The sequence below is a fragment of the Pseudomonas sp. R9.37 genome (genome assembly GCF_963878885.1).
Taxonomy (GTDB): domain Bacteria; phylum Pseudomonadota; class Gammaproteobacteria; order Pseudomonadales; family Pseudomonadaceae; genus Aquipseudomonas.
The window spans coordinates 1-54,835 of sequence record NZ_CAWNZA010000046.1; the positions used below are offsets into that span (position 1 = coordinate 1).

Annotated in this window: 57 protein-coding genes, 1 tRNA gene and 1 pseudogene (1 of these 59 cut by a window edge); 36 read left to right on the forward strand and 23 right to left on the reverse strand. The window is 61.4% G+C overall.

Annotated elements, in window-relative coordinates:
- Positions 1 to 2,110 (reverse strand): RHS repeat domain-containing protein (locus tag AACU78_RS21890; protein ID WP_146151432.1); only part of this gene is annotated, 2,110 nt, incomplete at its 3' end.
- A gap of 254 nt (positions 2,111 to 2,364) precedes the next feature.
- Between AACU78_RS21890 and AACU78_RS21895 the strand changes: the two genes are divergently transcribed.
- The 6 genes from AACU78_RS21895 to AACU78_RS21920 all read left to right on the forward strand — a co-directional run bounded on the left by AACU78_RS21895 (position 2,365) and on the right by AACU78_RS21920 (position 7,860).
- Complete coding sequence (locus AACU78_RS21895; RefSeq protein ID WP_106577771.1) at positions 2,365 to 4,857, forward strand: TonB-dependent siderophore receptor; 2,493 nt, start codon at positions 2,365 to 2,367, stop codon at positions 4,855 to 4,857.
- Positions 4,858 to 4,945: 88 nt separating this feature from the next.
- A complete protein-coding gene (locus AACU78_RS21900; protein ID WP_106577772.1) occupies positions 4,946 to 5,275 on the forward strand; it encodes a hypothetical protein in 330 nt (109 codons plus the stop codon).
- 104 nt (positions 5,276 to 5,379) lie between these two features.
- Positions 5,380 to 6,075, forward strand: a complete 696-nt coding sequence (locus tag AACU78_RS21905; RefSeq protein WP_106577773.1) for a fumarylacetoacetate hydrolase family protein — start codon at positions 5,380 to 5,382, stop codon at positions 6,073 to 6,075.
- A gap of 36 nt (positions 6,076 to 6,111) precedes the next feature.
- Entirely contained in the window at positions 6,112 to 7,020 is a 909-nt protein-coding gene (locus tag AACU78_RS21910; RefSeq protein ID WP_106577774.1) for a helix-turn-helix transcriptional regulator, read from the forward strand.
- Positions 7,021 to 7,148: 128 nt separating this feature from the next.
- Positions 7,149 to 7,595: a GNAT family N-acetyltransferase gene (locus AACU78_RS21915; protein ID WP_106577775.1), complete on the forward strand. Its 447-nt coding sequence runs from the start codon at positions 7,149 to 7,151 to the stop codon at positions 7,593 to 7,595.
- A gap of 4 nt (positions 7,596 to 7,599) precedes the next feature.
- The gene (locus AACU78_RS21920) at positions 7,600 to 7,860 is read left to right on the forward strand and encodes a hypothetical protein (RefSeq protein WP_106577776.1); all 261 of its coding nucleotides are present in this window, start codon (positions 7,600 to 7,602) and stop codon (positions 7,858 to 7,860) included.
- A 265-nt stretch (positions 7,861 to 8,125) separates the two neighbouring features.
- Here AACU78_RS21920 and AACU78_RS21925 read toward each other — a convergent pair whose 3' ends face one another.
- Positions 8,126 to 9,070 (reverse strand): sensor domain-containing diguanylate cyclase, encoded by a 945-nt coding sequence (locus tag AACU78_RS21925; protein WP_106577777.1) that lies wholly within the window; start codon positions 9,068 to 9,070, stop codon positions 8,126 to 8,128.
- A 246-nt stretch (positions 9,071 to 9,316) separates the two neighbouring features.
- On the opposite strand from AACU78_RS21925, the gene AACU78_RS21930 reads away from it, so the two are divergent.
- Positions 9,317 to 9,565 carry a DUF1652 domain-containing protein gene (locus tag AACU78_RS21930; protein ID WP_106577778.1) on the forward strand — a complete coding sequence of 83 codons (249 nt, stop codon included), beginning with the start codon at positions 9,317 to 9,319 and terminating at the stop codon, positions 9,563 to 9,565.
- On the opposite strand, the gene AACU78_RS21935 is transcribed toward AACU78_RS21930, so the two are convergent.
- Positions 9,562 to 9,702, reverse strand: a complete 141-nt coding sequence (locus AACU78_RS21935; RefSeq protein WP_169366508.1) for a hypothetical protein — start codon at positions 9,700 to 9,702, stop codon at positions 9,562 to 9,564. The genes AACU78_RS21930 and AACU78_RS21935 overlap by 4 nt on opposite strands.
- Positions 9,703 to 9,927: 225 nt before the next feature.
- Here AACU78_RS21935 and AACU78_RS21940 point away from each other — a divergent pair, with 225 nt between their 5' ends.
- From AACU78_RS21940 to AACU78_RS21960, 5 genes are read left to right on the forward strand one after another with little or no spacing between them, the layout of a single operon-like run.
- The gene (locus AACU78_RS21940) at positions 9,928 to 10,239 is read left to right on the forward strand and encodes a YXWGXW repeat-containing protein (RefSeq protein ID WP_106577779.1); all 312 of its coding nucleotides are present in this window, start codon (positions 9,928 to 9,930) and stop codon (positions 10,237 to 10,239) included.
- A gap of 37 nt (positions 10,240 to 10,276) precedes the next feature.
- The gene (locus AACU78_RS21945; RefSeq protein WP_106577780.1) at positions 10,277 to 10,861 is read left to right on the forward strand and encodes an RNA polymerase sigma factor; all 585 of its coding nucleotides are present in this window, start codon (positions 10,277 to 10,279) and stop codon (positions 10,859 to 10,861) included.
- On the forward strand, positions 10,851 to 11,282 hold the full coding sequence (locus AACU78_RS21950; protein WP_106577781.1) for a hypothetical protein: 432 nt from the start codon (positions 10,851 to 10,853) through the stop codon (positions 11,280 to 11,282). The genes AACU78_RS21945 and AACU78_RS21950 overlap by 11 nt, the downstream gene beginning before the upstream one ends.
- Positions 11,279 to 11,773, forward strand: a complete 495-nt coding sequence (locus tag AACU78_RS21955) for a periplasmic heavy metal sensor (protein ID WP_106577782.1) — start codon at positions 11,279 to 11,281, stop codon at positions 11,771 to 11,773. The genes AACU78_RS21950 and AACU78_RS21955 overlap by 4 nt, the downstream gene beginning before the upstream one ends.
- A 37-nt stretch (positions 11,774 to 11,810) precedes the next feature.
- Entirely contained in the window at positions 11,811 to 12,389 is a 579-nt protein-coding gene (locus tag AACU78_RS21960; RefSeq protein WP_106577783.1) for a hypothetical protein, read from the forward strand.
- 470 nt (positions 12,390 to 12,859) lie between these two features.
- On the opposite strand, the gene AACU78_RS21965 is transcribed toward AACU78_RS21960, so the two are convergent.
- Entirely contained in the window at positions 12,860 to 13,222 is a 363-nt protein-coding gene (locus AACU78_RS21965; protein ID WP_106577784.1) for an NUDIX hydrolase, read from the reverse strand.
- Positions 13,223 to 13,349: 127 nt separating this feature from the next.
- Here AACU78_RS21965 and AACU78_RS21970 point away from each other — a divergent pair, with 127 nt between their 5' ends.
- Together AACU78_RS21970 and AACU78_RS21975 are read left to right on the forward strand one after the other, a co-directional pair.
- Positions 13,350 to 14,330: a Gfo/Idh/MocA family protein gene (locus tag AACU78_RS21970; RefSeq protein ID WP_106577785.1), complete on the forward strand. Its 981-nt coding sequence runs from the start codon at positions 13,350 to 13,352 to the stop codon at positions 14,328 to 14,330.
- 44 nt (positions 14,331 to 14,374) lie between these two features.
- Positions 14,375 to 15,016, forward strand: coding sequence for a ribonuclease T2 family protein (locus AACU78_RS21975; RefSeq protein WP_106577786.1), 642 nt, complete (start codon positions 14,375 to 14,377; stop codon positions 15,014 to 15,016).
- On the opposite strand, the gene AACU78_RS21980 is transcribed toward AACU78_RS21975, so the two are convergent.
- Entirely contained in the window at positions 14,974 to 15,864 is an 891-nt protein-coding gene (locus tag AACU78_RS21980; protein WP_256586965.1) for an AraC family transcriptional regulator, read from the reverse strand. The two genes, AACU78_RS21975 and AACU78_RS21980, sit on opposite strands and share 43 nt — an antisense overlap.
- Positions 15,865 to 15,973: 109 nt before the next feature.
- Between AACU78_RS21980 and AACU78_RS21985 the strand changes: the two genes are divergently transcribed.
- Complete coding sequence (locus AACU78_RS21985; protein WP_106577787.1) at positions 15,974 to 16,384, forward strand: hypothetical protein; 411 nt, start codon at positions 15,974 to 15,976, stop codon at positions 16,382 to 16,384.
- An 890-nt stretch (positions 16,385 to 17,274) separates the two neighbouring features.
- Here the strand turns inward: AACU78_RS21985 and AACU78_RS21990 are convergent.
- Positions 17,275 to 17,622: a hypothetical protein gene (locus AACU78_RS21990; RefSeq protein ID WP_106577788.1), complete on the reverse strand. Its 348-nt coding sequence runs from the start codon at positions 17,620 to 17,622 to the stop codon at positions 17,275 to 17,277.
- A gap of 226 nt (positions 17,623 to 17,848) precedes the next feature.
- Between AACU78_RS21990 and glsB the strand changes: the two genes are divergently transcribed.
- The 3 genes from glsB to AACU78_RS22005 all read left to right on the forward strand — a co-directional run bounded on the left by glsB (position 17,849) and on the right by AACU78_RS22005 (position 21,385).
- Positions 17,849 to 18,757, forward strand: coding sequence for a glutaminase B (gene glsB, locus AACU78_RS21995; protein WP_106577789.1), 909 nt, complete (start codon positions 17,849 to 17,851; stop codon positions 18,755 to 18,757).
- Positions 18,758 to 18,984: 227 nt separating this feature from the next.
- A tRNA-Gln gene (locus AACU78_RS22000) sits at positions 18,985 to 19,059 on the forward strand.
- A 52-nt stretch (positions 19,060 to 19,111) separates the two neighbouring features.
- On the forward strand, positions 19,112 to 21,385 hold the full coding sequence (locus AACU78_RS22005; protein WP_106577790.1) for a hypothetical protein: 2,274 nt from the start codon (positions 19,112 to 19,114) through the stop codon (positions 21,383 to 21,385).
- A gap of 200 nt (positions 21,386 to 21,585) precedes the next feature.
- Here AACU78_RS22005 and AACU78_RS22010 read toward each other — a convergent pair whose 3' ends face one another.
- Both AACU78_RS22010 and AACU78_RS22015 read right to left on the reverse strand, forming a co-directional pair.
- Entirely contained in the window at positions 21,586 to 22,830 is a 1,245-nt protein-coding gene (locus tag AACU78_RS22010) for a saccharopine dehydrogenase family protein (RefSeq protein ID WP_106577791.1), read from the reverse strand.
- A 28-nt stretch (positions 22,831 to 22,858) separates the two neighbouring features.
- Positions 22,859 to 23,956, reverse strand: coding sequence for a carboxynorspermidine decarboxylase (locus AACU78_RS22015; protein ID WP_106577792.1), 1,098 nt, complete (start codon positions 23,954 to 23,956; stop codon positions 22,859 to 22,861).
- Positions 23,957 to 24,301: 345 nt separating this feature from the next.
- Here AACU78_RS22015 and AACU78_RS22020 point away from each other — a divergent pair, with 345 nt between their 5' ends.
- The 7 genes from AACU78_RS22020 to AACU78_RS22050 all read left to right on the forward strand — a co-directional run bounded on the left by AACU78_RS22020 (position 24,302) and on the right by AACU78_RS22050 (position 31,247).
- Positions 24,302 to 25,321 (forward strand): LacI family DNA-binding transcriptional regulator, encoded by a 1,020-nt coding sequence (locus tag AACU78_RS22020; protein WP_106577793.1) that lies wholly within the window; start codon positions 24,302 to 24,304, stop codon positions 25,319 to 25,321.
- On the forward strand, positions 25,305 to 26,309 hold the full coding sequence (locus AACU78_RS22025; RefSeq protein ID WP_106577794.1) for an ABC transporter substrate-binding protein: 1,005 nt from the start codon (positions 25,305 to 25,307) through the stop codon (positions 26,307 to 26,309). Before AACU78_RS22020 ends, AACU78_RS22025 begins: the two co-directional genes overlap by 17 nt.
- Positions 26,310 to 27,128 carry an ABC transporter permease gene (locus AACU78_RS22030; protein WP_106577795.1) on the forward strand — a complete coding sequence of 273 codons (819 nt, stop codon included), beginning with the start codon at positions 26,310 to 26,312 and terminating at the stop codon, positions 27,126 to 27,128.
- Positions 27,125 to 27,919 (forward strand): ABC transporter permease, encoded by a 795-nt coding sequence (locus AACU78_RS22035; protein WP_106577796.1) that lies wholly within the window; start codon positions 27,125 to 27,127, stop codon positions 27,917 to 27,919. The genes AACU78_RS22030 and AACU78_RS22035 overlap by 4 nt, the downstream gene beginning before the upstream one ends.
- Positions 27,916 to 28,947, forward strand: a complete 1,032-nt coding sequence (locus AACU78_RS22040) for an ABC transporter ATP-binding protein (RefSeq protein WP_106577797.1) — start codon at positions 27,916 to 27,918, stop codon at positions 28,945 to 28,947. Before AACU78_RS22035 ends, AACU78_RS22040 begins: the two co-directional genes overlap by 4 nt.
- Before the next feature lie 9 nt (positions 28,948 to 28,956).
- Positions 28,957 to 29,790, forward strand: coding sequence for a phosphodiesterase (locus AACU78_RS22045; RefSeq protein WP_106577798.1), 834 nt, complete (start codon positions 28,957 to 28,959; stop codon positions 29,788 to 29,790).
- 137 nt (positions 29,791 to 29,927) lie between these two features.
- Positions 29,928 to 31,247: an OprD family porin gene (locus tag AACU78_RS22050; protein WP_106577799.1), complete on the forward strand. Its 1,320-nt coding sequence runs from the start codon at positions 29,928 to 29,930 to the stop codon at positions 31,245 to 31,247.
- A gap of 19 nt (positions 31,248 to 31,266) precedes the next feature.
- On the opposite strand, the gene AACU78_RS22055 is transcribed toward AACU78_RS22050, so the two are convergent.
- From AACU78_RS22055 to AACU78_RS22075, 5 genes are all read right to left on the reverse strand, one after another.
- The gene (locus AACU78_RS22055; protein ID WP_106577800.1) at positions 31,267 to 31,749 is read right to left on the reverse strand and encodes a GNAT family N-acetyltransferase; all 483 of its coding nucleotides are present in this window, start codon (positions 31,747 to 31,749) and stop codon (positions 31,267 to 31,269) included.
- Positions 31,746 to 32,132, reverse strand: coding sequence for a GFA family protein (locus AACU78_RS22060; protein WP_106577801.1), 387 nt, complete (start codon positions 32,130 to 32,132; stop codon positions 31,746 to 31,748). The genes AACU78_RS22055 and AACU78_RS22060 overlap by 4 nt, the downstream gene beginning before the upstream one ends.
- 304 nt (positions 32,133 to 32,436) lie before the next feature.
- Positions 32,437 to 34,080, reverse strand: a complete 1,644-nt coding sequence (locus tag AACU78_RS22065) for a sensor domain-containing diguanylate cyclase (protein WP_106577802.1) — start codon at positions 34,078 to 34,080, stop codon at positions 32,437 to 32,439.
- 73 nt (positions 34,081 to 34,153) lie between these two features.
- A complete protein-coding gene (locus AACU78_RS22070) occupies positions 34,154 to 35,242 on the reverse strand; it encodes a polyamine ABC transporter substrate-binding protein (RefSeq protein ID WP_106577803.1) in 1,089 nt (362 codons plus the stop codon).
- 20 nt (positions 35,243 to 35,262) lie between these two features.
- On the reverse strand, positions 35,263 to 36,552 hold the full coding sequence (locus tag AACU78_RS22075; protein WP_106577804.1) for an NAD(P)/FAD-dependent oxidoreductase: 1,290 nt from the start codon (positions 36,550 to 36,552) through the stop codon (positions 35,263 to 35,265).
- A 116-nt stretch (positions 36,553 to 36,668) separates the two neighbouring features.
- On the opposite strand from AACU78_RS22075, the gene AACU78_RS22080 reads away from it, so the two are divergent.
- From AACU78_RS22080 to metE, 3 genes are all read left to right on the forward strand, one after another.
- Positions 36,669 to 37,544, forward strand: coding sequence for a LysR family transcriptional regulator (locus AACU78_RS22080; protein ID WP_106577805.1), 876 nt, complete (start codon positions 36,669 to 36,671; stop codon positions 37,542 to 37,544).
- Between the two features lie 73 nt (positions 37,545 to 37,617).
- Entirely contained in the window at positions 37,618 to 38,223 is a 606-nt protein-coding gene (locus AACU78_RS22085) for a LysE family translocator (protein ID WP_106577806.1), read from the forward strand.
- Positions 38,224 to 38,321: 98 nt separating this feature from the next.
- Complete coding sequence (gene metE, locus AACU78_RS22090) at positions 38,322 to 40,610, forward strand: 5-methyltetrahydropteroyltriglutamate--homocysteine S-methyltransferase (protein WP_106577807.1); 2,289 nt, start codon at positions 38,322 to 38,324, stop codon at positions 40,608 to 40,610.
- A gap of 130 nt (positions 40,611 to 40,740) precedes the next feature.
- On the opposite strand, the gene AACU78_RS22095 is transcribed toward metE, so the two are convergent.
- Positions 40,741 to 41,775 carry a HoxN/HupN/NixA family nickel/cobalt transporter gene (locus AACU78_RS22095; protein ID WP_106577808.1) on the reverse strand — a complete coding sequence of 345 codons (1,035 nt, stop codon included), beginning with the start codon at positions 41,773 to 41,775 and terminating at the stop codon, positions 40,741 to 40,743.
- A 127-nt stretch (positions 41,776 to 41,902) separates the two neighbouring features.
- On the opposite strand from AACU78_RS22095, the gene AACU78_RS22100 reads away from it, so the two are divergent.
- Positions 41,903 to 42,445 carry a DUF924 family protein gene (locus AACU78_RS22100; RefSeq protein ID WP_371924135.1) on the forward strand — a complete coding sequence of 181 codons (543 nt, stop codon included), beginning with the start codon at positions 41,903 to 41,905 and terminating at the stop codon, positions 42,443 to 42,445.
- Here AACU78_RS22100 and AACU78_RS22105 read toward each other — a convergent pair.
- A complete protein-coding gene (locus tag AACU78_RS22105; protein ID WP_106577809.1) occupies positions 42,442 to 43,875 on the reverse strand; it encodes a hypothetical protein in 1,434 nt (477 codons plus the stop codon). The genes AACU78_RS22100 and AACU78_RS22105 overlap by 4 nt on opposite strands.
- A gap of 174 nt (positions 43,876 to 44,049) precedes the next feature.
- Here AACU78_RS22105 and yfcF point away from each other — a divergent pair, with 174 nt between their 5' ends.
- Positions 44,050 to 44,682, forward strand: a complete 633-nt coding sequence (yfcF, locus tag AACU78_RS22110; protein ID WP_106577810.1) for a glutathione transferase — start codon at positions 44,050 to 44,052, stop codon at positions 44,680 to 44,682.
- A 4-nt stretch (positions 44,683 to 44,686) separates the two neighbouring features.
- Here yfcF and AACU78_RS22115 read toward each other — a convergent pair whose 3' ends face one another.
- Complete coding sequence (locus AACU78_RS22115) at positions 44,687 to 44,932, reverse strand: hypothetical protein (RefSeq protein WP_106577811.1); 246 nt, start codon at positions 44,930 to 44,932, stop codon at positions 44,687 to 44,689.
- Between the two features lie 143 nt (positions 44,933 to 45,075).
- On the opposite strand from AACU78_RS22115, the gene AACU78_RS22120 reads away from it, so the two are divergent.
- The gene (locus tag AACU78_RS22120) at positions 45,076 to 45,720 is read left to right on the forward strand and encodes an ATPase (protein WP_106577812.1); all 645 of its coding nucleotides are present in this window, start codon (positions 45,076 to 45,078) and stop codon (positions 45,718 to 45,720) included.
- A gap of 45 nt (positions 45,721 to 45,765) precedes the next feature.
- Entirely contained in the window at positions 45,766 to 46,107 is a 342-nt protein-coding gene (locus AACU78_RS22125; protein WP_106577813.1) for a hypothetical protein, read from the forward strand.
- 132 nt (positions 46,108 to 46,239) lie between these two features.
- Here AACU78_RS22125 and AACU78_RS22130 read toward each other — a convergent pair whose 3' ends face one another.
- Complete coding sequence (locus AACU78_RS22130) at positions 46,240 to 46,986, reverse strand: creatininase family protein (RefSeq protein WP_106577814.1); 747 nt, start codon at positions 46,984 to 46,986, stop codon at positions 46,240 to 46,242.
- 28 nt (positions 46,987 to 47,014) lie between these two features.
- Positions 47,015 to 47,728 (reverse strand): murein L,D-transpeptidase catalytic domain family protein, encoded by a 714-nt coding sequence (locus AACU78_RS22135; RefSeq protein WP_106577815.1) that lies wholly within the window; start codon positions 47,726 to 47,728, stop codon positions 47,015 to 47,017.
- Positions 47,729 to 47,767: 39 nt separating this feature from the next.
- On the opposite strand from AACU78_RS22135, the gene AACU78_RS22140 reads away from it, so the two are divergent.
- The gene (locus AACU78_RS22140) at positions 47,768 to 49,354 is read left to right on the forward strand and encodes a L,D-transpeptidase family protein (RefSeq protein ID WP_106577816.1); all 1,587 of its coding nucleotides are present in this window, start codon (positions 47,768 to 47,770) and stop codon (positions 49,352 to 49,354) included.
- Between the two features lie 61 nt (positions 49,355 to 49,415).
- Here the strand turns inward: AACU78_RS22140 and AACU78_RS22145 are convergent, their stop codons facing one another.
- The gene (locus AACU78_RS22145) at positions 49,416 to 49,946 is read right to left on the reverse strand and encodes an AAA family ATPase (protein WP_106577817.1); all 531 of its coding nucleotides are present in this window, start codon (positions 49,944 to 49,946) and stop codon (positions 49,416 to 49,418) included.
- Positions 49,947 to 49,988: 42 nt separating this feature from the next.
- Positions 49,989 to 51,029, reverse strand: coding sequence for an alginate lyase family protein (locus tag AACU78_RS22150; RefSeq protein ID WP_106577818.1), 1,041 nt, complete (start codon positions 51,027 to 51,029; stop codon positions 49,989 to 49,991).
- A 109-nt stretch (positions 51,030 to 51,138) separates the two neighbouring features.
- Between AACU78_RS22150 and dapF the strand changes: the two genes are divergently transcribed.
- Together dapF and AACU78_RS22160 are read left to right on the forward strand one after the other, a co-directional pair.
- On the forward strand, positions 51,139 to 51,939 hold the full coding sequence (dapF, locus tag AACU78_RS22155; protein ID WP_106577819.1) for a diaminopimelate epimerase: 801 nt from the start codon (positions 51,139 to 51,141) through the stop codon (positions 51,937 to 51,939).
- Between the two features lie 53 nt (positions 51,940 to 51,992).
- The gene (locus tag AACU78_RS22160; protein ID WP_106577820.1) at positions 51,993 to 53,198 is read left to right on the forward strand and encodes a TPM domain-containing protein; all 1,206 of its coding nucleotides are present in this window, start codon (positions 51,993 to 51,995) and stop codon (positions 53,196 to 53,198) included.
- Between the two features lie 4 nt (positions 53,199 to 53,202).
- On the opposite strand, the gene AACU78_RS22165 is transcribed toward AACU78_RS22160, so the two are convergent.
- The 3 genes and pseudogenes from AACU78_RS22165 to AACU78_RS22175 all read right to left on the reverse strand — a co-directional run bounded on the left by AACU78_RS22165 (position 53,203) and on the right by AACU78_RS22175 (position 54,472).
- Entirely contained in the window at positions 53,203 to 53,370 is a 168-nt protein-coding gene (locus AACU78_RS22165; RefSeq protein WP_177410094.1) for a hypothetical protein, read from the reverse strand.
- A 191-nt stretch (positions 53,371 to 53,561) separates the two neighbouring features.
- Positions 53,562 to 53,876: pseudogene (locus AACU78_RS22170) on the reverse strand (spermidine/putrescine ABC transporter substrate-binding protein PotF); the annotation flags it as partial.
- Between the two features lie 101 nt (positions 53,877 to 53,977).
- Entirely contained in the window at positions 53,978 to 54,472 is a 495-nt protein-coding gene (locus AACU78_RS22175; protein WP_106577821.1) for a DUF1543 domain-containing protein, read from the reverse strand.
- Between the two features lie 106 nt (positions 54,473 to 54,578).
- Between AACU78_RS22175 and AACU78_RS22180 the strand changes: the two genes are divergently transcribed.
- On the forward strand, positions 54,579 to 54,835 hold the 5' portion of the coding sequence (locus AACU78_RS22180; protein ID WP_106577822.1) for an aldo/keto reductase. Its footprint extends 565 nt past the window's final position; the window shows 257 of its 822 coding nt (coding positions 1-257); the start codon lies at positions 54,579 to 54,581; its stop codon lies off the right edge, out of view.

Genomic DNA, 54,835 nt, shown 5'->3' on the forward strand with positions numbered 1-54,835 from the left:
CCTGCTCAACCGTCAGCCGGCCCTTGTCGTCGTAGGATTTGAAGTGCTCAGCGCCATCCGGATCAACCCGCTGCACCAGCCGCGCGCGCTGGTCATGGACATACACTTCCTGACTGCCATCAGCGTTATGAACCGTGACCCTGCCGCCGTCCTCCCACGCATACCGCGTATCCATCTGCGAAAAACTGGCCCAGTGCCGAACACAGCGCGCCGCCTTGCCAGCCCGTTCCCATTCCCAAAAGAAACTCGCCCCACCGGCCAACTGCCGCTCAAGAATGACGTGCTGATCGTCGTACCGATAAACCTCGCTTTCGCCTACTGCATTGGTCGCCGAAACCAGTCGGCCAGCATCGTCATAGGCGTAGGAAACGACGTTCTGTTCCGTCACCCAGACGTAGGGTTCACGCCCTTTAGCGCGATGGACCTGATAGTCCACGGCAACAATGCGGCCCAGTTCGTAGCGTAAAAACAACGACCGGCCGACACCGTTATCCAGCCGCTCAATGCGCCCCAAACGATCACGAATAACCCGCAGCCGGTTGTCATACGCATCGCTGATCGCTGTCAGCACACCGTCGCGAAAGTGATAAAAGCGTGATGCCTGAGCCAGCACCAGCTCATCGGGCAAATCGCCCAAGTAGATCGCCGCTTCGGCCAAGCTGTTGGTAATCGCGGGACGAGCCGCAGTCGGCAAGGGCAGGGCAGTCGAGCGATTCTCATGATCCGTCCAAACCACCGAATCACCGCCCACCACCAACCGCTGCGCCAGCGAATGACTCCAGCCAAACCCCAACCCGCAATCCACATCCACCGCACTGGTGCGGTACAACCGCGTCCACTCAAACGGCAAAATCCCGTCCAGCGCGCCATCGGTAAGGGTCAGCAATTCTTCCCCGGTGACCATCGACACCGGGCAGCCATTGGTGGCGGTTTTATCCGCAGGCGCCGCCGCATCTCCTTGGGGATTCTTCGCAGCGACAGGCACATCATCGATACGCTCTTTCTGCTTCAGCACCGCGTTATGCCGTGCCCGCCAGCGCATCTGCATCGTGCCTTGCTTCAGCCCACCGACCACCCCGCGAACTGCCACGGCCTTGTAGCGATTCACCGCCTGCATGAACTTGGTCAGAATCCCAAGCAGGCCGCGCACAAAGCCAATCGCGGCATCAAGAATCCGTGCGCCATACTTGACCAACCGTAAGCTCAGGTACGCCACACCCGCCGCCGGCAGCGCGATCATCAACACCGCGCCAATCACCAGGTCGATCAACAACGACACCACAAACCCCGCCGCCGCCTCGGCCATCTCGCCGCGTGGCAACGCGTCCAGCCACAGCATCGCCGTGCGTACCATCAGGTATAGCGCCGCCTCGTCACTGGCCAGTAACATGGCTTTTTCCATGACCTGCGGCGCGTCGGTCGCCAACTGCGCCAACTTGGCAGCCTCGGTGCCGAGTTGCTCGACGTACTTCAACGGGTCTTCAAGAATTGCCTGTACCAGCTTGATGCTGTCCCACACGTCGCGGATCGCCGCCCAACTGCCCGCCAGCACACCACTGCCAATCGCGCTGGCGGTCGATTGTTGCCAAAAGGGTTTGAAGCCGTTCCATTGCTCGCGCAGCCATTGCTCCAGGTCGGCTGTCAGCCCGGCGTAGGAGGCAAACAACGCGTCTACCTGCTGCGCGGAAACGCCGCCTTGTACCCGCACCTGATAGCGCCCACCGGCCACGCAGGTGTGGGAACCTTTGCCCTGTTCATCCAGCATGACCACCGTAGAACTGCCGTCCTCCAAGCGAATAACCTCAACCGGGATTTCGCCGATCGGCACGTCGTACACCGACTCGAACTTGCTCTCGATCTTCAGCTCGCCACCCGCCGGGCAGCGCGTAACCGTGGAAAGATCCGCATCGGAAATACTGAAAGACCCTTGCGAGTCGCCCACCCGCAACACCCGGTCCATCCCCAGCAACGACGGCATGTCCGCTGCATGGCTGACCGCATCCAGCGCCCGCGCATACCAGGCGCCCATCTGCTGGCGATACTCCGCCAGGCTCTGATGGAAGCCATTGAGCTCATGTTCGATAAAGGCAATGTGGGCGGCGTGGGTCATCCGTGACGTCTCGGCGAAATGGCAAGGCGTCGAAGCATGCCGCAGGAAAAAGCGCCTGGATGAACGGCTGGAAAAATCAGAAAGGGACGACTTTAAGCAGGCAAAAACCGCCAAGAACTAGCCCGAAGGCCTACACAAAAAAGCGATCAAGCTCATTGCGTAAAGCGTCAGCAAATAAAAACCACTCTCATCCTTGCCCGATTTTCCGACATGGCCGTCATGGTTAATAGAACCTCTATTACGCAGGATTTCCCATGTCGCGCCTTGCTCGTCCCTTGCATCCACTGGCCCTGTCAGTGGCGTTTGCCTTTGCCGCCGTGCCATTGCTGAGCGTCCAGTCCTCGTTCGCAGAAGAAAGCAGCAGCGCGTTGCGCCGTTTCTCGATTCCCGCCGGCGACCTCAGCCAGGCCCTCAATAGCCTGGCCGAGCAGGCCGGCCTGGTACTGGCATTCGATGCAAGTTTGACCCGCGGCAAGCACAGCAATGGCTTGAGCGGGCAGTACGACACCGACGTGGCCCTGACCCAGTTGCTCGCCGGCAGCGGCTTGCAGGCGCTGAAGATCTCTGCCGACCGCTACCGCCTGGAAGCCATCCCGGATAACGGCGGCGCCATGGAGTTGCAGGCCACCACGATCAGCGGCGGCTACCAGAGCGAAAGCCCCACTGGGCCAGTCGCCGGTTATGTCGCTACCCGCAGCCTGTCGGGCACCAAGACTGACACCGCGCTGATCGAAACCCCGCAATCGATCTCTGTGGTCACCAAGGACCAGATGCGCGCGCAGAACGCCGAAAGCCTCAACCAGATCCTGCGCTACAGCGCCGCCGTGGTGCCGGAAACCCGAGGTGCCACGGCCTCGCGTCTCGACCAGTTGACCATCCGCGGCTTTGCGCCGGCCACCTACCTCGATGGCTTGCGCATGCCATCGAGCCGTGATGCCCTGCCGCAAAAAGATGCCTTTGACCTGGAACGCGTCGAAGTGCTGCGCGGCCCGGCGTCGGTGCTGTACGGGCAGGGCACGCCGAGCGGGGTGATCAACATGGTCACCAAGCGTCCGTTGGATACGCCGTTTCATGAAGTCGGCGTCGAGTACGGCACCTTCAACAAGAAGCGCACCACCTTCGACCTCAGCGGCCCGCTGGATGATCAGGGGGTGTATTCCTACCGCGTAGCGGGGTTGTTCGATGATGCCGATGGCCAGGTCGAACACACCGAAACCCGTCGCCAGTCGCTGTCCAGCGCCTTCACCTGGCGCCCGGACGAGGACACCTCGCTGACCTTGCTCGGGCATTTCCAGAAGGACCCCAAAGGCGCGTCCTACGGCTCTGTGCCCGCCTGGGGTTCGGTGTTGCGCAGCCCCACCGGGCGCAAGATCGACGTGGATTTCTACGACGGCGAAAAGAACTTCGAGAAGAGCGACCGCGAGTATTACTCCGTCGGCTACGCCTTCGAGCATCACTTCAATGATGTCTGGACCGTGCGCCAGAACGCGCGTTACCTGCGCGCGGAAGGCATCTACCGAAGCATTTACAACAGCAACCTGCAGGCCGATTACCGCACATCCACGCGGTCGACCATCGCCACCGATGTCGACATGGACGCCTACACCCTCGACAACCAAGCGCAAGCCAAATTCGACACCGGGCCGTTACAGCACACGCTGTTGATGGGCCTCGACTACCAGAACACCCGCACCGACACCAAGGCCGGTTACGGCAAGGGGCCGAACCTCGACATCTTCGACCCCGTCTACGGCGCGCCTGTGGTCACGCCGGCCTTCACCACCGATGCAACCTCTCGCAGCGAGCAAACCGGGGCGTACCTGCAGGAGCAAATGAAGTGGGACAAATGGGTGCTGTTGCTCGGTGGTCGTTATGACTGGGCCAGCACCGACAGCACCACCAAAACCATCAGCTCCGGCGCCAAGAGCAAGTCGTCCCTGGACAGCAAGGCGTTTACCGGCCGTGTCGGGGTGGTCTATCTGTTCGACAACGGCCTGGCGCCGTATGCCAGCTATGCGGAGTCGTTCAACCCGCAATCGGGCACCGGTTATGGCGGGTCGGTGTTCAAGCCGACCGAAGGCAAGCAGTATGAAATCGGCATCAAGTACCAGCCGCCGGGCAGCAACAGCTTTATCACCGCAGCGATTTTCGACCTGCGCCAGAGCAACGTGCCGACCCTGGACCCGGACCCGAGCCATCTGTGTGGCAACGGCCGTTGCAGCGTCCAGGACGGCGAGCAGCAGTCACGTGGCTTTGAACTGGAAGGCAAGGCCAGCCTCAACGATAACCTCGACATCACTGCGGCCTACGCCTACCTGGACAACCGCGCGAGCAAGTCCAACAGCACCGTGCAGTACGCGCCGCTCACTGATAAAGGCATAGGTCCGGCGATTCCGGTTGAGGGCACCACCACCTACGGTGTACCGCGCCACACCGCCTCGGCGTGGGCCGACTACACCTTCCACGACGGCCAGCTCAAGGGCTTCGGCGTCGGCGCGGGGGCGCGCTATGTCGGCTCGTCCTGGGGCGATACCGCCAACACCCTGAAAGTGCCGGGCTACACCTTGGTTGATGCGGCGGTGCACTACGACATCCCGAACATCGCCAACCCCATGGACAACCTGCGCCTGGCGCTGAACGCAACTAACCTGGCGAACAAGGAATACGTGGCGTCCTGTTATTCCTATTCGTGGTGCTGGTATGGCTCGCAGCGTACGGTGCAGGCGAGTGCGACCTATCAATGGTGAACGGCAGATAAGGCAATTTAATGGCCCCTTTGTAACAAAATTCTCGCCAGAATCACTTTTATTTTCAGGTGGTTAGGTGAGGAAGCAAATGCGCACTGTTGGAATCATGCTGATCGCCTGCTCGTTGGCGGGCGGCGCAGCTGCCGTGCAGGCACGGGAGCTGCGCGAGGGTGACAAGTACATGTGCAGTTGGGGTGCCGGCACTGCCGCCAGGGCCCAGGAACTCAAACTGTCGGGCGTGTCGCTGTATGCCGCACGGCAAAAAATCCAGACCATCACGTTCAGCAAGTCATGGATGCGCATGATGGCCATGGGCATCACCGAGCAGACCTACGACAGCCGTTCCCGGCTCAAGCCTGAGGCGATTCGTCAGAGCTTTTATCAGGATTGCCTGCGCTATAAGGTGGCGCGTAAATAACCCGTTAACCTGCACCGGCCAGTGCAAAATCTGCGTCAGCCTGTCCAACTTTGCCCTGGCACGCCTCGTCATACTGGCGCCAGGCAAACCAAGAGGCGCAGGCCATGACTGATTATGTAATTACTCCTGAACCCACCCCATCCCTGGCCATCCACGGCAGCGCGGCACGTTTTCCGCTGCGCCGCGTGTTCTGCGTGGGCCGCAACTACAGCGAACATGCCCGCGAGATGGGGCATGATCCGGATCGCGAGCCGCCGTTCTTCTTCATGAAACCGGCTGACGCGGTGGTGCCGGCCGAGGGCGTGATTGCCTATCCGCCGCTGACCGCCGATCTTCACCATGAAGTGGAGCTGGTGGTGGCCATCGCAAAGGGCGGGGTAAACATCACTCCCGAGGATGCGTTTTCCCACATCTGGGGTTACGGCGTCGGCATCGATCTGACCCGCCGCGACCTCCAGGCCCAGGCGAAAAAGCTCTCACGCCCGTGGGAATGGGCCAAGGCCTTTGATGAGTCGGCGCCCAGCACCGCGTTGCAGCCCGTGAGTGCGGTGGGGCACCCGTCTACCGGCAAAATCTGGCTGAAGGTCAATGGCGAACAGCGCCAGGTAGGCGACCTGGCCGACTTGATCTGGTCGGTCAGTGAAGTGATCAGCGATGCCTCGCAATCCGTCGCACTCAAGGCCGGTGACCTGATCTTTACCGGTACTCCTGCCGGCGTTGGCGCGCTGCAGCCGGGCGATGTGGTTACTGCCGGCATCGACGGCGTTGGCGAGCTGAGCTTCACCCTCAGCCAGGGTTGAGGCTACAGTGGTGCCCAGGCCACCCGAGATTTCGTTATGCCAGGCACCCGCGTCACCACTTATGGCATGGAACAACGCAGCGACCGTCCCGACTTTTATATCCGCGACAAGCGCGGGCGGGCGGCGCTGACCAGCCCGCATCGGCATGAATATTTCCAGATCCAGATCAACCTGGGCGGCGACACCGTGCAGCATATCGGCGGCGCGGTGCGGCCGTTTCCGCACAAGGCGCTGGCGTTTATCCTGCCCCATCGCCTGCATGTGATTCCCCACCCCGAAGACGGCGAGTTCATGCTGATCAACTTCAGCCAGGCGTTTTTTCTGCCGCAGCTGACCTGCGACCCGCTGGACCTGGAGGACATTCCCATCGGCCAAGCCCCGGAGTTGTCGCCGTTTCGTTTTCAGGAGCACTTGGATTTCATCCTCAACGACGCGGCCTTCGACGACGTGAAATCCTGGCTGGCGCACATGCGCACCCTGGACGCCCAGCGCACCTTCGGCGCCCGTGAGCGGTTGAAAGGCTATCTCTTCCAACTGATCGGTCTGGTCTGCGAGCAGTACGCCGAACCGCTGCAGGCATTTGCCGCCAATAACGCGACCCGGCGCGGGCGCAAGGACGCCCTGGCGCGGGTGCAGGGCTACATTCGCGAGCATCTGCACGAGCCAACCCTCAACCTGACTGAGGCTGCGGCCGCTGCCTTCCTCTCGCCCAACTACCTTACGCATTTGTTGCGCAAGGAAACCGGCAAACCCTTTTCCCAACTGGTGCTTGATCGCCGCATGCAATTGGCGCGCACCTTGTTGCTCAACAGCGCGCAAATGATCGGCGTGATCGCCCAGCGCTGCGGGTTTACCGATGAGGCGTACTTTTCGCGCTGCTTTCGCAAGGCGCATGGCATGGCGCCGGGGCAGTATCGCCGCCAGCAGCAGGCGAATGCGGTGTAGATAAAGCGCGTGCATGTCGGTGGGGCTCGACAGCGCTCACATACACCTGCAGGCTGGCTTTTTACAAATCCACGACAATGCTTATGTTTCTATGTGCATACAATTGCGCCCTTCAACAGGAGGCCCGTATGCAAATGCTGATACGCGTGGCGACGCCGGACGATATCGACACGCTCTTCGCTATTCGCACCTCGGTGGTGCAAAACCATTTGAGCCGCGAACAGATGACCGCGCTGGGGATTACCCCGCAGGTGCTGGCAGACAGCATTCGTGAAGCGCCCTGTGTGTGGATCGCCGAGGTTGAGGGCCGGCCTGTCGCCTTTTCCATGGTCGACCGGGCCGCAGGCGAGGTGTTTGCGATGTTTGTACAGCCTGGCTACGAAGGCCTGGGCTTGGGCCGCCGCTTGATGGCGGTGGCTGAAGCGGCACTGTTTGAACAGCATGAACGGTTGTTTTTGATCACCGATGGCCGCGATGAAATCCGTGCCAACGGGTTTTACCAGCGGTTGGGCTGGTCGATGGTCGCTCGGGTCGAGGGCGACGACGTCCGGTACGAGAAGAGCAGGGTGCCTTAGTGTCATGAACCCGACAGAACCCCCAGCGTCCTACGGCTTTCGCTACTTTGCGATCGGGGTTCTGTGCGTCGCGGTATTACTGGGTGGCTATTTCATGTGGCTCAATGCCCAGGTCGACCGGGCGCGCGTCGAGGCGGCCGAGCGGTTGGCACTTTGCAGGCAGGTAGAGCGTGTCGCCAGTGCGGCGTCGTCCAACAGCCTGGAACTTCGCGATACATGCCGGCAATTAAACGGGCAATCATCCAACAGTGCTGCACCTCTATGATTCATAACCCTTTTTAATATAAGGAAATAGAGGCGTAACTTGCACCAAAAAGTGGCATTTATAATCCCGTCCTCCTTAAAAAATGTGTGGTTATTGAATGACTTACGGCGTTTTCAATCCGACGAAAGGATTAAAATCGTCTTGTTACAGGTTTTTACAATCGGTACTATAGCCGGGCGTTCACCTCCCACGGTTTATGCACTTTTAAATCCCAAGTTTCCATCAGCTACTTGGGATTTTTTTTGCCCGGAATTTGACTGCGGCGTCAAAGTTCACCGTCGGCAAACTCTGCCCGCATACGCCCGTTATGTTTGGCCTTGTACAGCAACTTATCGACGGACTCGACAAACTCGAGCAGGTTGCTGTTGGGCGTCACCAGATGCGTGCCAACGCCCAGGCTCAGGGTCAGCAGTTTGGAAACCGCTGAAAAGCCATGTTCGATCTGTTGTTGGCAGATCAGGTGCAGGCAGCGTCGCGCCACTTGCCTGGCCGACGCCGCGTCAGTCTCTGGCAGCAGCCACACAAACTCCTCGCCGCCGATCCGCGCAATGAAATCCCGTGGACGGTTAGCCGCCAGCGATAAGGTGCGCGCTACCTGGCGCAAGGCTTCGTCGCCTTTGATGTGGCCGTAGTGGTCGTTGTACTGCTTGAAAAAATCGATATCGAGGATGATCAACGACAGCGGCAACTGGCTGCGCTGGGCGCTTGCCCATTCGCGTTCCAGCACGGTGTCGAACATGCGGCGGTTGGCAATGCCGGTGAGGCCGTCCTGGAAGGAATATTCCTCCAGTTGTTTTTGCAGGCGAATCAAGTGTTCTTCGGTCTTCTTGCGCTCGCTGATATCGAACATGAAGCCGATCAACGCTTCGACTTCATCGCCCTTGCGCACCACATGCACCACATCGCGAATCCACACGTAGTCACCGTTTACCGTCAGCGCGCGGTAATCGGCCTCGTGGTCAACGCCGGCGCGCGATTGCGATACGCAAAAGTTCACCACGTACTCACGGTCATCCGGGTGCATGCGCTCGACCCAGTCGTCCACGCTGACCCAGCTTTGCGGGGTCCAGCCCAGCAACGCTTCGATCTGCGGACCGATGTAAGTGAACGTCATGGTCTGCCAATCGATGCGCCAGGGAATGGCCTTGGTCGACTCCAGCAGCGTTTTGTATACATCACTGTCGGGCAGTCTTGGGGGATCGATGCTCATGGCGGGCTGCTCTGGATGATGGCAAAGAGCCAAGAGCGTCTTGTGAACGCCGTGTAGAGTCAAGCGCTTGCCCAGGCAGCGGACGAGAGGTCGCGTGCTGGGTTTTTGGCGCCAGGGCGCCAGCGTCCACAAGGCAAAATGCGGCTCAGGTATCACTTTTGAATTAATTGTTCAGTGCTCGGCAAAAGCTTATCTATGCTGGATGCAACACACCTACAGGGTAGAACCCAAGGACGGGGGCTTGTCATGATGTCGATCATCGAACTCAACCGCATCATGGCCTCGGGCTTCCTGCCGCTTGTGTGTGAGTGCAGCCTCAACAGCGACGGCTCGCTGCGCATCAGCGTATTTGAACCGGCGTCCGGGCGTGTCGACCTGTTGCTGACCCGGGTGTCGCCCCAAGGTCTGGACAGCGTCCGTTCCATCGCAAACCTGATTGGCGAACTGCGCACCGAGATCAAGGCCGGGCGCCGTGGCTTTGCGGCAGTCGGTTAGCTATTCACGGTGCTGCCGGGCGTGGACACAGCGCCGTAGTAGCGCCAGCAGCAATGCCGGTGTTCCGGCAGGATGACACAGCCGCTGAGGCTGGCGATCAGCAGGGCGGCGACAAGCAGAGTCAGGCGACGAGACATGGTTATTTCCTCAAGGTGTGCATTGCGTTACACCTTGAACGCCGCCACTTGCGCAAATCCGTCGCCACGCTTTCAAACATTTCATCAAGCGCCGCCATCCCCTGAGTAATACTCGCCTTAACCAGCGTCGAGAAAAATTTTGTCGTTATCGCGACGGATTTTTCCTACCCCGCCGTTCAACCCATCAGCAGCGAACATTTTCGTCCGCCGTATGAAGGAGTTGCCATGAATCCACTGGCCAAATTGCGCTACGCCTTGCTGGTTCCGTTGGCGTTTGCCGCGCTTGTCAGCACCCCGACCTTTGCCCAAACCGAAGTGATCATCCGCCAGGCGCCACCGGCGGAACGTGTTGAAGTGATTCCCGCCGAACGCCCAGGCTTTGTCTGGGACCGTGGCCACTGGCAATGGATGCACGGCGCGTATGCCTGGGTGCCGGGCCACTGGCAGGAGGTGGTGCGCAATGCCCGTTGGGAACCTGGGCACTGGGAATCCCGTGGCCCGAACTGGTACTGGCGCGAAGGCCACTGGATCCGCTGAACCCTGAACCTTAGCCAGTGCATTGAGAACTGCCCGATTGAAAGACACTGATCCGGACGTTGAGCTACTGGCGCGTATCAGCAACAACGAGCCTGCTGCCGTCAACGAAATGGTGACGCGCAAGCTTCCGCGTTTGCTCGCGCTCGCCAGTCGGATCCTCGGGGATGCCGACGAGGCCAAGGACGTGGCCCAGGAAAGTTTCCTGCGCATCTGGCGCCAGGCGGCCAACTGGCGGCCTGGCGAAGCGCGTTTCGACACCTGGCTGCACCGCGTGGCACTCAACCTGTGCCACGACCGGTTGCGCCGGCGCAAGGAGCGCCCGTTGAATGAGGACGAGGTGCTGGAACTGGCGGACAGCGCGCCGGCCCTTGATGAACAGTTGGAAACGGCCGACCGCAGCGCAAGGATGGCCGCCGCCTTGGCGACCTTGCCCGAGCGGCAGCGCGAAGCCATCGTGTTGCAGTACTACCAGGAGCTGTCGAATATCGACGCCGCGGCCCTGATGAACATCAGCGTCGAGGCACTGGAGAGCCTGCTGTCGCGGGCCCGACGCCAGTTGCGCAGTCAACTTGCCGACACACCCGGGCTCGCCCGCCCAGGAAGGGGAAAACATGACACCTGAACGATTTGCGCACCTGGCTGACGCCTACGGGGCCAGCCTGCACCGCTGGCCTCTGGCTGAGCAGGCGCCCGCCCAGGCGCTGCTCGACAGCGGCAATGTCCACGCCCGCGAGGCATTGCGTGAGGCCAGCTGGCTGGATGGGCAGTTGGACAGCCATCAGTTGGCATTCGCAGACCCGGCGCTGGCGCGCCAGATCCGTGAGTCTGCACCGCGACGGGCGTCGTTCTGGTCGCGTTACGCCCACTGGCTGTCGCCGGCAGGCCTGGTGGGCGCGGGCATTGCCGGCATCGCCGCCGGGGTGCTGGTGGCCTCGCTGAGCGTGCCGTTGCCGATGCTGTCATCCGACGTGCTGCCCAGCGTCTTCGATCAGGGCGATGCCGACGTCGTCTTCACCGTCAACGCCGAGGAAACCGAGCAATGACCCCAAAATCCCTTAAACCGTGGTTGCTTGTCTCGGTGCTGCTCAACGTGTTTTTGATCGGCGGCGTGGGTGGCGGCCTCTACCACTGGATGGCCACGCCCCGGCCTGCCGAAGCGGTGGTCAACCAGCACGGTTTGCGCCAGGCGATGATCAAATTGCCGCCAGAGCGGCGCAAGGAATTGCGCCAGTTACTGCGCCAGAACCGTGCCGACAGCCAACCGCTGATCATGGCCGGTCGCGAAGCGCGGCTGGGCGTGATCAAACAGCTGGAAGCGCCGACCCTTGATCGCGAAGTGCTGGTGACGGAGCTGGCCAAGGCGCGCGAGGCCGACGCCGCGCTGCGGGCCCTGGTGGACACGACACTGGCGCAGTTCGCGAGCAATCTGCCCCAGGATGAACGGCAGAAACTGGTGGAGGCGTTGTACCAGCGCGGGCAGGCCAAAAGCCGCGAGAAACTTCCCCAGGTCGCGGGGAATAAACCGCGCTCTTGAGCTGTTATGCACTCACGATCACCCTCGAGAGTTGCATATGCCGGCTGCTAAAAAGAAACAAGCCTTTGGATTTTCCTGTGGGGCGGCCTCCTTGCTGTGCGCCGCCGTGGAACTGGGCGGCACCTTGCCCGCAGGCCTGACGGCGACTGACGCCCTGCGCACCAACATGTGTGAAGTCGAGCTGTACAAGATCACCTCCGGCGCCATTACGGGCGGAGTGGTCAAGCCTTTCGACCCGACCAAGGCGGGTTACTCTTACCCGCATAACGTGGCATTGGCGGCGCGTTCGCTGGGGTTGAATGTGACGATCTACATGGATGGGTTTCTGGCCACGGCGCTGTCGGTGCTCTACCCGCAGTGCGAGGAGCAATGCATCAAGGCCGGGTTCCCGGTGATTCATGGCAAACCTCCGGCGCTGGCGGCGAACCGGCGTGCGTTGATCGTGGTGACGACGTTTTTGATTGGCCTGCACTATGTGATGGAGCGGCCGGGCGGTGGGTACATGGACCCGAATGATGGTGAGGATTTTGCCGACTTCAAGGCCATGAATGGGGTGTCCAAGGCGTATGGGCACACCGGGATTACCTTGGTGTTGGAGCGGGAAGTGGTGGTTTAGCGTTCACGTTCCTGTGCAGATCCAGTGGGGGAGCCGTCGAGCTTTAGCGAGGCCGCGAAGGCGCCAGTGCGGGCACTACAGCCCGAGTGTCGGTCACCTTTTTGGGGCCGAGTCTCCATCAAAAGCAAAGCACCGCGCCCTGATGGGTTACAACAAAAGCGCTTCTTCGCTGTGCGGCGGCGGGTTGCAAGTTACCTGACGGTAGGGAAACCCAATGTGGGAGCGGGCTTGCCCGCGAAGCCGGTGGGTCGGGTACGAATTCATTGACTGACATGCCGCCTTCGCGAGCAAGCCCGCTCCCACAGTTTTCACCGCGCAAGGCTCTTAGGCTAACTGGCCCATCTTTCGAAGATGCCCTATTCGGCGACTCTCGCGCGGTTTCGGTAGCGCATGCGGCCGCTGCCGCGTTCGTCAAATCCTTTGTCGAACGGCAGAAAGCGAATGGCGTGGTGAGCGTGCAGAGCGCGGAATTACAAGCGGCGTAGGAAGGATTTGACGATGTGGCGGGTGGCGTCGGTGGTGTCCAGTTCGTCCAGGGCGGCATAGGCGTGCCAGCGGCAATCGACGATCTCGTTGCAAGGTCGTGCCTCGGCAATATTCACCACCGAGGCTTCGAACACGTGGTGCACGGTGTCGCGGGCCTTCACTTCCTGCAAGTACAGCAAGCCGTCCACGTTCAATCCGGTTTCTTCTTCCAACTCTCGTTCGGCCGCGCCGACCGGGCGCTCGTCGCGCTCGACCTTGCCGCCGGGCAATGCCCATTTCGATCTGGCCTTGCGCACGAAGAGGATATGCCCCTCGTGTTCACAAATGACCGTGGCCCTTATTTTCATCGTGTGTGCCCCCGCAGCGGGATGAATGTCATAAAAGTGTAATGCAATTGTCATGCTAAGTGCTTATGGCGCGCACGGGTGGGGATGTGGATACTGACCGATTGATGAAAACGGACGAGGAGAACAGATGACTACCGTACGTTGGGGCATGATCGGTTGTGGCAGTGTCACTGAATTGAAGAGTGGACCCGCTTTCTACAAAGCGCCAGGTTCGGCACTGGTGGCCGTGATGGGGCGTCGCGAGGAGGCGGTGCGCGATTATGCGGCACGCCACGGCATTGCGCGCTTCTATACCGACGCTCAGGCACTGATCGACGACCCTGAAGTGGACGCGGTGTACATCGCTACACCGCCTGACAGCCACCTTGAATACAGCCTGATGGTGGCGGCCGCCGGCAAACATTGCTGTGTCGAGAAACCCATGGCCCTCAACGCCGAGCAAAGCGCGTTGATGCAGCGCACCTTCGAACGCGCCGGGTTGCACTTGTTTGTTTCGTACTACCGCCGCTCGCTACCGCGCTTTGAGCAGGTGCGTGACTGGCTGCGAGACGGGCGCATCGGTGAATTGCGCCAAGTGATCTGGACCTTGAGCAAACCACTGGCCGCCGCGGACGCCAGTGCCGCCAATTGGCGTACCGACCCGGCTGTTGCCGGTGGCGGCTACTTTGCCGACCTCGCCAGCCACGGGTTTGATTTGTTTCAGTTTCTGGCCGGCGATATCGTCGAAGTCACCGGGTTTACCGCCCGACAAGCCGGGGAATATGCCGCCGAAGATGCGGTGACGGCCTGCTGGACCTTCGGTTCCGGCGCGCTGGGCATGGGCTGCTGGAACTTCGTTGCGGACCGCCGCGAAGACCGCGTCGAGCTGATCGGCAGCCGCGGCCGCATCACCTTTGCCGTGTTCGAAGACCAGCCATTGCGCCTTGAAGGCGAAGTCGACGAAGTGCTCGAAGTACCTTGCCATGCGCATATCCAGTGGCACCATGTGCTGGCGATGAACGCCCACATTCGTGGCGAGGCCGAGCATCCTTCGCTGGCGATCGAGGCGTTGAAGACCGATCGGGTTCTGGACAAGGTACTGCAGCGCAATCCCAACCGCCCCGAGTAACCGTCCTGCGGTGCGCGGCGCCTATGTTTTCAAGGAACAGATGGATGAACTACAAGACAGCCTGGATAGCGCTGTGGCTGGTGCTGGCCAGCATGGTGGCGCAAGCGGCGCCACGCGAGCAGAGGCCCGCGGGAGATTTTGATTTTTACCTGCTGTCACTGTCGTGGTCGCCGACGTTTTGCCTCACGCACCCGGACAACCAACAATGCTCCGGCAAGGGCTATGGGTTTGTCTTGCATGGGCTATGGCCGCAATACGCCAAAGGCGGGTGGCCGGCATCGTGTGATCCGCAATCGCGGTTGTCGGCGCAGGAACTGGCCAAGGGCGCTTTGATATTCCCCACGCGCACGCTGCTTAAACATGAATGGTCCAAGCACGGCACGTGCAGCGGTCTGGATGCGTCGCGCTATCTGGACGCGACGGATGCGGCGCTGGCGACAGTGCAGATTCCGCCGCAGTTGCAGCCGTTCAATGTGCCCAACTACCTGGAAGCGCGCGACATCGAACACCTGTTTCGCCAGAGCAACCCGGCCATGGGCGACCATGGCATGGCTGTGATCTGCAAGGGCAAGGTGTTGTCCGAAGTGCGCGTGTGCCTGACCAAGGAATTGCGCTTTGCCGGTTGCCCCGCAAGCGTCAAGACTCAGTGCCGCAGCGGCGATATTCGGGTCCCGGTGCAGCGCTGATCAGGCGCCCGAGTGCATCGAAATGGCCGCAGGCGTGGTACTCGCGCCCCGGCGCGGTCCGCCAGGTAACGCGCCGGTGGCTGGCCCACGGCTTTGCGGAACATGGTGATAAAACCGCTGGCGTTTTCATAGCCCAGGTCCAGCGCCACGCGCTGCACGCTTTCACCCTTGGCCAGGCGTTGCAGGGACAGGATCACATGCAACTGCCTGCGCCAGCGACCGAAGCTCAGGCCCAGCTCCTCCAACAGCAAGCGCGTCATGCTGCGCTCGCTCATGCCGATGCGCACGGCCCATTGGCTGAGGGTGGCCTTGTCGCTGGGGTCGGCCAGCAAACTCTCCGCCAGGCGTCGCAGCCTCGGGTCCTGGGGCATGGGCAAATGCAGGGCTTCGACCGGTGCCTGGGCCAGTTCATCGAGCAGCGTGTTGATCAAACGTCCCTGGGCGCCGTCTTCGTCATACAGCTGCGGGAAACTCACCGCCTTGCCGATCAACTCATGCAACAGGCCCGACACAGCCAGGGTGCAGCATTGCGCGGGCAGGGCGCCGCTGACGTCGGGGTCGATCAACAGGCAATACACCTCGGCCTCACCTGAACCCCTCGCGGCGTGCGGCAGGCCGCCGGGAATCCACAGCGCGCACTGGGGCGGCACGATCCAGATACCGGCCTCGATCTGACAGTGAATCACCCCGCGCAGGGTGTACATCAGTTGGCCTTTGCGATGTGAATGCGGCGTGTGCTCCCAGCGTTCGCTGGTGCTGCTGGCACTCACGGCCACCACCGCACGCGGGAATACGTCGGCATCCTTGGACATCGAGGAATGATGCAGATCGAGGCGGTGGTGCTTCATATCCGGTTCGCAGCTTGGCTGAATTGCGAAACAGTCTGGCTATTCTGTGCAATGCCGTCCAGTGGCGTGGTCACTATAGTGAGACCTACTCTCATTCAGGAGCTGTGCCATGCGACTCGACAGTACAACGTTCCCCGTGGTGAAAATCATCTTCGACGCGCCCAATGAAAGCGGCCCGGAAGATGCCTTTGTGGTCTTTGAAGGGTTGTTGGCCAGAGAGCAGGCCTTCTTGCTGCTGCACGAAAAGTCTGTGGACGAAAACGCCCACGAGCACTCTCACGAGGAGCGCAGGCAAGCCTCGATTTGGATGAAGAAAAACAAACAGGCGCTGCGCACCTTCGTCAAAGGCATGATCCAGATAGAACCCAGTGCCGCCCAACGCCTGGCCCTCAAGCCATTTGCCGCGATGTTCGGCAAAGCCTGGGGCTACCCACTGCTGGTCGTAGAGTCCAAGGACCAGGCATGGGCGCTGGCGCGGGATGTGCTGGATGAGCAGATATCCGACGTGGCGCACTTTTGAAGTGTGCTCATTGAAAACGGTGGGGGCGGCTTGCTCGCGAAGGCGGTGGGTCAGCTACACCTTCAGTGACTGACACTGCGCCTTCGCGAGCAAGCCCGCTCCCACATTATTCGGTGGCGCCCTTTGGTTCAGGCACACCGTTCGGCCTACGGTGCTGGATGAGCCAGTTTCAAACGTCGCGCACTTTCTGGGTGTACGCAGTCAAAACGGTGGGAGCTGGCTTGCCAGCGATAGCGGTGGGTCAGCAACATTGATGTCAGCTGACACGCCCTCATCGCAGGCAAGCCAGCTCCCACAGGGGTTAGGGGGCGTTCAGGAGCCCACGCAAACCGCTCGGCACGACGGTGATGAATGAGCCAGTCTCCAACGTCGCGCACTTTCGAGGTGTACGCAGTAAGAACTGTGGGAGCGGGCTTGCTCGCGAATGCGGCGGGTCAGCGACACACCCAGTGACTGACACTGCGCCTTCGCGAGCAAGCCCGCTCCCACATTATTCGGTGGCGCCCTTTGGTTCACGCACACCGTTCAGCCAACGGTGCTGGATGAACCCGTTTCCAACGTCGCGCACTTTCTAGGTGTACGCAGTAAAAACGGTGGGAGCTGGCTTGCCTGCGATAGCGGTGGGTCAGCGACACACCCGGTGACTGACACTGCGCCTTCGCGAGCAAGCTCGCTCCCACATTATTCGGTGGCGCCCTTTGGTTCACGCACACCGTTCAGCCAACGGTGCTGGATGAACCCGTTTCCAACGTCGCGCACTTTCTAGGTGTACGCAGTTAAAATTGTGGGAGCGGGCTTGCTCGCGAATGCGGCGGGTCAGCGACACACCCAGTGACTGACACTGCGCCTTCGCGAGCAAGCCCGCTCCTGGAGTGTTTTGGCGGCGCCCATCAATCCACACAAATCGCCCGGCCCAGCTTGCCTTTCTCCACCGTCGCCGAGCAGCCGAAGTGGCTGTTATCCACCTGGCACGTACCCGCTACAGGGCCGTTGCCCGATTGCGTGGTCACACTGGTCTGACACTCACCCTCGCACTGGCTCGAATCGGTGCAAGCCTTGCCCGCGTCCCTGTACGGCGTGATGCACTTCCAGCTCTGCAACTTGCCGACCTGCCTCATCGTGCCACCGCCCGCCAGGCAGGTGGATGCGGCGGAATCCTGCGCCGGCGCAGCGATGGGCGAGTGGGTCGAGCAGGCCGATACCAGTAACAGGGCGGCCAAACCAATCATCAATTTCATGCAAAAGTCCTCGTGGAGTAAGCGCAGCGGTGCAGTGTACGGGCTATTGGACTCCTTTGATTGACGAGCGATCCCTACCTGGAAGTTGACCCATGCACACCCTATGTAAACGCTGTGTCGCCCTGCTGGGCTTCACGTTCTCTACTGCGCCACCTGAGCGGCGCGTTTCAGGTATCCTGCGCGCCCCGCTTATCACTGATTCAAAGAAACAATGACCGGACAAGACATGCAGGCGCTGCTCGAGTCGATCCTCGACGAAGTTCGTCCACTGATCGGCCAGGGCAAAGTCGCCGACTACATCCCCGCACTGGCCGATGTGCCCGCCCATCAACTCGGTATCGCCGTGTACGGCAACGACGGCTCGGCCTACTGCGCCGGTGATGCCGACACGCTGTTCTCGGTGCAGAGCATTTCCAAGGTGTTCAGCCTGGTGCAGGCCATCGACCACGGCGGCGAAACCATCTGGGAACGCTTGGGCCACGAACCGTCGGGGCAACCGTTCAACTCCATGGTGCAGCTGGAATTCGAACGCGGCCGCCCGCGCAACCCGTTCATCAACGCCGGCGCGCTGGTGATCTGCGACATCAACCAGTCGCGCTTTGCCGTGCCGATCCTGTCGATGCGCGACTTCGTGCGGCGCCTGTCGGGCAACCCGCAGATCCTGGTCAACAGCGTCGTCGCCGACTCCGAAGCCCAACACGGTGCACGCAACGCGGCCATGGCCTACCTGATGAAAGCCTTCGGCAACTTCCACAACGACGTGGACGCAGTGCTGCACAGCTACTTCAATTACTGCGCGTTGCAAATGAGCTGCCTGGACCTGGCCAGGGCCTTCAGTTTCCTCGCCAACGAGGGCGTGAGTGCCCACAGCGGCGAGCAGATTTTGACTGCGCGTCAGACCAAGCAAGTCAACTCGATCATGGCCACCAGCGGGCTGTATGACGAGGCGGGCAATTTTGCCTATCGCGTGGGTTTACCGGGCAAGAGCGGGGTAGGTGGCGGGATTGTCGCGGTGGTGCCGGGCCAGTTCACCGTGTGCGTGTGGTCGCCGGAGTTGAATGCGGCGGGCAATTCGCTGGCCGGGATGAAGGCGTTGGAGTTGTTGAGCGAGCGGATTGGGTGGTCGGTGTTTTGATGGCCTGGGGATTCAGGGTTGATGCCCTGAAATCCCCTTGCTGGTTAGGCGTTGCGCGGCTTAACGAACCGATGCCTGTTTAGAGCTGCTGTATCCCATGCAACAACGCAGTCAGACATCGATTCGATGGAGCAGGTAGGAAAAAAGCACTTTGTCTTCAGTTAAAACTGAATGAAGCCCGTGGCCCTTCACATTCTTCAGGCGTTGCTCGACAATGCGCGCTCTGTTCCGGAGTAGTTCAGCGGTAGAACACTCGGCTCTGGACCGGGTGGGCGCTGGTTCGAATCCAGCCTCCGGACCCATCACATTACACTGCAATCTGGACATCGCTCCGGATCACATGGAGTGACTGGCATGCACGCAGGCTATGCAGTCTTCCAGCTGTCGAAAGCGCTGCTCGCGCACGATTTGAGTGGCGGCTCAATCGCGCGCTTTAACGCCCGCAGACGTATCTCACGCTGGCAACAGGTCATTGAGAACCTGCTACAAGGCGCAGTCGAGTATGGCTCGCGCACACCGATTGCGCAGATGCCCGCCTGGGTTACCCTGGAAGTCGTTACGGGCGGCTTTGCGACCGGCAATTTTTTGGCCGGTGGCGAGTTGACGGCGTACGAGCGTGAACTCGCCGCCTCTATTCCGGGTATTCGCCCAGGCTTTGAACGGCTCGATATCAATGCCTGGCATCTCACGGATGACGGCCTTGAGGCCCTGCATTCACGTTTAGCCCGCTGTGATTATGCGGTCGATGTGCCGGAAGAGGCCGCGTTATTGACAGTCGCCTGGCTAGTCGGGCAGCAGCGCACCGAGCAAGCGCGTGCGCTGATAGACGTGATTGGGCCGTTCTTTGACCGGCTGCGTTTCTTTCCGTCGATCTCTACGCAGCTGCCGGTTTCAGCCGCGCAGGTTCACATCGTGGACGCTGGCCAGATCAAGCAGTTGCTTACAACCTTGCCGCCTCAGGCTCAGATGGTTGTGCAGAAACAGACGATCGAAACGCGTTTGCCGCTTTATGATTCAGCTGTTTCGCATTTCCTCCTGACCTATGAGGCTGGTTGGCCGTGCCGTTATTACCCACGTCAGTGGCACGAGCAGGCAGCCGAGTTAGCGGCGCATTTCAACAGGCTCAGTATCGACAGGCGCTCTTCGAGTCGCGTGGAGGAACTGTTTTCTTTACTTGGGCAATGCTCGCGCGACTCGCAATCGCTCACTGGGCGTCAAGTCGGTCGCATACGGCAAATCGTCGATGATTTTGTGCGCAAGCATGGCGAGCCGGGTTCAGCCGCTCACCGTGCGTCGCGTGCGAATCAACGTAGTCAGGTGGCGGGGCCGGAGCATCACCTCATTGCCCGTATTGTGGCAAAGCGTCTTTCAACCTATCCCGAGCAAGGCGGTCTCGCGGATTTTGCTGAGTTGGGAGCGCCGATCACCGCTGAGGAGGCATCGGCGTTTGGGCAAGGCGAGGGCATTGCCATTCCTCCGGCGGTCCAGCGCCGCCTTCAGCGATGCCGGAGTGGGACGATCAGCGAATTGATCGAGCATGGGCTGATTACTTCAGGCGATACCGTTGCGCGGTTGCTGCCCGCGATGACCGCGCAACTGAGTAGCTACGGGCTGCGCGATGAAGCGCTAAGGATGGTATACGCCTCGACCTATCGCGCGTTCTGCCGGCGGCGGTCGTTATTACTGTTGAACCTTCAGCGTCAGGTTGGCCTCAGTGAGTTGCCTTGGGTTGCCGTCATTGAAGGCGACCGACAGTCCGGTGCTGCGGTGGCACAAGCGGCCCAACAGGCGCTGGTTGAGTCATCGGCGTTGACGCTTTCTGCCTTCCCCTACGCCATCTTGCCGAACAAGCTTCTCCAGGAGTTTTCAGCGCTGGCGGACACTGCGGCACTGGACCTGCCCTTTGTGGAGGAGGTCGCTGCCGATATCTTCATGGGTAAGTTTTCCGATAAGTTTGCCGATGCCGCCAGGCGAACAGGCCCGGTGCTGGCAGGCTCCCTTTATGCACGTTATTACGCCATTGATACCGATGAGCTGGCGAGCCTTGTTACCCGAGGGCGACGACGTGCGCGAGTGGCAAGCGATGCCTTCGCGAAGTTGTGCGCAAAGCGTGCAGGAGCTGAGCTGGACACGTGGCACCCGGCAACCAATGGCAGCATTCTTGAGCAACAGCAAATTTTAACCACGCAAAACCTCGCGTTACTGTTTGAAGAACTTGGGTTGAAGGTTTTGCTGCAGCCGAGACTGGGCAGTATGGTGCAGGCGTGTTTTGAGTGGATCTGCAAACGGCATCAGATGCGGATTGAGCACCATCATGCTCGGTTGATAATGCTCAAAAATACCGCTTATGCGTGGCGCCAGATGGTGTTCTACCTGACGATGCTTGATGATCCTGCGCGCACAGATGCCCTGGCGTCTGTCGAAGCGTACTTCGCCACTCAGCCGTTGGCTTTTCGAGGACGATTCCTGCCGCTCATGAGCGGTTTGCGCAAGGCTTTCGCCGGCGAAGTGTTGCCTCAGCAGGCTCCAGCGGAAGATGGCGCGAGAGTCTTTCTGGGATGGACAACCACGCAGCATTGGTTGCTACCGCCGCATGACTCCACTTCAAGCCGGGCGGTTGAGCAGTAGTGACGCTGAGGATTCAAGTGTGGGAGCTGGCTTGCCTGCGATTGCGGTCGCGCGGTGACGGATGTGTTGGCTGACCCACCGCCATCGCAGGCAAGCCAGCTCCCACATTTAGATCCTCACTGTTCTGCGACTATCTATTTACACCCACAAAAAATGCGCCCCTGAGGGCGCATTTTTTTGTTCGGTCAACTACCGCCTATTCAGGCAGTCGCATCCCACGCACGGTCACCGTTCTCGTCTTTGATCCGAGTCGGCAAGCCCATCACGTCCAGCGCTTTGAGGAACGGCTCGGCCGGCAGTTCCTCGACGTTGGCCATGTGCTTCACGTCCCACTCGCCACGTGCTACCAGCAGCGCAGCGGCCACTGGTGGCACGCCTGCGGTGTAGGAAATGCCCTGGCTGTCCGTTTCAGCAAAGGCTTCTTCGTGATCGGCCACGTTGTAGATGAACATCTCACGCGGCTGGCCATCTTTGGTGCCTTTGACCAGGTCGCCGATGCAGGTCTTGCCGGTGTAGCCAGGGGCGAGCGAAGACGGGTCGGGCAGTACGGCCTTGACCAGTTTCAACGGCACCACTTCCAGGCCTTCGGCGGTGGTGACCGGTTTTTCGGAGAGCAGGCCGAGGTTTTTCAGGACGGTGAACACGTTGATGTAGTGTTCGCCGAAGCTCATCCAGAAACGCACGTTGGGCACGTCGAGGTTTTTCGACAGCGAGTGCACTTCATCGTGGCCGGTCAGGTACAGGTTTTGCGAACCGACTACCGGCAGGTCGTCGGTGCGTTTGACTTCGAACATGGTGTTGCTGGTCCACTGGCTGTTCTGCCAGCTCCACACCTGCCCGGTGAATTCGCGGAAGTTGATTTCCGGGTCGAAGTTGGTGGCGAAGTATTTGCCATGGCTGCCGGCATTGACGTCGAGAATGTCGATCGAATCAATGCGGTCGAAATGCTGTTGCTGCGCCAGCGCGGCGTACGCGTTGACGACACCCGGGTCGAAGCCCACGCCAAGGATGGCGGTGATGTTCTTCTGTTTGCACTCTTCCAGGTGGTTCCATTCGTAGTTGCCGTACCACGGCGGGGTCTCGCAGACCTTGCCCGGCTCTTCGTGGATGGCGGTGTCCAGGTAAGCAACGCCAGTATCGATGCAGGCGCGCAGCACCGACATGTTGAGGAAGGCGGAACCTACGTTGATGACGATCTGCGAGTCGGTCTCGCGGATCAGGGCCTTGGTCGCTTCCACGTCCAGGGCGTTCAGCGCGAAGGCTTGGATGTCGGCGGGAACCTTGAGGCTACCCTTGGCCTTGACGCTGTCGATGATGGCCTGGCATTTGGAGATGTTGCGCGACGCGATAGCAATACGACCGAGTTCGTCGTTGTGCTGCGCGCACTTGTGGGCCACCACCTTGGCGACACCTCCTGCACCAATGATAAGAACGTTCTTTTTCAATTGCTTTATCTCTCCTTTATCCGCCAGCTTACGAAAGGCTGGACAGGTAGTCGTCGTAACCAAATTCACGAACCACCTCGACGGTACCGTCGAGTTGTTTCACTACGATGGACGGCATTTTCAGGCCGTTGAACCAGTTTTTCTTGACCATGGTGTAGCCCGCGGTGTCGATGAACGACAGCCGATCGCCGATGGCCAGCGGACGATCAAATTGGTATTCGCCGAAGATGTCCCCGGCCAGGCAGGATTTGCCGCACACCATGACGGTGTGTTCACCCTCGCTTGGCGCCAGCTTGGCGTTGAGGCGATAGATCAGCAGGTCCAGCAGGTGGGCTTCGATGGAGCTGTCGACCACGGCGAGGTTTTTGCCGTTGTAGAGCGTGTCGAGCACGGTGACTTCCAGCGAAGCACTGTTGGTGATCGCCGCTTCTCCCGGCTCCAGGTAGACCTGCACGCCGTACTTCTCGGAGAACGCCTTCAAACGGGCGCAGAACGCGTCGATGGCATAGCCTTCGCCGGTGAAGTGGATGCCGCCGCCGAGGCTGACCCACTTGACCTTGTGCAGCAGCGCGCCGAAGCGTTCTTCGATGGTGCCCAGCATCTTGTCGAACAGGCTGAAATCGCCGTTCTCGCAGTTGTTGTGGAACATGAAACCGGAGATCTGCTCGATCACGCCTTCGATCTTCACCGGGTCCCATTCGCCCAAACGGCTGAACGGGCGCGCCGGGTCGGCCAGCAGGTAGTCGGAGCTGCTCACCTGTGGGTTGACGCGCAGGCCACGGGTCTTGCCTTCACTGCGGTCGGCAAAACGCTGCAACTGGCTGATGGAGTTGAAGATGATCTTGTCGCAGTTATCCAGCATCTCTTCGATTTCATCGTCGGCCCAGGCCACGCTGTAGGCGTGCGCCTCGCCTTCGAACTTCTGGCGACCCAGCTTGAGCTCATACAGCGACGACGAGGTGGTGCCGTCCATGTATTGCTGCATCAGGTCGAACACCGACCAGGTGGCAAAGCACTTGAGCGCCAGCAGAGCCTTGGCGCCGGACTGCTCGCGCACGTAAGCAATCTTCTGCATGTTCACCAGAAGTTTCTGTTTATCGATGAGGTAGTACGGCGTTTTGATCATTTTTGAGAGCCTGCGGCGGTGCCTGCCAAAAAAGGACACGCATTGTGCCCGCACTTGGATCAGATCGAAAGGTTAGCGGGCGGATTTTACTGCGCCGATTTTTCAAGCATACCCGCGCAGTATGACTATCTGTGGCTATACACCGATCTAATGTGGGAGGGGGCTTGCCCCCGATTGCGGTGTGTCAGCCAGCCTTTTCTTTGTTGACCCACCGCTGTCGGAGGCAAGCCCCTTCCCACATTGAGCACGGGGGCGCTGCCATCAAACCGTCATCTTGGCACCACGCTACTGCCATATTCCCTCGTTACTGTCCTCGCCAATGAGATCGATCTCAAGCGAGTGACCATGACTGACCTGAAAGACGTTGCGCAGCTGGCCGGGGTATCCCGCGCCACTGCCGCCCGCACCTTTGCTTCCCCCGACCAAGTGCGCCCGGCCACCCGTGAGCAGGTGTTCGCCGCCGCCCGCGAGCTGGGCTTTCGACCGAACCTGCTCGGCCGCCAACTGCGCCTGCAAACCACCCAGCTGATTGGCGTGGTGGTGCCCAACCTGCTCAACCCGGTGTTTGCCGAACAGCTCCAGGCCATGGAGCGTGCCGCGCGGCTGCGCGGCTACAGCCTGTTGCTGGCGACCACCGACTACAGCAGCGAACGCGAAAGCATCGTTGTGGAAGAGTTGCTACGCCAACGCGTCGACGGGCTGGTGCTGACGGTCACCGACGCCGAAAGCAATAGCGTGCTCAACAGCCTCGCCAGCGAACAAACGCCGTTCGTGCTGGCTTATCACCAACCCAGCAACCCCAGCTACAGCGCCGTGTCGGTCGACAACCGCGCGGGCATGGCCCTGGCCACGCGTTATTTGCTCGAAGCGGGGCACCGGCGCATCAGCATGGTCGCCGGCCCCGCGTTGCAGTCCGACCGCGCGCGCCTGCGCTACGCCGGTTATTGCGATGCGATGCGCGAGTACGGGCTTGAAAGCCGCGCAGTGATTGAAATGCCGGCCCACACCCAGGCCGCCTTCGCGGCGATCGAGCCGTTCCTCCAAGGCCCCCAGGCGCCGACTGCGCTGGTGTGTTCCAACGATTTCCTCGCGATCAGCCTGATCGCCGAGCTGCGCCGCAACGCCTGGAATGTGCCCGAGCAACTCTCGGTGATGGGCTTTGACGGCATCGCCCTCGGCACCCAGATGCACCCGACGCTGTGCAGCGTGGTGCAGCCCATCGGCCTGCTGGCCAGCACGGTGATTGACCAATTGCTGGCGCAGATCGCCGGCAACGCCCCAATTTCCCATTGCCTGCCGTGCCATATCCGGCCTGGCGACAGCACTCAACCCCTTGAGGAGACACCCGATGCGCGCGTTCAGTAAAACCCTGGCAACCGTGCTGCTGTGCGGCATGGCCAGCCTTGCCCAGGCGGCCGACACCGCGATTTGCTACAACTGCCCACCCGACTGGGCCGATTGGGGCAGCCAACTCCAGGCCATCGCCGCCACTACCGGCGTGCAGGTGCCGCTGGACAACAAGAACTCCGGCCAGTCCCTGGCGCAGTTGGTGGCCGAGAAGGCCGCGCCGGTGGCCGACGTGGTGTATTACGGCGTGACCTTCGGCTTGCAGGCACAAAAAGCCGAGGTGGTCGGCACCTACAAGCCCAAAGGCTGGGAGCAGATTCCGGCCGGCCTGAAAGACCCGACCGGCCACTGGTTTGCGATTCACTCCGGCACTTTGGGCATCATGGTCAACGTCGATGCGCTGGGCGGCTTGCCCGTGCCGCAAAGCTGGGCCGACCTGCTCAAGCCTGAGTACAAAGGCATGGTCGGTTACCTCGACCCATCCAGCGCGTTTGTCGGCTACGTCTCGGCGGTGGCGATCAACCGCGCTTTGGGCGGCGATCTGGATAACTTTGCCCCGGCCATCGACTATTTCCAGAAACTCGCCAAAAACGCACCCATCGTGCCCAAGCAAACCGCCTATGCGCGGGTGCTGTCCGGTGAGCTGCCGATTCTGGTGGACTACGACTTCAACGCCTACCGTGCGCGTTACAAGGACAACGCCAACGTTGCCTTCGTGATCCCCAAAGAAGGCAGCATCAGCGTGCCGTACGTGATGAGCCTGGTGGCCAATGCGCCGCACCGCGCTAACGCTGAAAAGGTCCTCGATTTCGTGCTCTCCGATGCAGGCCAGGCGCTCTGGGCCAAGGCTTACCTGCGTCCGGTGCGCCCAATGAAAATGCCGGCCGACGTTGCCGCGCAGTTCCTGCCCGACAGCGACTACGCCCGCGCTGGCGTGGTGGACTACGAAAAAATGGCCGCTGTGCAGGAAGCCTTCGCCGCCCGTTACCTGAACGAGGTCAAGTAAGTGGCCGCATCGGCAAAGCATGCAGCCTGGGCACTGGCCCCGGCCTTGGCGGTGCTGTTCGCGTTCTGGCTGTTGCCGCTGGCGCACCTGATGGTGCTCGGCACCGAGAGCCGCGACAGCAACGGCAGCGGCTATTGGCAGGTGCTCAGCAGTGCGCAGTACCTGGGCAGCCTGGCGCAAACCTGTGTGCTGGCCGTGATTGTGACGCTCACGGCGTTACTGATCGGCGGCATCAGCGGTGTGTTTCTCGCACGTCAGCAGTTCTTCGGGCGTTCGGCATTGGTGGCATTGCTCACCTTTCCATTGGCGTTTCCCGGCGTGGTGGTGGGCTTTCTGGTGATCCTGCTGGCCGGACGCCAAGGCCTGTTTGCGGCCCTGGGCCTGCAACTGGCCGGTGAGCGCTGGATTTTTGCGTACTCGCTGGCGGGGCTGTTTGTCGGCTACCTGTACTTCTCGATCCCGCGGGTGATCCTTACGGTAATGGCCGCGTGCGAAAGCCTCGACCGCAGCCTGGAAGAGGCCGCGCACTCACTGGGCGCCGGGCATTGGCGTGTGGTGTGCGACGTGATCGTGCCGGGGCTGGCGCCTGCGCTGGCCTCCTGCGGGGCGATCTGTTTTGCCACGTCGATGGGCGCGTTCGGTACCGCCTTTACCTTGGGCACGCGGCTGAACGTCACCCCGGTGGCGATCTACAACGTGTTCACCAACTACGCCAACTTTGCCGTCGCCGCCGCGCTGTCGGTGGTGCTCGGTGCAGTGACCTGGGCGGTGTTGCTGCTCACGCGTCGCCTGGTGAAAAACGCGGGGACGGTCCTTTGAAGCGCTCATCGCTGTTTGTGATGCAACTGCTGTTTACCCTGCTGGTGTGCGCCTTCATGTTGGTGCCGGTGCTGATGTCGTTGCTGGCCGGGCTGACGCGTAATTTCTTCGTCGGCCTGTCCAGCGGCTTGACCTTCGACTGGCTGGTGCAGGTGTGGCAGGCCTATTCGCCCACGGTGTGGCTGTCGCTGCAGCTGGCCCTGGCCTGTGCAGTGTGCGTCTGCGTGATCGGCGTGCCGGCGGCCTATGCCTTGGTGCGTATGAGCAACCGCTTCAGCCGCGCCTTCGAAGAGCTGATGGTGCTGCCGGTGGCGATGCCGGGTTTGGCCAGTGCGTTGGCGTTGCTGTTGACCTACGGCCAGTTCGGCAGCTTTCGCAGCAGTTGGCTGTTCATCCTCGTCGGCCATGTGTTGTTCACCTTGCCGTTCCTGGTGCGCCCGGTAATGGCGGTGATGCAACGTCAGCAACTGCCGGTGTTGGAGGAGGCCGCCGCCAGCCTCGGCGCGGGGCCGATCAAGCGCTTTTTCAGCGTGGTCGTGCCCAATTGCCGGGCGGGCATCCTGGCCGGCGTGCTGATGGTGGTCACCCTGAGCCTGGGTGAGTTCAACCTGACCTGGATGCTGCACACGCCGATGACCAAGACGCTGCCGGTGGGGTTGGCCGACAGCTACGCCTCGGCGCGTCTGGAAATCGCCAGCGCCTACACCCTTATCTTTTTGCTGATGATCGTGCCGCTGCTGATTGCGTTGCAGGCCATCAGTGCTCGTTTGTCCCGTGGAGAGCGTCGATGACCGCTATCACTATCCGCCTGCAAGGCTGTCGCAAGGCATTCGCCGACGGCACCGTGGCCGTGCATGACCTGAACCTGAGCGTCGAAGGCGGCGAAACCCTGGCAATTCTCGGCCCCTCCGGCTGTGGCAAAACCACGACTCTGCGCCTGATTGCCGGCCTGGAACGCCCGGACGTCGGCCAGGTGTTTTTCGGCGATCAGGATGTCACCCGCCTGCCCATCGAGCGCCGTGATGTGGGCATGGTGTTTCAGAATTACGCGCTGTTTCCCAACCTGGATGTGGCCGGCAATATCGTCTACGGCTTGAAGATTCGCGGCATGTCGGCGCCTGAGCGCAACAAGCGCTGCGAGGAACTGTTGGAACTGGTGGGCTTGCAGCACCACGGCAAGCGCAGCATCCATGAACTGTCGGGCGGCCAGCGTCAGCGTGTGGCCTTGGCCCGCGCCCTGGCGCCGCGTCCCAACGTGCTGTTGCTGGATGAGCCGCTGGCGGCCCTGGATGCGCAATTGCGCGAGCGCCTGCGCAGCGAGCTGGATCAACTGCTGCGCGGGCTTGGCATCACCTCGGTGTTCGTCACCCATGACCAGGGCGAAGCCATGGCCCTGGGCGACCGCATCCTTGTGATGGAGCAGGGGCGTATCGCGCAACTGGCCAGCCCACGGGAGATCTACCAGCAGCCGGCCAATGCGTTTGTCGCAGGCTTCGTCGGCAACCTCAATGCCTTCTCTGTGCTGGCGCGGACTGCCCACGGCCTCAAAGTCTGCGGCGGCGAACTGCCGTGGCACGGCGCCGGTTTACCGAGCACCGTGTACTGCCGGCCCGAACACCTGCGCGTGATGGAAGACGAAGGCCACCTGCACGGCCATCTGGTCGCGCAGTTCTTCCAGGGCGCACAAAGCCGCCTGCTGGTGGATGTGGGCGGCCCGCAACCGCTGCTGGTGGACAGCAGCGACAACCAACTGCACCGCGTCGGCGCGCCGATTGCCCTGGCGATTGCGCCGCACATGGTGTTCACCCTGAATGCGTGAGAGCTTATTTTGAACCGTCCGTTTCTTGTTGCGCAGATCAGCGACCTGCACCTTAAAGCCGGTAACCGCCTGACCTATGGCGTGGTCGATACCCTCGGCGCACTGCGCCGCGCCGTCGACCACCTGAACGCCCGCTACCCTCGGCCCGATATCGTGGTGATCAGCGGCGACCTGGTGGATTTTGGCCGCGCCGATGAATACGCCGTGCTGCACCCGGAGCTGGCACGCCTGCACATGCCGTGCTACCTGGTGCCCGGCAACCACGACACGCGCGGGCCATTACTGGATGCGTTCGGCGATCACGCTTATCTGCCGACGTCGGCAGATGGCCCGCTGGATTGGGTTGTGGATGAGCATCCGCTGCGCTTGATCGGCCTGGACTCGACCATTCCCGGTGGTCACGGCGGCCAACTGCTCGACAGCCAATTGCAGTGGCTCGACGCGCAATTGGCACTGCGTCCCGAGGCGCCAACCTTGCTGATCCTGCATCACCCGCCGTTCAGCAGCGGCATCGGCCATATGGACCGCGAGCCCTTTGGCAACGCCGCCGCCCTGGAGCGCGTCGTCGCTCGTCACCCACAAGTGGAGCGCCTGTTGTGCGGGCATTTGCACCGCCCGATGCAGCGGCGTTTTGGCGGCAGCCTGAGTTGCGTGTGCCCTGGCACTTCGCACCAGATCGTGCTCGACCTGCAAGACGCCGCGCCTGCGCATTTCAACCTGGAACCGGCAGGCTTTGTGCTGCACCGCTGGGATGCACAGCACGGGCTGATCAGCCACAACGGCGTGTTCGGGGACTACCCGGGGCCGTATCCGTTTTATGACGCTCATGGATTGATTGACTGAGGTTTTACGGAGGTTCACTTCACTCAACTAAGCACTTGAATATTCGTTAACGCGGCGGCCAACCCAAGTTGGCCGCGTGCATCCTGCTGCCCTTTTTACGCGCACGGAATCTGGATTCCGCGCCGGAGTTCGTCCTGATGAAAGCCACTTTGAATGTACTGAGCGTATTAACCGGCGGCCTGGGCATTGCCCTAAGCCCCTTGGCCTCGGCTGATTTCTTGAGTGACAGCACAGCCAACTTGAACCTGCGCAACTTCTACTTCAATAACGATAACCGCGACGGCGCCGCCGCACCGTCAAAGACCGAAGAATGGGGCCAGGCGTTTATCCTCAACTACCAGTCGGGCTTTACCGACGGCACTGTCGGTTTTGGTCTGGACGCCGTCGGCATGCTCGGTGTGACCCTCGACAGCGGCGCTGGCCGCCACGTGGGCAGCTCGATGATCCCCACCGATGACGGCAAGGCAGCCGACAGTTGGGCGCGCGGTGGTGCGACAGCCAAGGCGCGCTTCGCCAAGACCGAACTGCGCTACGGCTACCTGCGCCCGAACCTGCCGATCCTGGTGAGCAACGATGGCCGCCTGTTGCCGCAATCCTTCGAGGGCGCGCAGGTCACCAGCAAAGACATCGACAACCTGACGCTGATTGGCGGCCAGCTGCAGCACACCACCGGCCGTGGCTCCAGCGACCGCAGTGGCCTGGCGGCCGCGGGTGGCACGCAAGAGAGCAATAAATTCAACTACGCAGGTTTCGACTACCAAGTGAACAAGGACCTGCTGGTCCAGTATTACTACGCCAACCTCGAAGACTATTACCAACAGCACTTTGCCGGTTTGATCCATGTAGTGCCGTTGGGTGACTACGGTTCATTGAAGACCGACCTGCGTTACTTCAATACGACTTCCGACGGCAAGAACAGCACTGCGGCCGGGCGTGCCGAAGGGTATAAGTTCGGCGGCTACACCCAGAACGGCAACGGCGAAATCGACAACAACACCTGGAGCGCCGCGTTCATCTACTCGCTGGGCCCGCACGCGATCACCGCGGGTTACCAGCGAGTCTCCGATGACAGTAACTTCGCCCAACTCAACCAGGGTGGCCTGGTCAACAAAGGCGAGGGCGGTTCGAGCCTGTACCTTTACACCGACCGCACCGTGCAAACCTTCATCCAGGCCGGCGAACGCACCGCCTTTGCGCAATACGCCTACGACTTTGTCGCGCTGGGCCTGCCTGGCCTGAAGGCGTCGGTGATGTATTTGAAAGGCGACCATATCCTCACCACCGCCGGCAACACGGCCAGCGAATGGGAACGGGACATCTCCCTGGATTACGTGGTGCAAAGCGGCACGTTCAAAAACGTCGGGTTTGGCTGGCGCAACGGCGTGTCGCGCAGTGAAGTGGCGCGCGACCAGGATCAGAATCGGGTGTTTGTGAGTTATTCGATTCCATTGCTGTAAGAGCGCGATGCGCGGTGCCTCATGGCGATTTTGAGGCCCCCGCTTTCAGCGCGATCAGCGACGTTACATGCGTCGCGTGGTCATTATCGATGCGTTGAAAACCGCAGCGCAGATAGAACTGCGCGGCTTGCGGCGTATCGGTAGTGAGCCGGGCTTCCTGAAAGTGCGCCGCCGCGTGCTCCAATAGCCGTTTGACCAGGGCTTTGCCAATTGCCTGCCCGCGCAGGCTGGGCGCGATGTACACCCGGCGTAGCCGACCGACTCCGGGACCTGCGTAGGGGTCACAGGACACACCGCCGACGCCAATCAACTGGCCGTGACGAAACACGCCGAAAAGGCATTCACCCGGCTGATCAAACCGATTCGTACGGTTGTCCCATTCGCTGATAAGCCGCGTCAGGAACCTGAACCCTTCGGCGACAGCCTGCGCCCGCAGCGCGTGGATCTGCTCGGGAAGCTCTTCCAGTTTGCGTATCGCAACGTCTTCGCGGGCGTGGGTCACTCAGACGCCCCGCTAAACCACGCAGCTTTGGATTCAATGCAGCTGTGCGCCTGTTTGTGCGCAGTGAAAGGGCTATCGAGGGTGCCGACTGCGATGGACATCCATTCTGGAAACTGTCCACGGGCGTCAGACCAGAACAGCGATGATCCACACCGCGAGCAGAATTGGCGGGTGACGCCTGCTGAAGATTCATAGCTTCGAAGCACATCCTCAGCGGCGTTGATATTGACGACTGACCGAGGGGCGCTGGCATACGTGGCGAATGCCGCGCCGTGCGCTTTCTGGCATTTTTTGCAGTGGCAGTGGGTGACCGCTTTCAAAGGGGTCGACACCTGATAACTGATAGCGCCGCACAGGCAACTGCCTTGGGTCACTGCATCCATGGTTGTGTGTCTCCCAGTAAGTACCGCCACAGTTTATTCCAGCGCGCAACGCCTAGGGTGAACGAGTTTTGGGGGCGAACGGGGCGCTTGCGGCAAACCGACATCGAGTGGCGAGCAGGCCTCTTGTGGCGAGCGGGCTTGCCCCGCGTTGGGGGGCGAAGCCGCCCTGAACCCGGCTGGCGCGATGTGCCTGAATGGGTGCGGCGCTCTTAGTGGGGCTGCTGCGCAGCCCAACGCGGGGCAAGCCCGCTCGCTACAGGAAGCCCACTTAACACAGCAAGCCACAGTGGTTCATCAGTGTCGCTTACGACACCCGATTCCGGCCTGCGCCCTTGGCCTCATACAATTGCATGTCCGCCCGCTTGAGCAGCCCCAGAGAATCGCGGTCCGAGGGCTGCGCGATGCTCACACCAATACTCACCGTAACCTGGCCCACTGTTGGGAAGTTTGCCGCCGCCACGGCCGCACGGATTTTTTCGGCAACCACGTCGGGGCTGTCCGGCTCTTCAACCTCCGGCAGCAATACTGCAAATTCTTCACCGCCGTATCGCGCGACAAAGTCGGTGGCGCGCGTGGTGCTCTCGATCAGCGCCGCCAGTTGGCACAGCACGTCATCGCCGACGGCGTGACCGTAGGTGTCGTTGACGCGCTTGAAATAGTCGGCGTCGATCAGCAGCAAGGCAAAGGTGCGGCCGGTGCGTTGGAACAACAGGCTGCTCTCGGCGAGTTTTTCGTCGAAACGGCGGCGGTTGTAAACGCCGGTCAGTGCGTCGTGCGTGGCCAGTTTCAGCAGGTCGGCATTGGCCTGGGTGAGGGCGGCAGTGCGCTGGGTGACGGTGGCTTCCAGCGAGGCATTGGCTTCCTGCAGTTCGCGCTCCTTGGTCAGCAAGGATTGGGTCATGCTGCTGATGGAACGGCCCAGTTGGGCGATTTCCAGCACCGGATGCTCCTGGGGGAAGACGGCGCCGGGCTGCTGGTCTTGCACCTGTTTGGCGGACCTGGCCAGGCGCTCGATGGGGCGGCTGAGTGACGAGGCGAGGTAGTAAGCGGCCAGCACAAAGATGAACGCCGCGAGCACACCCAGCATGAGTAATTTGTACAACAGGTTGTGCGCCGGTTGCAGTGCGACGTCTAACGGTTGTCGCACCATGATGTACCAGTTCATTTTCGCATTCGACGGGCTCGGCACCGCCACCGATGCCGTGACGTAGCCGTTGCCGGTGAACCAGCCAGCGGGCGTGTGCAGTTGGTCCAGCGGCATTTGTTCGCCCGCGAGCAATTCCGGGTAAAGCACCTTGCCGTCAATGTCGACGATCAACGCCTCGATCTGTGGGATGGCATCCTTTTGCATCACGGCGGAATCGACGATCTGGGTGACCCAGCTCCAGTGGGCATGGGCGCCCAGCACGCCAATCGTGTCACCCTGGGCATTGCGGATCGGTGCGGCGAAATCGATAAAGCGCAGTGGCTCACCGTCCGCCGCTCCCGGCAGCAGCTTGGCGAGCAACACCGCCTCGTGGGGATCTCCGGTGTACTCGGCGCGCATGCCGGCCTGAAACCAAGGCCGCTGCTGCACTGATTGATTGACCAGCAAGCCGTTGACCGCCTGGCGCACGCGCCCGTCAGCATCGGCCACGCCCATCCATGCATACTCCGCGCGCGATTGGGTGCGCAGTTCCATCAGCGTCAGGATATCCGGCGCGGTCAGGTCGCCCTTGCGCATGATCGGGGCCTTGCTCAGCAGCGACACTTCCAGCTGCCGCTCGCGCAGTTGCACGGCCAACAGCGCGGCCGTCGAGCGCGCCGTGCTGAGCAGCGAGTTGCCGCTGGCCTGCTTCATTTGCTCGGTGGCGATATGACCAACATAGAGGCCCACGCTCAGGAGTGTGACCAGTGATAAACCGGCAAACCATAGGGTCAGGTGACTGCGCAGGCTGGCTTTGATCATGGGGGCTCATTTGAGTGTTTATTTTGAGCCATGGTATGCGTTATGGATGGGCTACGGCCAGCAGCAGGCGCGCTTATGTGTTGGTCTTCAATTTGGTCCACAGCCGGGTGGCCAGCCGCGCTATCGCCGGGGGCAGGTCCTCGACGATAAACAGGCTGTCCATCACGCTTTTCGGCGGGTAGATCGCCAGGTCCTGTTTCACGGCCGGCGTGAGGAACTCATCTGCCGCACTGTTGGGGTTGGCGTAGTGGATGCTGTTGCTGATGTTGGCGATCACCTTGGGCTCGAGCAGGTAATTCATGTAGGCGTAGGCGTTCTTTTCGTGCGGCGCGGCCTTGGGCATCACCACCATGTCCAGCCACAGCGTCGAGCCTTCCTGCGGGATCGAGTAGGCAATCTCGATACCGTTTTTGGCTTCTTTGGCGCTCGCGGCCGCCTGCACCACGTCGCCATTGAAACCGATCACCGCGCAGATATTGCCGTTGGCCAAGTCACTGATGTACTTGGACGCGTGGAAGTACTGGATGTAAGGGCGGATTTTCAACAGGGCCTGTTCGGCCTGTTTATAGTCGGCCGGCTCATGGCTGTGATGGGGCAGGCCCAGGTAATTGAGGGTGATGGGCAGGATCTGCGTCGGGTTGTCGATGATCGCCACGCCGCAGGTGCTGAGTTTTTTGATCGTGTCTTCATCAAAGAACATCTTCCAGGACCGGGTGACGTCAGTGCTGCCAAAGAGTGCCTTGATCTTCTCGACGTTATAGCCGATACCCGCCGTGCCCCACATATAGGGAAAGCCATACTGGTTGCCCGGGTCGTTGACCTCAAGCTTCTTCATCAGCAGCGGGTCGAGGTTTTTCCAGTTCGGCAACTGGCTGCGGTCGAGCTTCTGGATCGCGCCGGCCTTGATCAGCCGCGACAGAAAGTGGTTTGAAGGGCTGACCACGTCGTAGCCGGTGTTGCCGGTCATCAACTTGGATTCGAGCACTTCGTTGCTGTCATGGATGTCGTAAGTGGGCGTGATGCCGGTGGCCTGAGTAAAGCGTGTAAGGGTGTCGTCGGCGATATAGCCGTTCCAGTTGGAGATATTCACCTCTTCAGCGGCATAGCCGGCCGCCGAAAACGCACTGAGCATTACCGCCACGGACCATTGCTTGATGTGCATTGCATTCACCTTTGTTGTTGTCAGATTTCTGATCGGGCACGCACCGCTTCGATGCGCATGCGCAGCAGGGCGCCGAGGTCGAACAGCGGGCGCGGCGGCAACCAACCGGGCTGCGCACGCTGGATCACCGATTGCAGCAGCGGCGATTGGTGCCCCGAGGCCCACTCCGCCATCAACCGCCCCCACAGCGTGCCGCGCGCGACGCCGGAACCGTTGCAGCCAGCGATGGCGTACAGGTTGTCTTGGACCTTGGCGAAGTACGGCTGGCCGGACCGCGACGCACTGAGGTGGCCTGTCCAGGTGTAATGGATGTCCTGTTCGGTGAGCCACGGGAAGCGCCGTTGCAAACCCAGCACATGGCGCTGGCGGCGCTGCAGCAAGTCGGCGTTGGACAAGTCGCGGGTGCGGTACTCGGCGGTGTTGCGAATCATCACGCGCCGGTCCGGCGTGAGCCGCACGGTGGCACCCAGTGGCCGCGTCGACAGCACGCCCCAGGGCGCGGCGGCGCATTCTTTTTCTGTGAGTGGGCGGGTGAGACTGGCACTCAGTTCCATGGGGAACGTGGCGCTTTGGTCCAGTCCGACACGCGGGATAAACGCATTTAGGCACACCAGCACGTGTCGCGCTTCAATACTGCCCGCACGGCTGGTCGCGCGCAGGGCGCCGTTGCCCGTGCGCTCAAGGCCGGTGATGTCAGTGTTTTCAAACAGGCTGACCGAGGCTGGCAACGCGGCCAGCAAGCCCTTCACGTACTTGGCCGGTTGCAGCAGGGCGTTGCCGTTGCCGCACCAGATGCCGGCCTGGTAATGCGCGGTGCCGAGTTTCTGGCGCAGCGCCTCGCCTTGCAGACATTGCGCAGAGGCGCCCAGGGCGAGCAGGGTGGCGAGTGTGTGGTCGACGTGATCGAGCTTGTCGGCGTCATGCACGGCGAAGAAGTAACCGTCGTCGCGAAAATCGCAGTCGATGCCATGGCCGGCGATGCGTTGGCGCACCTCGTCACTCGCCGCGCGTGAGATCGCGGTGTCCACTTCAAAACCCTCGAAGCCTGCGGTGCCCAGCAACTCGCTTTCGGCCGGGTGTTCGTGCGCCACCACAAACCCCGAGTTTCGCGCGGAGGCGCCCTGGGCCGCGCACTGACGGTCAACAATCACGATGCGCGCTTCGGGGTGCAGGGTTGTCAGGCTATGGGCGGCGCAGAGCCCGGTGATGCCGGCGCCAATCACCAGCCAGTCGGCCTGTTGTGTGCCGGTCAAGGCGCTACGAGCGGGCAGGGGTTTGGTTTGGGCTATCCAGCCACAGATATTGTCCACGTGTGCCTCGGCTGCATGCGTTGTTCGCATGAATGATTTAAGTCGATGGCTGGAATCTATAGGGGCTTGGGTGATACAACCAACGTTATAAAATCATCCAGCTATTCGGAAATCGCATGGATAAGCTTCGTCACGTGCCGTCGCTGCAGGGCCTGCAGGCGTTGGTGGAAGTCAGCGACAGCGCCAGCTTCACCCAGGCTGCGCAGACGCTGTGCCTGACCCAGAGCGCTGTCAGTCGCCAGATCCAGCAATTGGAGAGCCATTTCGGCGTGGCCCTGTTTACACGCACCAGCCGCAGCCTGCGGCTGACAGCCGAAGGCGAGCAGGTGCTGATTTACGCGCGCAGTATGCTGGCGCAACTCAAAGTGCTGGAAGACCGCATTTCGCCGCACACACGCCCGTTTCGCATCCGCCTGCACGTGTCGCTGGCCGTGCGCTGGCTGCTGCCAAAGCTGAGTGATTTCTACCGGTTGCACCCGGACATTTCCCTGGCCATCGAGACGGTTGCCACCGAAGGGGTCGAGCCCGCCGACGACAGCGATGCCTACATTCAGTACCTGCCCACGCCGCCCACTGATCCGGCGTGCCTGACGCTGTTCCAGGAACAGCTGGTGCCGGTGTGTGCACCTCAAGTTGGCCCGTTATCAACCTTTACAGACCTGCGGCACGTGGCGCTGCTGCACCGTTCAGTCGACCGGCAGGACTGGCGCGTATGGTTGGCCGCCAACAGCGCCGGCACGCTGGACGACTACCGGCACATCCCCTTCAACCTTGACGAATTGGCGCTTGACGCCGCCGCGCGCGGGCTGGGCGTGGCAATGACTGACTTGACCCTGGCGGCCGAATCCATCGAGCGCGGTGTGCTGGTTGTGCCGTTGGGCGAACCGTTGGTGACGGGCGGCGTTTACGCGTTGTGCGTGCAACCGCAGGCGGCGTCCCACGCAGGCTGCGGCGTGGTCATGGCGTGGTTCGCCCACCAGGCGCAACGCTGAACCACAAACGTACAAGATCCAGCGCAAACCGCCTCAGTAGACTCGCCGGACTTCTTCTACTGCAGGTTTCTCCATGGACATTTTCCTCTACGCCTTCAGCGTCATGTACAGCCCCGGCCCCGTGAACCTGATGGGGCTGAATGCCGGGCTCACCGGCAAATTCCGTCGCTCCAGCGGGTTCTACCTCGGCGTGGGCTGCGCGATGCTGTTGATGTTCGTGCTGTTTGGCTACACCGGCGAGGCGATCATTTCTCAGGCGGCGCTGCCGTATATCTCGCTGGTCGGCGGCGTGTACACGCTGTACCTCGCCTACCAGGTGTTCACTGCCCGCACGGTGGTTGAAGAATCTTCAAACACGCCGGGCAAGGCCCTCACGTTCTGGAATGGCCTGGTGATTCAGTTGCTCAACCCCAAGGGCATCGTGGCGGTCTTGCCGATTACCAGCGTGATGCTGCCGGCGGCGCATATCACCGGGGCATCCATTGCCGGGGTTTCGGCGTTGCTGGGGCTGGGCGCGGTCGGCGCGCCGTGGATTTACGCCTTGCTGGGCGCGGTGTTGGGGCGGCGGATCAACGGCGCGTCGGCGTTCACCGTGTTCAACCGGTGCATGGGCCTGGCGTTGGCCGGTTGTGCGTATTTCATGTTTCACGCGTTCTATGTTCACCTGATTTCAACATGAGCGGATCTTGTGATCATCTGGAATATAATGAGTTTGTCTCACGATGAGTGGGTGTCGACAATGGCTGCCATCAAATATCGACATTGGAGTTGTAAGTCATGGCAGTCGCTCATTCCCTGGGATTTCCGCGCATTGGACGCGATCGTGAACTGAAAAAAGCGCAGGAAGCGTTCTGGAAGGGCGAACTCGACGAAGCCGGCCTGCGCGCCGTTGGCCGTGGCTTGCGCAAAACTCACTGGGCGTTGCAGAAGCAAGCCGGCATCGAGCTGTTACCGGCCGGTGATTTCGCCTGGTACGACCAGGTCCTGACTCATTCATTGATGTTCGGCGTGATCCCTGAGCGCTTCCGCCCAGCCGACGGCCACGCCACATTGCACACGCTGTTCGGCATGGCCCGTGGCGTCAGCGACAACTGCTGCGGCGGTGCCCACGCCCAGGAAATGACCAAGTGGTTCGATACCAACTACCACTATCTGGTGCCTGAATTCAGTGCTGACCAGCAATTCCACCTGGGTTGGGAGCAGCTGTTTGAAGAGGTCAGGGAAGCCCGTGACCTGGGCCACAACGTCAAGCCGGTCGTCATCGGCCCGCTGACCTACTTGTGGTTGGGCAAGGCCAAGGGTGTCGACTTCGACAAACTTGACCTGCTTGACCGCCTGCTGCCGCTGTACGGCCAGATCTTCCAGCGCCTGGCTGAGCTGGGCGTTGAATGGGTGCAGATCGACGAGCCGATCCTGGTTCTGGACTTGCCACAAGACTGGAAAAATGCCTTTGAGCGCGCCTACAACCAGATCCAGCGCGACCCGCTGAAAAAGCTCGTGGCCACCTACTTCGGTGGTCTGGAAGAAAACCTCGGCCTGGCCGCCAACCTGCCGGTCGACGGTTTGCACATCGATCTGGTGCGTGCACCGGACCAGTACCCGACCATTCTTGATCGCCTGCCGGCTTACAAAGTGTTGTCCCTGGGCGTGGTCAATGGCCGCAACGTCTGGCGCTGCGACCTGGAAAAGGCCCTGGCGACCTTGCAGCACGCACATGAAAAGTTGGGTGATCGCCTGTGGGTGGCGCCGTCCTGCTCATTGCTGCACAGCCCGGTGGACCTGGACCGTGAAGACACGCTGGATGCCGAGTTGAAAAGCTGGCTGGCCTTCGCGGTGCAGAAGTGCGCGGAAGTGGCGGTGCTGGCCCAGGCCGTCTACACACCGCAGGCGCCGAATGTACGTGCCGCGTTGGCGCAGAGCCGCGCCGTGCAAGTGGCCCGCGCGGCTTCAACGCGAATTCACAAACCTGCCGTACAAGCCCGCGTGGCGGCGATTACCGCCAAGGACAGTCAGCGCCAGTCGCGGTTTGCCCAGCGTATCGAGCAGCAACGTGCCGGCCTCAACCTGCCACTGTTGCCGACCACCACCATCGGTTCGTTCCCGCAAACCGCCTCGATCCGCCTGGCGCGCCAGTCGTACAAAGCCGGCAAGTTGAGCGAAGCCGAGTACGTCGAAGCGATGCACAGCGAGATCAGGCACGCCGTGCAAGTGCAGGAAAACCTCGGCCTTGATGTGCTGGTGCACGGCGAAGCCGAACGAAATGACATGGTCGAGTACTTCGCCGAACAACTCGACGGCTACGTGTTCACCCGCTTCGGTTGGGTACAGAGCTACGGTTCGCGCTGCGTGAAACCGGCGGTGATCTTCGGCGACCTGAGCCGCCCGAACGCCATGACCGTGGAGTGGATCCGCTACGCCCAAGGCCTGACCAGCAAGGTGATGAAGGGCATGCTGACCGGCCCGGTAACCATGCTGATGTGGTCGTTTGCGCGCGAAGACGTCAGCCGCGAAGTGCAGGCGCGTCAACTGGCGCTGGCGATTCGTGACGAAGTGGTTGACCTGGAGGCGGCCGGCATCAAGATCGTGCAGATCGACGAAGCGGCGTTCCGTGAAGGCTTGCCGTTGCGCCGGGCGCAGTGGCAACACTACCTGGATTGGGCCACCGAAGCGTTCCGCTTGTGTGCCTGCGGCGTGCGTGACGAAACCCAGATCCACACGCACATGTGCTACAGCGAGTTCAACGATGTGATCGAGTCCATCGCGGCAATGGACGCCGACGTGATCACCATTGAGACGTCGCGCTCGGACATGGAACTGCTGGACGCGTTCGAAGCGTTCGCGTACCCCAATGACATCGGCCCCGGCGTCTACGACATCCATTCGCCCCGCGTGCCGGATGCGTCGCAAATGGCCCACTTGCTGCGCAAGGCCGCCCAGCGGATTCCGGCCGAGCGCCTGTGGGTCAACCCGGATTGCGGTTTGAAAACCCGGGGCTGGCCGGAGACAGAAGCGGCGTTGGTGCATATGGTCACCGCGGCGCGTCAACTGCGGGCTGAGCTGGCGTAACGCGATTTACAAATCGGGAGGGGCTTGCCCGCGATTGCAGTGTGTCAGTCCCGAATGTGGCTGACCTGCATCCCGGCCTGCAGCCTATGCCTGTTATGGCGAGCTTGCTCGTCATAACAGCTTCTCGACGTCAGGCGAGCCGGTCAAAGCCCTTCAAGCGGTACAGCAACACCGACGCCGCCCAGCTGGCGACGAAAATTCCGATGATGATGTAACCGAGCATTCCGAAGCTGTCGTTGAGGTTGCCGATAAAGCCCCAGAAATCACCCTTGAGCTCCAGCTGGTCGGCAATCAGCCCCAGCGCCTCGATGCTGCCGATGATCACTGCCACGACCACCGAGACCAAGGTAATGCTCATGTTGTAGTAGAGCTTGCGCAGCGGCTTCATGTACGCCCAGCCGTAGGCACCCAGCATCAAATGGCCGTCCAGCGTGTCCACCAGCGACATGCCGGCGCTGAACAGCAGCGGGAACACCATGATCGACCACGGCGATAAGCCCTGCGCCGCCTGCGTGGCGGAAATGCCCAGCAGGGCGATTTCGGTGGCGGTGTCAAACCCCAGGCCAAACAGAAAACCCAGCGGGTACAGGTGCCAACTGCGGCTGATCAGGCGAAACAGCGGGCGGAAGATTCGCGCCATGAAACCGCGGTCGGCCAGCAGCAGGTCAAAATCCTCTTCGACGTAAGCGCCGCCCTCGCGCACGTGACGCCAGGCCTTGTAGATCGACCGCAGGATCACCAAATTCATCAGCGCGATCACCAGCAAAAAGACCGCTGACACGGACGTGCCGATCACACCGCCAATCGCCTTGAACGCCTCGACATGTGCGGCGGTAAGGGCCACGCCAATCGAGGCCAGCACCACCACCGACGAATGCCCCAGAGAGAAAAAGAACCCCACCGCCACCGGGCGTTTGTGCTCTTGCATCAGCTTGCGGGTGGCGTTGTCGATGGCGGCGATATGGTCGGCGTCCACCGCGTGGCGCAGGCCGAAACTGTAGGCCAGCAGGGCAGTGCCCAGTAACACGGGGTGCTGATGAAACGCCACCAGCGCCCAGAGCCAGGCGCCGACGTTAATGGCGATCAAAATACCGTAGATGCCAAACAGCTTGGTGCGAACGTGGCTATTGGAATCACTGAAAACCTGGGCAAGACGGTGGATCATCCGGTAAACCCTTTATGCGATGGCACGACCGCTGCGAAGCAGGAGCGGCTCCAGAGGGGAAACTTAATGGATTCTGCCGGCGTCAATGATGAAATCTGCAGGCCAATGGGAGGTAATGATGTCGAACATGAACGGGCAACCGGCCGAAGCGGTGATCGAGTTCTGGAAACAGGCGGGCCCCAAGCGCTGGTTTACCAAGGACGATGCGTTTGACGCGGCCTTTCGCGACACCTTTTATGCCACGCATATGCAAGCGGCCCGGCGCGAACTGGAGGGCTGGCTGGATTCGGCGCATGGCGCGCTGGCCTTGCTGATCCTGCTGGATCAATACCCGCGCAATGCCTTTCGTGGCACCGCGCACATGTTCGCCACCGACCCGCTGGCGCGCTTGTACGCTCGGCGGATGGTCGACGCTGGCCTGGACCAGTTGATCGAGCCCGAGCTGCGGGCGTTTTGTTACTTGCCGTTCGAGCATTCGGAAGACCCGGCCGATCAGCAGCGCTCGTTGGTATTGAACCAGCAGCTGGATGCCAGCACCTACCATTGGGCCAAAGAGCACGCCGCGATCATCGAACGGTTTGGGCGCTTCGCGCACCGTAACGAGGTGTTGGCCAGGGTCACCACGGCGAAAGAGCGTGAGTTTCTCGATAAAGGCGGTTTTGCCGGCTAAGCCTGTGTCAGGTTTTCCTTGGCACGCGCCGGGCGCAAGCGCCGCAGGCCCTTGAGGTCGACGGCCCAGCGCAATGCTTCAGTGGCCGACGGGCGCGGGCCCTGGGTGATCGCGTGTTCATCCGTGGTGAGCGCGCCGAGGTAACCTTGGGCACCGCCGCGCTCGCTCCAGTAGTGGGTGTGGCTGAGCCACGAGCGTGCGAGCCAGCCTTTGCGCGAGCCCACGGTCACCGGCAAATCCAGCACGCCTGCGCCCATCACCGGGCTGACCGGGCCCGCGACGATGTCGCCAAACAGGCCATAGGGCGCGGGAAAATAGAGGTTGGTCCAGCGCGTCACTGCGAATGCTGCCGCGTGGTGCAAATACTGGGGCGTGAAGGGTTTCTGGCCGAGCATCACCGGATGACGCGCATGGTAGCCGTAACCCTTTTCGTCCTGAGTGGGCGGGCAGGCGGGGGCTTCGCGGCGCTCCATGCGTTTTTTGAAATCACTGACGCTGCGCCCCAGCAACAGGCTCGCGTGGGCCATCGGGCTGCCGACGGTTACCAGATCGGTAATGCGCCACGGGTTGCCCAGGCCGCGCTGCTCGATAAAGGCTTCGGTCTGCTGCTCGCGAAATTTCAAAATGCTGCCCAGGCTGCCGTCAAGCGCGGCGCCGGCGTTGGGCAGCGTGTCCTTGATGACCGGTTGCAGCGCTTCGTGATTGGCGTAACGGCTGGCGAGTTCGCGGTTGCTGGGGATGACTTGGGTGAGCTGATCGTGATGTTCGTGCCACAGATAACCGACGATGTCGTAGGCGATCACGCTGCCCAGACTGTGGCCGACCACGATGATGCGGTCGTAATCGCCTTTATTGTGCAGGGCACGCAGCAAGGCCACGCCGTCGGCGCGGATCTGCTCGCGCACCACCACGTTCTGCGGGTTGGGGCTGAGGTAACGGGCGGCGTCGCCCAGGTAGGACAGGGCCGAGTAACGCAGCGCCAGGCCGATAGCGCCGAGCAGCAACGGCACCAGCGCGAACGGGTTGTCGCTGTGATCGAACTGGCCCCAGGCCGTGGCGAGGGTGCCGGTAGCGACCAGCAGCAACAGCAGCATCACCGTCCAGCGCGTGGTGCGCCAGATCGGTACGATGGCGTCGGGAATATCGCGGCGCGGGCGCTTGAAGATGTCCCAGAGCCAACTGAGCAGATGGCCGACTTTGGTGCCTTGCATCTTGTGGGCCCAGTAATACTCGTAAAAATCCGTGCTGGTGCGGCCGGACGACTTCAAGACACGCAGGTCGAAATTGCGTGACAGCCGATCCGGCTTGCTCCAGTAGAAGGGCGTGCCGTCGGGCGTGTCGGCGGGAATCATGGCATCCACAAAGCCATGCAGGGTGTCCATCGGGCGCTGCTCGCCGATGCCGTGAATGACGACAACTGCTTGTTTCATAAGCTGATCTTTCCTTGAAAGCTTCGAATGGCGGGGCGTTTTCGCAGACTAGCGAATCGATACGATATTGCCACTATCGTGGCTATTCCCGCCAGGAATGCCCCCATAAAAAACCGCCATTGTCTTTATGGCGCCGCATCTCGTAGCGTGGGTCTTCACCCAAGGAGACCTGCCATGCACCCGCGCCCGTTACGCCTCTATGTGGATGCCCAGTTCACCAGCCCCTACGCGATGTCGGTGTTTGTCACCCTGCGCGAAAAAGGCCTGGCGTTCGACCTGCTCACGCTGGACCTGGACACCGCGCAAAACCAGACGGCGGACTTTACCCAGCTGTCGCTGACCCAGCGTGTGCCGACGTTGGTGGAAGGCGAGTTTGCCCTGTCGGAATCTTGCGCGATCAGCGAGTATCTGGAACAGGTCTATCCCGAAACGCCGGTGTACCCGGCTGACCCACAGCAGCGGGCGAGGGCGCGGCAGGTTCAGGCGTGGTTGCGCAGTGATTTGCTGGCGATCCGTCAGGAGCGCTCGACGCTGGTGGTGTTTTACGGGCAGAAGATGCCGCCGTTGTCGCCCGCCGCCGAAGCCGCCGTGCGCAAGTTGTTCAGTGCGACGCAGGCGCTGTTGGCCGGCAATCCACCGTACCTGTTTGGCCAGTGGTCGATTGCCGACCTCGACCTGGCGGTGATGCTCAATCGCTTGATCCTCAACGGTGACAGTGTGCCAGCCGAATGGGTGGACTATGCGCAACGCCAATGGCAGCGGCCGTCGGTGCAGGCATGGGTCAACCTGCAACGCCCACCGCTCTAAGGGTTTACATCCATTCCTGGGCCACGCGCCGGTCGAGGTCTTCCCAGTCCGCCATGCCCAGCACTCGGGTGGTGTTCAAGCCCCGCAGGTAGCCGCGCAATTGCTGGGCGCTGGCGTAACGCTGGTCGGCGTCGGCGGCCTCGTCCTGCAGCACGTCTTCATAATCGACCAGGTAATCGGCGACCCGCTCGCGAAACTCCGGCAGTACGGCTTCGCGGATGCGGTCGAAGGTTTTCTGGTGGGGCTTCATGGCGTGGTCCTTATAGTTTTATAGAGATCGGGAGACGCGACACTATCGGTTCAAATGATAGTCACCATCAAGCATCGCAAGTTCTGTTTTTATGCCAAAAGCGCAGAATCAGCGCATCGAGACGCTGATCAAGGAAATGCGCGATGAGGACGATTATCCAACTGGGTTTAATGATGCTGATGTTCGGCAGTGTGGTCCTGACCAGTCCGGCATTTGCCGATGAACTGCGTACGGGCCATTTGCTGCCACTCGTCGGTAGCGTAGACTCCCTGCAGCGCGCGCAGTCGGTGGGTGTGTTGTACAGCGAAAACACCCGCGACAACCTCAGTTACCTTGAACGCTACCACGCCATGGCCATGAGCGGCGCCAGGGACGCCCTTGACGGGCGCATCCGCGAGGCGTTCGTCAACAGCTCCGACCCGGAACTGGCGATTGATTGGCTGATGAGTTCATTGCAGGGCACGTTTCGCATCGTCACGGTCTACAGCAGCCTGGATGAGCTGGTGCAGGCTCACCCGGATGTGGTGGTGATGCTCGATACCCATAATCAATTGCTGACCCAGCGTAACGATCAGGTTGAGGCGCGTTTTGTGGCGCGGTTCTATGACGCCGACCTGCAATACATCGCCAAGGCTGAAGGCTCGGTGCACAAACAGGTGCCGTCGGTATGGGTGCATGACAAGGCGGCCCCGGAAATTGCCGCGCAGATTGAACAACAGCGTGATGTACAGCTCGATGCCTTGAAGCAGTTTGATGCGTCGCTAAAGGCCTTGGTCCGCGCGGGATGACGCGCGGATCGTTGTGAACCCTATTGGTTATTTTCAGGAATGTTTATGCGCTCTTTTTTCGTCCCGGCCCTGGCTTTTGCTTCGTTGTTGCTGACCGGTTGTATCACTGCTCCCAACGCTCCAAGCTTGACCCTGCAAACCGATAAAACACCTGAAGGCTATGTGCAATGCGTTGTGCCCAAGCTTGAAAAGCGCGGCATCACCTCGACGGTGACGCAGAACTCGCGCCACGCCAAGGTGGTGTTGACCAGCAAGATTGCAGCCGATGATGTGCTGGAGGCCTACAAGTCCCAGGACGGCACCAAGGTGTTCGTGTACGAACGCAAGCCACTGGCGTCGGCGATCAAACCGTCGCGGCTGGAGCTGGCGGCGCAGGACTGCAAATAATCCAGGCACGCCTGAGGGTGTGAATGTGTGGGAGCGGGCTTGCTCGCGAAGGCGGCGTATCAGTCGATACATTTATTGACTGCTGCACTGCTTCGCGAGCAAGCCCGCTCCCACATTTGCGAGGGGCCTGGGCTAGGGTTTTGCTTCGCTGCTGAAGGTGTTCACGGTCTTGACCAACCCCTTGGCCGCCAACGCCACCAACTCACCGCCTTTTTCCACCGTCGCCAGCGCCGGGTCCGAACCCATGCGCCCGTCAGGGAAGCGGGCGCGGAAGTCCAGCGCTTCGCGGATCGGCCCGGTATTGGCGATTTGCGGAGAATACTCGGCGGACTTGATCGATTGCGGGTACGCCCACTGCGTCACCGCAATTTCCGACGGCGTGGCATGGCTGCCGTGGCCCACCGGGAATTGGCGTTGAGCCAAATCGTGCACGCCTTCCAGGTCCCACCAGTTCACCAGCTTGAGCGCGAAGCCGGCGGGGCGGCGGGCAAAACTGGCTTCGGCGTACAGCTCGGAAAACGCCGCTTCAATGGTGGCGATATTGCCGCCGTGGCCATTCAGGAACAGGATCTTCTCGAAACCGTGCCCGGCCAGCGAGCGCACCCAGTCGCCAATGGCGGCGATAAAGGTGGAAGGGCGCAGGGAGATGGTGCCGGGAAAACCCAGGTGGTGCTGGGCCATGCCGATATTGAAGGTCGGGCCGATCAGGATGTCGGCGCTCTTCTGCGCCTCGTGGGCGATGATCTCCGGGCACATCCAGTCGGTGCCCAGCAGGCCGGTGGGGCCGTGTTGTTCGTTGGATCCGATGGGAATCACCACCGTGCGGCTGCGTTCCAGAAACTGCCCGATCTCGATCCAGGTGGATGTATGTAGAAGCATGCGGCGCTCTCTTTATCTGTGGGACAGGCTAACCACCACGGATTGTACGACTACTCGCCACTTGTTGGGGCTTGCAGTTCAGATACGTCGATGACTTCAACCAGCGCTGGTCCGGGTACCAGGAAAACATGAACTGCCCATCCTTGAGTTTATCCACCACCTGGCGCGCCACTTGCGGGCGCACCGCCGGGCAACCCTGGCTGCGGCCGATGCGGCCTTCGCGCTTGCTCCACGCCGGGTTGACGTAGTCGGCGGCATGAATCACCAGCGCGCGGTCACGGGCCTGGTCATTGAAACCGGGCTCCAGGCCGTCCATGCGCAACGAGTAGCCATGGGCGCCCAGGTAACTTTCCTGGGTGCGGAACAAGCCCAGGCTGGACTGATGACTGCCTTCGAGATTGGAAAATTGCGTGGCGAAGTTTTCCCCGGACTTGGCACCGTGGGCCACCAGGTCGCGCAACACGAGGGTCTTTTTGCGCAAATCGAAAATCCATAACCGACGGGCGGTCGAGGGTTGGGAGTAGTCAATAACCGCTAGGCGCTCTGACTGTTCCTCGCCGTTATTGACGGCGCACTGCACCGCGCTCAGGGCGCTTTTGAGCACGGCGGGATTGAGTTCTGGAGCCGAGCGCGCCAGGCTGCTATACAAGTTAGGAGGATTCCCATTGGCGGCGAGCGCAAAATTGCTCAACGTTGCCAGGGTGACGGTGATCAAACCGAAGCGACACATAAAAGTCAGCATCTACAAAGCGTCCCCCGCTGTGGATTGGAGCCAAGTCAATTGTTCAAAAAACACGCATGTTACTTGAGCATTTGCCTGCTCGTTGCACCACTGGTCGCGACGGCTGATGAGCTGCCGATGGGCGCCGTGCCAGTTATTTCCGCAAGCCCGGTGCAACAGGCTCTCGCGCAGTTGCCCAGTGTGTGCACCAGCCTCGCCCCGCAGATCGACGCCGCAGCCCTTGCGCGCCTGCAGGCGTTCTATCAGCAGCAGGGTGATGGGCCGCTGTGGTCCGCCGAAGATCGCCGCCAAGCCTTGCACACCCAATTGCTGATGCTGGCCGACGACGGCCTGGACCCCAGCCACTATAGCCTGCCCCCGGCGGATGCCACGGCCAACGTGCTGTGCAGCGACATCGACACCAGCCGCCAGTACCTGCAAGCCCTGCAGGATTTGCACTACGGGCGCCTGCAGCAATCGCGCTTCGAACCGTTGTGGCATTCCCAGCCACCCGCCCGCGACCCGAATACCGAAGTGCTGGCCTTCGCCGCCGCCGGCCTGCAAGACATGGCGCAAGCCTTTGACCAGGCGCGGCCCAGCGCCGATCTGTACCGCAGCCTGCGCAATGCCTATGCCTCAGTGCGCCTGCAACCGTTGCCACATTGGGACCCGGTTGCCAGCGGGCCACTCTTGCGTCCCGGCATGGAAGACCCGCGCGTGCCGGAACTGGCGCGGCGCCTGCACAGCGGTGGCTACCTGGCCAAGGTGCCCAGTGGCACTGGCAAGCAATACCGCGACGAGCTGGTCAAGGCAGTCAAGGCCTTCCAGGCCAGCCACTCGTTACAGGCCGACGGCGTGATCGGCGCCGGTACCGTGGCCGAACTCAACATCAGCCCGGCGATGCGCCGCGACCAACTGCGTATCAACCTGGAGCGCTTTCGCTGGCTCGCCCAGGACCTTGAGCCTGAAGGCGTGCTGGTCAACGTCGCCGCCGCGCAATTGAGCGTTTACCAGAGCGGTATTCCTGTGTGGCAAACCCGCCTGCAAGTCGGGCGCGCGGAGCGTCAGACGCCGCTGCTCAAGTCGCGCATCACGCGGCTGACGCTGAACCCCACCTGGACCATCCCGCCCACCATCATGCGCGAGGACAAGCTCCCGGCTATCCGTCTGAACCCCGAGTACTTGCGCCAGCAAAACCTGCAAGTGCTTGACGCCCAGGGTCGCCCCTTGGCGCCCGATCAGGTCGATTGGTCGCGCCCCGGCAACATTCTCCTGCGCCAGGAGGCCGGCCCGCGTAACCCGTTGGGCAAGATCGTGATGCGCTTTCCCAACCCGTACTCGGTGTACCTGCACGACACACCAAGCCAACCGTTGTTCACCAAAGGCCCGCGGGCGTTCAGTTCGGGGTGTGTGAGGGTGGAACAGCCGTTGCTGCTGCGCGACTTGCTGGTGAGCCCGGCCGAACGCACCCGCACCGATGAACTGCTGGCTACCGGCGTGACCCATGAATTCAGGCTCGCCACACCGGTGCCGGTGTTGCTGGGGTACTGGACGGTAGAAGTCGATCGCCAGGGCGGCCTGGTCTACGCACCGGATATTTATGGGCGTGATCCGGTATTGATGAAGGCGATGGGCGCCGTGCTGTAGAAATGCCACCTACGCAGGGCAGGGGTGCTTGCTCTGCTGGGACGGCGCCACCGTCACATCTTCAGCGCCCACCGGGCGCCAGCGCGCTTGCCACGGGTTTGATGTGCGCCATGATCAACGCTACCGCCTGATCCGCTGTCACGCGGGCGGTATCGATCGTCAGTGGCTTTGGGTCCCAGGCCTCATATTCATGCGCCGATACGGACCGCCAGTCGGGAGGAGTCAGGCCGGGAATATCCCCCGCACGCTGTTCGACACGGCGCTGATGTTCTCGCTCATCAGAGCAAATCACCTGAATATCAACCCACTCGACGCCTGCTTGAATCGCCACCGCTTTCCATGCCTCGCGGCTTTCCCTGACCGGGTTTACACCGTCTGCGACGACGGTGTGCCCCAAGCGCAAATTGCTCAACGCCAGCGCATTGGCCACGCCGTAGCCGCTGGTGCCTACACCTTGCGCCAACACGCCCGCATCCCGGAGCGCCTGTTCGATCACATCAATACGCAGATAGGCGGCACCGGTCTGGCGCGCCAGCTGGCTGGCAATCGTGGTCTTGCCGGTGCCGGGCAGGCCGCTGAATACAACAAGCATGGTCAATCCCTTGAAAGAGCAACCCGGCCAGTCTAGCCGCGCTTACGGCAAATAGCAGGCACTGATCCACTCGGCCGGGTGGGCGGCCAATTGCGTTGCCACAGGCAGGTAGCGCTTGTCCAGTTGCGCCGCCAGCCAGAACAGCGTGGCGCTGCTTTTGGGGTCCCAGGTGCCGCTGTAGCCGGCTTCGCCCACCCCGGCGCGGTCCCTGTCGAATTGCACGTGGGTGTGCACGAACTCCTGGTGGCTGCGTTGGCCATTGGCATACGGCACCAGCCAATCCAGGGCGGCACCCAGGGACGCGCCATTGGCCTTGAGGTTCAGCCAGTCGCCGCCGTAGGGTTTAGCCGCCAGGGCAGCTTGCACCAGAGGCTCAAGGTCGTAGACCACGTAGTGCAGGGCATCGCGGTCGTGAAAATCGGTGACCGAGCCATCGGGCAACACATTGTCGGCGATCTGCTGCTTGAAGACCTGGTGGGCCTGCTCGAGCATCGTCCGGTCGCCCAGTGCAGCGGCGGCCACCGTGATCAACTTGACGCGATGGCTTTGCCAGTTGTTGGTCTGGGTGCCTTTGTTCTGGCCATGGAACTGCTGGATACGCGCGAGGTAGCCATTGCCCAGATCACTGATCAAGCGACGGCTGGCTGCGCGGGTTTCCAGGCGCAGGTTATCGGCAGTCAGCGCATAAGCACTGATCAGCAGGTCGAGGTTGGTTTCGTCGATCGGGTTGAAGTCCGGTTGATACACATCGGCCCACGCGCCAAGGTAGTCGTCGACTTGCCTGAGGTAACGCGGGTCGCCGCTCAACCGCCACGCCAGCGCGGCCTGGCGCATCACCGGCCAGTCTTTTTCGGCGGCAATGCTTTGCTCGCGAATGCCGTGGTGAGGCAGTGTGCCTTCGGTGTGCACATGGGCCAGGGGGGTGGGGCGGTCAGCCAGGTGCCGTTCTGCGGCAGCGAGCAGCGCCGTGGCCGTCGGCTTCGAGGCGCTCGGCTGGCACAGGCTGGGAGGTTGAGCGGCCGCCAGAGTCGCGTGGGAAAACGCGAGCAGCAGTGCGGTCAAAGCGAAGCGGGTTATTTTCATGGCGGGCTCTGCCGGATCAGAACGCCCACACGCTAACATGCGGACGAATCGGTCTGGATGAAACTCCCGTATGCTCACCCTCCAATCGCGCTCACCCACCGGACAGCCCATGACCTTGCCCTTTGTGAAGATGCATGCCCATGGCGACGATTTCATCATCATCGACCGCCGTGGCCAGGAAGACCCGATCACCGCGCAAGTCGCCCGCCGTCTGGGCGATCGCCACACCGGCATCGGTTTCAATCAGTTGGCGGTGATCCTCGACGGCGTCGACGCTGCCGCGCGTATCAAATTCTGGAACCCCAACGGTACGCCGCTGCAAACCTGCGGCAGTGCCACGCGAGGTGTCGCCGACCGCTTGATGCACGAAGCCGGCACCGATTCGATCGTGCTGCGCACCGACCGTGGCCTACTGACGTGCGTACGCGCAGCGGGCCAGCAGGTGGCGGTGGACATGGGTGCGCCGTCGTTGGAGTGGTCGTCAGTGCCGCTGGCCGTCGCCATGCAGACTCTTGTCTTGCCGATCAAGGGCGATCCGGCGGCGTGCAGCATGGGCAACCCGCACTGTACGTTTTTTGTCCATGACCTCGCCGCCATCGACGTGGCAGCCGCAGGTCCGGCGCTGGAAACCCATGCGCTGTTCCCGGCCAGGACCAATGTACATTTTGTGCAGGTGCTGGACCGCGCGCATATTCGTCTGCGTATCTGGGAGCGCGGTGGCGGCGTGCCGCTGGGTTCCGGCTCGTGTTGCTGCGGCGCGGTGGTCAACGGGATCCGGCGCGGCCTGCTGGATGACACGGTGCAGGTGCAGTGCGACGGCGGCACGGTCACGGTGCAGTGGGACGGGCAGGGCGGTGTGGTTTTGACCGGCAGCGTGCAGCCGATCATGCAGGGCACGGCCTACGTGTGAGCGTGTCAATAAGGTAAAGTCGGCGCCTTCAGGACGAAACTCAGGTATCAAACATGATGGCGATTCTGCGGCAATCCGTGTTGAGTCTACTGGCGCTGATGTTCATCGGCCTGCTGAGCGCTGCCCAGGCACAGACCTCGCCCATCGGCGTCGCCCTCGACCAGCGCGTGATCGACCTCACCAATACCCTCGACGCCAGCTCCACCACGCGCCTCAAAGACCAACTCGCCGCCCTTGAACAGCGCAAAGGCGCGCAAGTCGCGGTACTGCTGGTGCCCACTACCGGCGGCGCGAGTATCGAGGATTACGCCAATCAACTGTTCCGCGCCTGGAAACTGGGGCGCAAGGACGTCAACGACGGCATCTTGCTGGTGGTGGCCAAAGACGACCGCCAGGTACGCATCGAGGTGGGCTATGGCCTGGAAGGCACGGTCACCGATCTGTTGGCCCATCGCATCATCGAAGAACACATCACGCCGGCGTTTCGCCAGGGCGACTACGCGGGCGGCGTGCAACAAGCGGTGAATGACTTGACTGTGCTGGTGGACGGCGGCGACCTGCCAGAGCAGGCCGCGCCGCAGGTTAACCCGCAGATCATCGCGGTTCTGCTGGCGTTTATCGCTGGCGCCATCGGCGGTGTGTTCATCGCTGCCGGCAAGCTGCACTGGCGCCGGGCGCTGATCGCCACCGTCGCGGTCACGGTGTTACTGACGATTTACGCCGGCGGCCATGAGTGGCCGCTGTACCTGCTGGTACTTCCGCTGACCCTGCTGATCGGCGGCGCCACGTTCGGTGCCCTGTGGCTGGCGCGCGCGGTGTTTTACTGCGTGGTAGGCGCGCTGGCGTATATCGTCGGGTTGCTGGTGGTGGACCACTTTGTGACGGTCAACTTCGTACACTGGCTGGCGTTGCCGTTTGGCGGCGCGTTGGTGCTGGCGCTGTACGTGGGGTTGTTCTTCGTCATCCGCGAGTCCTGGAAGACCAAACCACGCTTTTTTCTCGCGCGTGCGCTGGCCGTCGCGGCGGTTTATGTGGCGGTCGGTTCTATGCTTGGGCACGGCTACCAGGGCTGGATCCTGGCGATACCGGCGGCCTCGGTCGTGGCGTTCATTGTCTTTATCCAGAGCATTTCCGATGGCGGCTCGGGGTCGGGTGGAGGGTCCGGTTCGAGTTCCGGCAGCTCCGGTTCCAGCTCCAGCAGCAGCTCGTCCGGTGGCGGTGGTTCCAGTGGCGGCGGCGGTGCGTCGGGCAGTTGGTAAGCCGTTAACGCGGCTTGTAGCCCACCCAGCCCTTGGAGCTGAAGCCGGCATAGAACAGCTTCACGCCTTCGAAGCCGGCTTGGCTCATCAAGGCAGCGTCCTCCTCGGGAAACAGCACCGGCAATTGTGCGCTGATCGCCGTTATCACCCGCTCGGCATCTGCCGCCGGCACGCCGGAGTCCACGGCAAACGCGGCGTAGCGTTGCAACCAGCGGGCCTTTTTTCCTGCGCTGCCTGCGGGAAACTGTGGTGTGCCACGACCAGTGGCGCGCCCGGCAACAACCGTTGCCACAGCGCCTCGAGCGCTTGCAGGCGCTGCTCGGCCGGGATGAAATGCAAGGTCAGCAAACACGTTACCCCATCTGGCAAACGGGATGTGTCCAGCGGCTGAAAGACGTGTCCCTTGATCAGCAGCGGCACCAGCGAAGCCTTGAGCAACGCCAGGTCGTAACCGGAGCGGCCCGACAGAAATTTGCCCTGCACGGTTTCGTAGGAATCGTAGGTGTCGTAGATCACCTTGATGCCCGTCGCCTTTTCAAAGTCGGCCAAGGTGGTGTCGCCGATATAGTCCGCCCAGTTGTAGATGCGCACGGTATTGGCCGGGTCGTCGGCGGCCTGGCTCACGGGCATCGAGGCAAGCAATACGGCGCTGAACAGGGCGATAAAGGCTCTATGCATGGCGGACCCACCTTGAGTTGGCGTGTTATCAGGTTCGGGGACTGATTGCATTGTCAGGCAGGTCGAGGGTGGGCGCCCTATCCCGTTCGGGTAGGGATAACTCAGGGCAGGACGATGTAGTCGTTCTGTTGCACGATCGGCCTGTGCGAACCTTGCACCAGGTGCAGGTAGCGACCGTCGACCAGGTCAATGGGCAGGCAGTCGTCAATATCCATCACGCCATCGGTATGGGCCTGGGACCAATGGCGCAACATCTGCTGTTTTCCCTTGCTCATCGCATCCTTTTTGTCGCGGGCGACCACCAACAAATAGTGATGGGCTTCGCCAAAAGCGTTGGCTTCGTAGCCGCCCAGGTTGATGAAGTACAGATGGTGCGCGTCGGTAGCAGGGGCCAAGTGGCTGAGTTCAACTTTCCAGCCATCGACGCCATCCACCGCCATCCAGGAGTCGATGTGCACACCCTTGGGGCTGCCGAACCAAGCATCGCGCAATTGCGGGTAGGTGTCTTGCAGTGTGTCCGCTACAGCGAACACCACATCGTGAACTTCAATTCTGGCCCGCGGGTGCTTGCCCCCGAGCATCACGACAAACAGCATTGCAGGTCCTTCCTGGCGACTTTTCAGAGGGCAACCATACTTCGATTGAACCCTTTTGTCCGCCCAATGCCACATTGTTAATCCGCGAACTCATCAGGAGGTTGTCATGCGCACCATCGATCTGGCCGGCGTTCCCGTCCCTGTCATCGGCCAAGGGACCTGGCGCATGGGCGAAAACCCGGACCGGCGCAGCGCCGAAGTCGCTGCGTTGCAGTTGGGTATCGACGAGGGCATGACCCTGATCGATACCGCCGAAATGTATGGCGAAGGCGGAGCCGAGGAAGTGGTCGGCGAAGCCATTCGCGGTAAACGTGATCAGGTCTTCCTCGTCAGCAAGGTCTATCCGCACAATGCCAGTCACAA

What these genes read in the sequence shown, in the direction of transcription:
- AACU78_RS21930 (WP_106577778.1), top strand. Translation starts at nt 9,317, where the DNA reads ATGATGTCGATCATCGAACTCAACCGCATCATGGCCTCGGGCTTCCTG.
- AACU78_RS22020 (WP_106577793.1), top strand. Translation starts at nt 24,302, where the DNA reads ATGACTGACCTGAAAGACGTTGCGCAGCTGGCCGGGGTATCCCGCGCC.
- AACU78_RS22130 (WP_106577814.1), bottom strand. Translation starts at nt 46,986, where the DNA reads ATGCTTCTACATACATCCACCTGGATCGAGATCGGGCAGTTTCTGGAA.
- AACU78_RS22160 (WP_106577820.1), top strand. Translation starts at nt 51,993, where the DNA reads ATGATGGCGATTCTGCGGCAATCCGTGTTGAGTCTACTGGCGCTGATG.
- AACU78_RS22060 (WP_106577801.1), bottom strand. Translation starts at nt 32,132, where the DNA reads ATGGATGCAGTGACCCAAGGCAGTTGCCTGTGCGGCGCTATCAGTTAT.
- glsB (WP_106577789.1), top strand. Translation starts at nt 17,849, where the DNA reads ATGCAGGCGCTGCTCGAGTCGATCCTCGACGAAGTTCGTCCACTGATC.
- AACU78_RS22105 (WP_106577809.1), bottom strand. Translation starts at nt 43,875, where the DNA reads ATGAAACAAGCAGTTGTCGTCATTCACGGCATCGGCGAGCAGCGCCCG.
- yfcF (WP_106577810.1), top strand. Translation starts at nt 44,050, where the DNA reads ATGCACCCGCGCCCGTTACGCCTCTATGTGGATGCCCAGTTCACCAGC.
- AACU78_RS22095 (WP_106577808.1), bottom strand. Translation starts at nt 41,775, where the DNA reads ATGATCCACCGTCTTGCCCAGGTTTTCAGTGATTCCAATAGCCACGTT.
- AACU78_RS21905 (WP_106577773.1), top strand. Translation starts at nt 5,380, where the DNA reads ATGACTGATTATGTAATTACTCCTGAACCCACCCCATCCCTGGCCATC.
- AACU78_RS21920 (WP_106577776.1), top strand. Translation starts at nt 7,600, where the DNA reads ATGAACCCGACAGAACCCCCAGCGTCCTACGGCTTTCGCTACTTTGCG.
- AACU78_RS22175 (WP_106577821.1), bottom strand. Translation starts at nt 54,472, where the DNA reads ATGCTGTTTGTCGTGATGCTCGGGGGCAAGCACCCGCGGGCCAGAATT.
- AACU78_RS21940 (WP_106577779.1), top strand. Translation starts at nt 9,928, where the DNA reads ATGAATCCACTGGCCAAATTGCGCTACGCCTTGCTGGTTCCGTTGGCG.
- AACU78_RS22125 (WP_106577813.1), top strand. Translation starts at nt 45,766, where the DNA reads ATGCGCTCTTTTTTCGTCCCGGCCCTGGCTTTTGCTTCGTTGTTGCTG.
- AACU78_RS21975 (WP_106577786.1), top strand. Translation starts at nt 14,375, where the DNA reads ATGAACTACAAGACAGCCTGGATAGCGCTGTGGCTGGTGCTGGCCAGC.
- AACU78_RS22065 (WP_106577802.1), bottom strand. Translation starts at nt 34,080, where the DNA reads ATGATCAAAGCCAGCCTGCGCAGTCACCTGACCCTATGGTTTGCCGGT.
- AACU78_RS22100 (WP_371924135.1), top strand. Translation starts at nt 41,903, where the DNA reads ATGAACGGGCAACCGGCCGAAGCGGTGATCGAGTTCTGGAAACAGGCG.
- AACU78_RS22080 (WP_106577805.1), top strand. Translation starts at nt 36,669, where the DNA reads ATGGATAAGCTTCGTCACGTGCCGTCGCTGCAGGGCCTGCAGGCGTTG.
- AACU78_RS21925 (WP_106577777.1), bottom strand. Translation starts at nt 9,070, where the DNA reads ATGAGCATCGATCCCCCAAGACTGCCCGACAGTGATGTATACAAAACG.
- AACU78_RS22025 (WP_106577794.1), top strand. Translation starts at nt 25,305, where the DNA reads ATGCGCGCGTTCAGTAAAACCCTGGCAACCGTGCTGCTGTGCGGCATG.
- AACU78_RS22150 (WP_106577818.1), bottom strand. Translation starts at nt 51,029, where the DNA reads ATGAAAATAACCCGCTTCGCTTTGACCGCACTGCTGCTCGCGTTTTCC.
- AACU78_RS21965 (WP_106577784.1), bottom strand. Translation starts at nt 13,222, where the DNA reads ATGAAAATAAGGGCCACGGTCATTTGTGAACACGAGGGGCATATCCTC.
- dapF (WP_106577819.1), top strand. Translation starts at nt 51,139, where the DNA reads ATGACCTTGCCCTTTGTGAAGATGCATGCCCATGGCGACGATTTCATC.
- AACU78_RS21960 (WP_106577783.1), top strand. Translation starts at nt 11,811, where the DNA reads ATGCCGGCTGCTAAAAAGAAACAAGCCTTTGGATTTTCCTGTGGGGCG.
- AACU78_RS21955 (WP_106577782.1), top strand. Translation starts at nt 11,279, where the DNA reads ATGACCCCAAAATCCCTTAAACCGTGGTTGCTTGTCTCGGTGCTGCTC.
- AACU78_RS21915 (WP_106577775.1), top strand. Translation starts at nt 7,149, where the DNA reads ATGCAAATGCTGATACGCGTGGCGACGCCGGACGATATCGACACGCTC.
- AACU78_RS21895 (WP_106577771.1), top strand. Translation starts at nt 2,365, where the DNA reads ATGTCGCGCCTTGCTCGTCCCTTGCATCCACTGGCCCTGTCAGTGGCG.
- AACU78_RS22085 (WP_106577806.1), top strand. Translation starts at nt 37,618, where the DNA reads ATGGACATTTTCCTCTACGCCTTCAGCGTCATGTACAGCCCCGGCCCC.
- AACU78_RS21950 (WP_106577781.1), top strand. Translation starts at nt 10,851, where the DNA reads ATGACACCTGAACGATTTGCGCACCTGGCTGACGCCTACGGGGCCAGC.
- AACU78_RS21970 (WP_106577785.1), top strand. Translation starts at nt 13,350, where the DNA reads ATGACTACCGTACGTTGGGGCATGATCGGTTGTGGCAGTGTCACTGAA.
- metE (WP_106577807.1), top strand. Translation starts at nt 38,322, where the DNA reads ATGGCAGTCGCTCATTCCCTGGGATTTCCGCGCATTGGACGCGATCGT.
- AACU78_RS21910 (WP_106577774.1), top strand. Translation starts at nt 6,112, where the DNA reads ATGCCAGGCACCCGCGTCACCACTTATGGCATGGAACAACGCAGCGAC.
- AACU78_RS22050 (WP_106577799.1), top strand. Translation starts at nt 29,928, where the DNA reads ATGAAAGCCACTTTGAATGTACTGAGCGTATTAACCGGCGGCCTGGGC.
- AACU78_RS22135 (WP_106577815.1), bottom strand. Translation starts at nt 47,728, where the DNA reads ATGCTGACTTTTATGTGTCGCTTCGGTTTGATCACCGTCACCCTGGCA.
- AACU78_RS21980 (WP_256586965.1), bottom strand. Translation starts at nt 15,864, where the DNA reads ATGAAGCACCACCGCCTCGATCTGCATCATTCCTCGATGTCCAAGGAT.
- AACU78_RS21990 (WP_106577788.1), bottom strand. Translation starts at nt 17,622, where the DNA reads ATGAAATTGATGATTGGTTTGGCCGCCCTGTTACTGGTATCGGCCTGC.
- AACU78_RS22145 (WP_106577817.1), bottom strand. Translation starts at nt 49,946, where the DNA reads ATGCTTGTTGTATTCAGCGGCCTGCCCGGCACCGGCAAGACCACGATT.
- AACU78_RS22015 (WP_106577792.1), bottom strand. Translation starts at nt 23,956, where the DNA reads ATGATCAAAACGCCGTACTACCTCATCGATAAACAGAAACTTCTGGTG.
- AACU78_RS21935 (WP_169366508.1), bottom strand. Translation starts at nt 9,702, where the DNA reads ATGTCTCGTCGCCTGACTCTGCTTGTCGCCGCCCTGCTGATCGCCAGC.
- AACU78_RS22040 (WP_106577797.1), top strand. Translation starts at nt 27,916, where the DNA reads ATGACCGCTATCACTATCCGCCTGCAAGGCTGTCGCAAGGCATTCGCC.
- AACU78_RS22005 (WP_106577790.1), top strand. Translation starts at nt 19,112, where the DNA reads ATGCACGCAGGCTATGCAGTCTTCCAGCTGTCGAAAGCGCTGCTCGCG.
- AACU78_RS21900 (WP_106577772.1), top strand. Translation starts at nt 4,946, where the DNA reads ATGCGCACTGTTGGAATCATGCTGATCGCCTGCTCGTTGGCGGGCGGC.
- AACU78_RS22115 (WP_106577811.1), bottom strand. Translation starts at nt 44,932, where the DNA reads ATGAAGCCCCACCAGAAAACCTTCGACCGCATCCGCGAAGCCGTACTG.
- AACU78_RS21985 (WP_106577787.1), top strand. Translation starts at nt 15,974, where the DNA reads ATGCGACTCGACAGTACAACGTTCCCCGTGGTGAAAATCATCTTCGAC.
- AACU78_RS22120 (WP_106577812.1), top strand. Translation starts at nt 45,076, where the DNA reads ATGAGGACGATTATCCAACTGGGTTTAATGATGCTGATGTTCGGCAGT.
- AACU78_RS22070 (WP_106577803.1), bottom strand. Translation starts at nt 35,242, where the DNA reads ATGCACATCAAGCAATGGTCCGTGGCGGTAATGCTCAGTGCGTTTTCG.